General features: G+C 43.9%; 49 protein-coding genes (1 of these 49 running past the window's edge). 20 read left to right on the forward strand and 29 right to left on the reverse strand.

Going from position 1 to position 57,671, the window contains the following annotated elements; all coding sequences use genetic code 11:
* Positions 1 to 37: 37 nt before the first annotated feature.
* Genes AC060N_RS06890 through AC060N_RS06905 form a run of 4 tightly spaced genes read right to left on the reverse strand, consistent with a single transcriptional unit; the run spans position 38 to position 4,268 of the window.
* Entirely contained in the window at positions 38 to 1,363 is a 1,326-nt protein-coding gene (locus AC060N_RS06890) for a TolC family protein (RefSeq protein WP_479526440.1), read from the reverse strand.
* 12 nt (positions 1,364 to 1,375) lie between these two features.
* On the reverse strand, positions 1,376 to 2,518 hold the full coding sequence (locus tag AC060N_RS06895; protein WP_479526441.1) for an ABC transporter permease: 1,143 nt from the start codon (positions 2,516 to 2,518) through the stop codon (positions 1,376 to 1,378).
* Positions 2,515 to 3,498 (reverse strand): HlyD family secretion protein, encoded by a 984-nt coding sequence (locus AC060N_RS06900; protein WP_479526442.1) that lies wholly within the window; start codon positions 3,496 to 3,498, stop codon positions 2,515 to 2,517. Before AC060N_RS06900 ends, AC060N_RS06895 begins: the two co-directional genes overlap by 4 nt.
* A gap of 11 nt (positions 3,499 to 3,509) precedes the next feature.
* Positions 3,510 to 4,268: an ABC transporter ATP-binding protein gene (locus AC060N_RS06905; protein ID WP_479526443.1), complete on the reverse strand. Its 759-nt coding sequence runs from the start codon at positions 4,266 to 4,268 to the stop codon at positions 3,510 to 3,512.
* A 189-nt stretch (positions 4,269 to 4,457) separates the two neighbouring features.
* Between AC060N_RS06905 and AC060N_RS06910 the strand changes: the two genes are divergently transcribed.
* Positions 4,458 to 5,120: a MarR family winged helix-turn-helix transcriptional regulator gene (locus AC060N_RS06910; protein WP_479526444.1), complete on the forward strand. Its 663-nt coding sequence runs from the start codon at positions 4,458 to 4,460 to the stop codon at positions 5,118 to 5,120.
* 21 nt (positions 5,121 to 5,141) lie between these two features.
* On the opposite strand, the gene AC060N_RS06915 is transcribed toward AC060N_RS06910, so the two are convergent.
* The 6 genes from AC060N_RS06915 to AC060N_RS06940 form a co-directional block, all read right to left on the reverse strand.
* The gene (locus tag AC060N_RS06915) at positions 5,142 to 5,933 is read right to left on the reverse strand and encodes an alpha/beta fold hydrolase (protein WP_479526445.1); all 792 of its coding nucleotides are present in this window, start codon (positions 5,931 to 5,933) and stop codon (positions 5,142 to 5,144) included.
* 94 nt (positions 5,934 to 6,027) lie between these two features.
* Positions 6,028 to 7,095 (reverse strand): PAS domain-containing sensor histidine kinase, encoded by a 1,068-nt coding sequence (locus AC060N_RS06920; RefSeq protein WP_479526446.1) that lies wholly within the window; start codon positions 7,093 to 7,095, stop codon positions 6,028 to 6,030.
* Between the two features lie 160 nt (positions 7,096 to 7,255).
* Positions 7,256 to 7,705, reverse strand: a complete 450-nt coding sequence (locus AC060N_RS06925) for a YybH family protein (RefSeq protein ID WP_479526447.1) — start codon at positions 7,703 to 7,705, stop codon at positions 7,256 to 7,258.
* 39 nt (positions 7,706 to 7,744) lie between these two features.
* Positions 7,745 to 8,125: a PH domain-containing protein gene (locus AC060N_RS06930; RefSeq protein ID WP_479526448.1), complete on the reverse strand. Its 381-nt coding sequence runs from the start codon at positions 8,123 to 8,125 to the stop codon at positions 7,745 to 7,747.
* 95 nt (positions 8,126 to 8,220) lie between these two features.
* Positions 8,221 to 8,748 carry a GNAT family N-acetyltransferase gene (locus AC060N_RS06935; protein WP_479526449.1) on the reverse strand — a complete coding sequence of 176 codons (528 nt, stop codon included), beginning with the start codon at positions 8,746 to 8,748 and terminating at the stop codon, positions 8,221 to 8,223.
* Between the two features lie 36 nt (positions 8,749 to 8,784).
* Positions 8,785 to 9,546, reverse strand: coding sequence for a cyclase family protein (locus tag AC060N_RS06940; RefSeq protein WP_479526450.1), 762 nt, complete (start codon positions 9,544 to 9,546; stop codon positions 8,785 to 8,787).
* A 132-nt stretch (positions 9,547 to 9,678) separates the two neighbouring features.
* Between AC060N_RS06940 and AC060N_RS06945 the strand changes: the two genes are divergently transcribed.
* Positions 9,679 to 10,503 carry a hypothetical protein gene (locus tag AC060N_RS06945; protein ID WP_479526451.1) on the forward strand — a complete coding sequence of 275 codons (825 nt, stop codon included), beginning with the start codon at positions 9,679 to 9,681 and terminating at the stop codon, positions 10,501 to 10,503.
* A 119-nt stretch (positions 10,504 to 10,622) separates the two neighbouring features.
* A complete protein-coding gene (locus AC060N_RS06950) occupies positions 10,623 to 11,729 on the forward strand; it encodes a Gfo/Idh/MocA family protein (RefSeq protein ID WP_479526452.1) in 1,107 nt (368 codons plus the stop codon).
* A gap of 26 nt (positions 11,730 to 11,755) precedes the next feature.
* Here the strand turns inward: AC060N_RS06950 and AC060N_RS06955 are convergent, their stop codons facing one another.
* A complete protein-coding gene (locus AC060N_RS06955) occupies positions 11,756 to 12,082 on the reverse strand; it encodes a hypothetical protein (protein WP_153638531.1) in 327 nt (108 codons plus the stop codon).
* 281 nt (positions 12,083 to 12,363) lie between these two features.
* Between AC060N_RS06955 and AC060N_RS06960 the strand changes: the two genes are divergently transcribed.
* Positions 12,364 to 14,994 carry a glycoside hydrolase family 2 protein gene (locus tag AC060N_RS06960; protein ID WP_479526453.1) on the forward strand — a complete coding sequence of 877 codons (2,631 nt, stop codon included), beginning with the start codon at positions 12,364 to 12,366 and terminating at the stop codon, positions 14,992 to 14,994.
* Positions 14,995 to 15,109: 115 nt separating this feature from the next.
* Here AC060N_RS06960 and AC060N_RS06965 read toward each other — a convergent pair whose 3' ends face one another.
* From AC060N_RS06965 to AC060N_RS07015, 11 genes are all read right to left on the reverse strand, one after another.
* Complete coding sequence (locus AC060N_RS06965; RefSeq protein ID WP_479526454.1) at positions 15,110 to 17,080, reverse strand: polysaccharide biosynthesis protein; 1,971 nt, start codon at positions 17,078 to 17,080, stop codon at positions 15,110 to 15,112.
* Between the two features lie 148 nt (positions 17,081 to 17,228).
* Positions 17,229 to 18,416, reverse strand: coding sequence for an aminotransferase class I/II-fold pyridoxal phosphate-dependent enzyme (locus AC060N_RS06970; protein WP_479526455.1), 1,188 nt, complete (start codon positions 18,414 to 18,416; stop codon positions 17,229 to 17,231).
* Positions 18,417 to 18,421: 5 nt separating this feature from the next.
* On the reverse strand, positions 18,422 to 19,051 hold the full coding sequence (locus AC060N_RS06975) for a hypothetical protein (protein WP_479526456.1): 630 nt from the start codon (positions 19,049 to 19,051) through the stop codon (positions 18,422 to 18,424).
* 14 nt (positions 19,052 to 19,065) lie between these two features.
* On the reverse strand, positions 19,066 to 20,181 hold the full coding sequence (locus AC060N_RS06980; RefSeq protein WP_479526457.1) for a lipid II:glycine glycyltransferase FemX: 1,116 nt from the start codon (positions 20,179 to 20,181) through the stop codon (positions 19,066 to 19,068).
* On the reverse strand, positions 20,178 to 20,786 hold the full coding sequence (locus AC060N_RS06985) for a sugar transferase (RefSeq protein ID WP_479526458.1): 609 nt from the start codon (positions 20,784 to 20,786) through the stop codon (positions 20,178 to 20,180). The genes AC060N_RS06980 and AC060N_RS06985 overlap by 4 nt, the downstream gene beginning before the upstream one ends.
* A complete protein-coding gene (locus AC060N_RS06990) occupies positions 20,755 to 21,912 on the reverse strand; it encodes a glycosyltransferase family 4 protein (RefSeq protein ID WP_479526459.1) in 1,158 nt (385 codons plus the stop codon). Before AC060N_RS06990 ends, AC060N_RS06985 begins: the two co-directional genes overlap by 32 nt.
* A 44-nt stretch (positions 21,913 to 21,956) precedes the next feature.
* Positions 21,957 to 23,060 (reverse strand): EpsG family protein, encoded by a 1,104-nt coding sequence (locus tag AC060N_RS06995; RefSeq protein ID WP_479526460.1) that lies wholly within the window; start codon positions 23,058 to 23,060, stop codon positions 21,957 to 21,959.
* Between the two features lie 3 nt (positions 23,061 to 23,063).
* Complete coding sequence (locus AC060N_RS07000; protein WP_479526461.1) at positions 23,064 to 23,870, reverse strand: glycosyltransferase family 2 protein; 807 nt, start codon at positions 23,868 to 23,870, stop codon at positions 23,064 to 23,066.
* A 20-nt stretch (positions 23,871 to 23,890) separates the two neighbouring features.
* A complete protein-coding gene (locus AC060N_RS07005; RefSeq protein WP_479526462.1) occupies positions 23,891 to 25,180 on the reverse strand; it encodes a lipopolysaccharide biosynthesis protein in 1,290 nt (429 codons plus the stop codon).
* 30 nt (positions 25,181 to 25,210) lie between these two features.
* The gene (locus tag AC060N_RS07010; RefSeq protein WP_479526463.1) at positions 25,211 to 27,670 is read right to left on the reverse strand and encodes a GumC family protein; all 2,460 of its coding nucleotides are present in this window, start codon (positions 27,668 to 27,670) and stop codon (positions 25,211 to 25,213) included.
* Between the two features lie 194 nt (positions 27,671 to 27,864).
* Positions 27,865 to 28,635 carry a polysaccharide biosynthesis/export family protein gene (locus tag AC060N_RS07015; protein WP_479526464.1) on the reverse strand — a complete coding sequence of 257 codons (771 nt, stop codon included), beginning with the start codon at positions 28,633 to 28,635 and terminating at the stop codon, positions 27,865 to 27,867.
* 810 nt (positions 28,636 to 29,445) lie between these two features.
* Here AC060N_RS07015 and AC060N_RS07020 point away from each other — a divergent pair.
* On the forward strand, positions 29,446 to 30,663 hold the full coding sequence (locus tag AC060N_RS07020) for a DUF763 domain-containing protein (protein WP_479526465.1): 1,218 nt from the start codon (positions 29,446 to 29,448) through the stop codon (positions 30,661 to 30,663).
* Between the two features lie 299 nt (positions 30,664 to 30,962).
* The gene (locus AC060N_RS07025) at positions 30,963 to 33,368 is read left to right on the forward strand and encodes a glycoside hydrolase family 31 protein (RefSeq protein ID WP_479526466.1); all 2,406 of its coding nucleotides are present in this window, start codon (positions 30,963 to 30,965) and stop codon (positions 33,366 to 33,368) included.
* A gap of 110 nt (positions 33,369 to 33,478) precedes the next feature.
* Here the strand turns inward: AC060N_RS07025 and AC060N_RS07030 are convergent, their stop codons facing one another.
* Together AC060N_RS07030 and AC060N_RS07035 are read right to left on the reverse strand one after the other, a co-directional pair.
* Positions 33,479 to 34,567, reverse strand: a complete 1,089-nt coding sequence (locus AC060N_RS07030) for an alpha/beta fold hydrolase (RefSeq protein ID WP_479526467.1) — start codon at positions 34,565 to 34,567, stop codon at positions 33,479 to 33,481.
* Between the two features lie 161 nt (positions 34,568 to 34,728).
* A complete protein-coding gene (locus AC060N_RS07035; protein WP_479526468.1) occupies positions 34,729 to 35,271 on the reverse strand; it encodes a heme-binding beta-barrel domain-containing protein in 543 nt (180 codons plus the stop codon).
* A gap of 348 nt (positions 35,272 to 35,619) precedes the next feature.
* On the opposite strand from AC060N_RS07035, the gene AC060N_RS07040 reads away from it, so the two are divergent.
* Positions 35,620 to 37,353, forward strand: coding sequence for a S41 family peptidase (locus AC060N_RS07040; RefSeq protein WP_479526469.1), 1,734 nt, complete (start codon positions 35,620 to 35,622; stop codon positions 37,351 to 37,353).
* 13 nt (positions 37,354 to 37,366) lie between these two features.
* On the opposite strand, the gene pheA is transcribed toward AC060N_RS07040, so the two are convergent.
* The gene (pheA, locus tag AC060N_RS07045; protein ID WP_479526470.1) at positions 37,367 to 38,212 is read right to left on the reverse strand and encodes a prephenate dehydratase; all 846 of its coding nucleotides are present in this window, start codon (positions 38,210 to 38,212) and stop codon (positions 37,367 to 37,369) included.
* A 142-nt stretch (positions 38,213 to 38,354) separates the two neighbouring features.
* On the opposite strand from pheA, the gene AC060N_RS07050 reads away from it, so the two are divergent.
* The 3 genes from AC060N_RS07050 to AC060N_RS07060 all read left to right on the forward strand — a co-directional run bounded on the left by AC060N_RS07050 (position 38,355) and on the right by AC060N_RS07060 (position 40,788).
* Positions 38,355 to 38,849 carry a toxin-antitoxin system YwqK family antitoxin gene (locus AC060N_RS07050; protein WP_479526471.1) on the forward strand — a complete coding sequence of 165 codons (495 nt, stop codon included), beginning with the start codon at positions 38,355 to 38,357 and terminating at the stop codon, positions 38,847 to 38,849.
* Positions 38,850 to 38,951: 102 nt separating this feature from the next.
* Entirely contained in the window at positions 38,952 to 40,271 is a 1,320-nt protein-coding gene (locus AC060N_RS07055; protein ID WP_479526472.1) for a GntP family permease, read from the forward strand.
* 25 nt (positions 40,272 to 40,296) lie between these two features.
* Entirely contained in the window at positions 40,297 to 40,788 is a 492-nt protein-coding gene (locus tag AC060N_RS07060; protein ID WP_479526473.1) for a hypothetical protein, read from the forward strand.
* 96 nt (positions 40,789 to 40,884) lie between these two features.
* On the opposite strand, the gene AC060N_RS07065 is transcribed toward AC060N_RS07060, so the two are convergent.
* Complete coding sequence (locus tag AC060N_RS07065; RefSeq protein WP_479526474.1) at positions 40,885 to 41,526, reverse strand: MutS-related protein; 642 nt, start codon at positions 41,524 to 41,526, stop codon at positions 40,885 to 40,887.
* 91 nt (positions 41,527 to 41,617) lie between these two features.
* Between AC060N_RS07065 and AC060N_RS07070 the strand changes: the two genes are divergently transcribed.
* The 10 genes from AC060N_RS07070 to AC060N_RS07115 all read left to right on the forward strand — a co-directional run bounded on the left by AC060N_RS07070 (position 41,618) and on the right by AC060N_RS07115 (position 54,003).
* Positions 41,618 to 42,928, forward strand: coding sequence for an MFS transporter (locus tag AC060N_RS07070; RefSeq protein ID WP_479526475.1), 1,311 nt, complete (start codon positions 41,618 to 41,620; stop codon positions 42,926 to 42,928).
* A 179-nt stretch (positions 42,929 to 43,107) separates the two neighbouring features.
* The gene (locus AC060N_RS07075) at positions 43,108 to 44,679 is read left to right on the forward strand and encodes a carboxyl transferase domain-containing protein (protein ID WP_479526476.1); all 1,572 of its coding nucleotides are present in this window, start codon (positions 43,108 to 43,110) and stop codon (positions 44,677 to 44,679) included.
* A gap of 86 nt (positions 44,680 to 44,765) precedes the next feature.
* A complete protein-coding gene (locus AC060N_RS07080) occupies positions 44,766 to 45,554 on the forward strand; it encodes an enoyl-CoA hydratase-related protein (protein WP_479526477.1) in 789 nt (262 codons plus the stop codon).
* Entirely contained in the window at positions 45,554 to 47,548 is a 1,995-nt protein-coding gene (locus AC060N_RS07085) for an ATP-binding protein (RefSeq protein WP_479526478.1), read from the forward strand. The genes AC060N_RS07080 and AC060N_RS07085 overlap by 1 nt, the downstream gene beginning before the upstream one ends.
* Positions 47,549 to 47,550: 2 nt before the next feature.
* Entirely contained in the window at positions 47,551 to 48,699 is a 1,149-nt protein-coding gene (locus tag AC060N_RS07090) for an acyl-CoA dehydrogenase family protein (protein ID WP_106541885.1), read from the forward strand.
* Positions 48,700 to 48,729: 30 nt separating this feature from the next.
* Positions 48,730 to 49,740: a beta/alpha barrel domain-containing protein gene (locus AC060N_RS07095; protein ID WP_479526479.1), complete on the forward strand. Its 1,011-nt coding sequence runs from the start codon at positions 48,730 to 48,732 to the stop codon at positions 49,738 to 49,740.
* Positions 49,737 to 51,059, forward strand: a complete 1,323-nt coding sequence (locus tag AC060N_RS07100) for a hydroxymethylglutaryl-CoA reductase (RefSeq protein ID WP_479526480.1) — start codon at positions 49,737 to 49,739, stop codon at positions 51,057 to 51,059. The genes AC060N_RS07095 and AC060N_RS07100 overlap by 4 nt, the downstream gene beginning before the upstream one ends.
* A complete protein-coding gene (locus tag AC060N_RS07105; RefSeq protein ID WP_479526481.1) occupies positions 51,052 to 51,987 on the forward strand; it encodes a GYDIA family GHMP kinase in 936 nt (311 codons plus the stop codon). Before AC060N_RS07100 ends, AC060N_RS07105 begins: the two co-directional genes overlap by 8 nt.
* Positions 51,980 to 53,056, forward strand: coding sequence for a diphosphomevalonate decarboxylase (locus AC060N_RS07110; RefSeq protein WP_479526482.1), 1,077 nt, complete (start codon positions 51,980 to 51,982; stop codon positions 53,054 to 53,056). Before AC060N_RS07105 ends, AC060N_RS07110 begins: the two co-directional genes overlap by 8 nt.
* Positions 53,053 to 54,003 (forward strand): mevalonate kinase family protein, encoded by a 951-nt coding sequence (locus tag AC060N_RS07115; protein ID WP_479526483.1) that lies wholly within the window; start codon positions 53,053 to 53,055, stop codon positions 54,001 to 54,003. Before AC060N_RS07110 ends, AC060N_RS07115 begins: the two co-directional genes overlap by 4 nt.
* A gap of 74 nt (positions 54,004 to 54,077) precedes the next feature.
* Here the strand turns inward: AC060N_RS07115 and AC060N_RS07120 are convergent, their stop codons facing one another.
* From AC060N_RS07120 to AC060N_RS07130, 3 genes are all read right to left on the reverse strand, one after another.
* The gene (locus tag AC060N_RS07120) at positions 54,078 to 55,286 is read right to left on the reverse strand and encodes a DUF4861 family protein (RefSeq protein ID WP_479526484.1); all 1,209 of its coding nucleotides are present in this window, start codon (positions 55,284 to 55,286) and stop codon (positions 54,078 to 54,080) included.
* A gap of 182 nt (positions 55,287 to 55,468) precedes the next feature.
* Positions 55,469 to 56,869, reverse strand: coding sequence for a sialate O-acetylesterase (locus AC060N_RS07125; RefSeq protein WP_479526485.1), 1,401 nt, complete (start codon positions 56,867 to 56,869; stop codon positions 55,469 to 55,471).
* Between the two features lie 382 nt (positions 56,870 to 57,251).
* A protein-coding gene (locus AC060N_RS07130) for a RagB/SusD family nutrient uptake outer membrane protein (protein ID WP_479526486.1) crosses the window boundary here: on the reverse strand, positions 57,252 to 57,671 show its 3' portion. The gene runs 1,323 nt beyond the window's last position; only the last 420 of its 1,743 coding nucleotides appear in the window; its start codon lies beyond the right edge, outside the window; its stop codon occupies positions 57,252 to 57,254.

Consider the following 57,671-nt stretch of genomic DNA (forward strand, 5'->3'; position numbering starts at 1 on the left):
GGTGTTGTTGTCGAGCCTGTTATCGATTGATGGTCTTTTAGTTTTGCAGCAGTTTTTTTAGCTTCAGTTGAGCAATGATATAATCGTATGCAGATTGTAGATAGGCTAATTTCGATTTTTCATATTCCATCCTCACCGATTCCAAATCATTGGGTAAACTTCTTCCGGAAGCGAACAATGCTTCGGCGGCTTTCAGGTTCTTCCGGGCCAGTTGGATATCGTTTGACTTGAGTGTCAGGTCACTTTGATGATTGTCGATCTCCAGCAATGTCTTCTGCATGTCAGCCGTTCTGCGGTGGTTGTAATCCTGCAGATTGTATTGACTTTCCTGATAGGCCAGTTGCTGAGCCATCTTTTCACGGTGAAGTGAAAGTTCGCTGGTAATGGGCAATTTGAGTGAGAGTGACACATAGCTGTTTCCCATCCAGTTGTTACTGTTGAAAGGGGCGAAATTATTCCGGTAGTAATCCGTGCCGTATGCTGCGTTTAAACTGATGGTGGGCAACATCTGACGTGAAATGTTGCCAATGATCAGACTGTCCAGCATATTCTGTGATTTCAGTTTCCGGTATCCCAACGACGCAGGATGCATTTCCGGAGCCGGAGTATTGAATTGCGTGAGCAAGGATGACAGGCTGTCTTTCGGAGCAGGCAATCGGGTACTGTCTCCAACACCCATTTGAAAAGCCAGTTCAATGGCCGCCTGCCTGGCAATGGCACGGGCCTTGTTGTAGCGGCTCCTCGACTGGTTGAGGTGAAGGTGTGAATGGTTAAGTGCATTCACATTTAAGCGGCCATCGGAGAAGCGCTTTTGAGCGACTTTCAGTTCTGTATGGTTCAGGAGCGTATCTTCCACAGCATACCGGAGTTGTTCATTGGCTAATACCGCTTCGGCGTAAGCCCGGGAAACAGCCAGACGAACCGATTCCTTCTTCCCTGAATAGTCGAGATGAGCCATGCGCTGCCGACTTTCCTGTTCCATAATTTTTCGTCGGTTTGCCGGGTTGAACAGGTCATACTTCAGGGTAACGCCCAGATTGGATTGCCAGTCCGTTCCGAATTTCAGGTAGGTGAGCTGATCCGAACCCGCCTGTCCCTGAAAAAGAGCTGCCGGTACGGGTGTTGATGGGATCACCAGGTTGCGCCTGACCGAAGCACTTGCCTGAATGTCAGGCAACCGGTTCGTCTTTTGTGATTTTAGATGCCATTGCGCCTCTTCCATGGCCATTTTACTACTCTGCACTGCCGCACGGTTTTTCAGGGCCTGTGCAATAGCCTGTTGGAGTGATACGGTTTGTTGAGCCATGATGGTTCCGGCAGGAAATAGTAAAAGCAGTATCGTGAGTTTGAGATGATAGTTCATGACAGTTATGATTTAAATCCTGAATACAGATGCCGGTTCAATCTTCCGTATGGTTTTCACCGAAAAGAAATAGGTACTTCCCAGTGATATACCCATGGTGATGAGTAGCAGACTGATCGTAATAACCGGGTTCAGACTGATGAGTAGTCCCGAATTGGCCACACTGAGCCGGAATGCTTCCAGTAATCCATAGGCTATGAAGAAACCGACCAGGGAAAAAAGAAGTGATTGAGTAATGACCAGCCGGGTAATGTATTTGTTGGTGGCTCCTATCGCTTTCAGGGTGCCGTAATCTTTTATCCGGTCCATTGCCGAGCTATACAGGGTCAGTCCAATGATGAAGAATCCACTGAGGATGGCAAATATAACCAGGGAGCCAATACTGGAGCCTATATTGGAACTGATCACCAGAAAGCGTACGGTCGTTCGCTTCAGATCCTGTGTGGTCCACGCCCGTATATTTGGAATCGCCCGGTTGATGTTTTTGACCACCTCTTCAGACGTATAGCCTTTGGCTACTTTTACGGCAATGGCATTGATGGAGTAGGGCGATGCATTGCAATAGCTGCGTGCCCGGTCGAGTGTGGTGTAGAAATAGGTTCCCCCAAACCCCCGGGCATTGCGGGTTTGTAGTTTGATGATCGCTGTCTTTCCGTTGATCTCCAGTCGTGTCCCAATGTCAGTGGAACTGTTCAGGGTGTTCGCGTCGAACAGATCGGCACTAATGGCATAATTATCCATCAGGTTGCGCAGATGTCCTTTGTAGATCTTGCCTCTATTGGGACCTGCCACGAAGAGCGGCGGCTCACTCCCTACGATATTTACCGGTGAGGTTTTTCCGTTGGTAAAATGAGCAATGCCCGCACCCATGAAGATCGGATAGGTATCGGCCACTCCTTCGACGCTTCTCAGCTCGTAGACCTTCCGGCTGTCGAGCCGGGAGAGATTGTTGGCATTGGTGGTCATGTTATCCACCACCCACACTGTTGCCTGTGAGGTACGCGAATTATTAATCACGCCTCCCATCAAATCCATGAGAAAGGTGAGGATGCCAATTTGTTGTCCAATCAGAAAAGTACTGACCACAATGCCAACAACCACCCCGATACTTTTGGCTTTATCGTAGCGTATGAATTTTATCGCTGTTTTTATCATTGCTTTCCTGATTTTTGAAGCAAAATGGTGCATTCCACCCGGCTGTTGAAAAGCAAACCCGACGGGTTGTTAAGTAAGACGCGTACTTCTCGTACCCGTCTGTCCTGTTGCTCTGCGGCAGTGTTGGTAAAGAGCGATTTTTGTTTCAGATAAGGGGATGCCGAAATGACCTTTCCGCGGGCAATGACTTTGTTAAATCCTACATGGCGTATCTCGGCCAATTGACCGGGTTTTACATCATTGGCAAACATTTCATCAATTTCGCAACGCGCAATAACCGGACCGGACGGTGCAAAATCCACCACATTTTGATCGGACTGTACCGTGCTGAAGAGGGTTGTTTTAATCTGCAATATCGTGCCATTTTCCGGAGCCTTTATAATGGTTTTATCCAGGTTGTCGCGGGCCTGCTCTAACCCGATGCGTAATTCAGCTAATTGGGAGTTTGCGAGGTTCAGGTTCGCTTCATCTCGTTGTTTTTCCGCCCTCAGGCTTTTTACCTGCGTCTGCAGCTCCTGGATGTTTTGTTCTGTCTCTGCGCCCGATTCTTTCAAACCGGTACTCGTTTTTAGCTGCTCCTCCTGGTTTTGAAGCTTCCCGGTGGTTTGTTGCAACGCCGATTGAGCCGCTTGTATCCGGAACTGTTGACTTTTGATCTCTTGCTGTGTCTTTTTCAATGTGAGCTGCTCGTCGGTGTCATCCAGTTTTAATATCGGATCTCCGGCTTTCACCTGATCACCTTCCCGGTGATAGATGGCCTTCACCTTTCCGCTTTGGCGAACGGATAAGTGACTAATCAGTGATTCCGGCTCAATCAGACCAATTCCTGCAACCTGCTTTACCTGTCCGGTCGAAAGGAGATTATCCTGCTGCGAGGTATTACTTTTGGGAGAGGCTTGCGCCTTATGGTCTGACTGGTTATGACAGGATGTGCTGACTAGAAGGGTACACAGCACAGCTATTGGCATGAATCTCGACATACTTTTGTGAATTAGTGGAATACTTCGGTTTCATTGGGCTCGTCAGTCAGTTCACCGTTTTCGATGTAAACGATCTCATCGGCATAACTTTTTAACCGATGGTCGTGCGTAACGATGATCACGGCTCGCCCTTCGTCTGACAGTGATTTCAGGCGCTGCATGACAGATTTAATGCTGGCCTGATCGAGCGATGCAGTAGGCTCATCACAAAGAATAATAGGTGGATCATTTACCAGTGCACGGGCAATGGCTACCCGTTGTTGCTGTCCGCCACTCAACTCTTCGGGAAGATTATTTTTCCGATCACTCATATTCACCCGTTCAAGGGTTTCTTCGGCCAGCTGCTTACTTTTGCGTTTATCCAGACCACTTAATATAAGGGGTTGCATCACATTTTCCAATGCATTTAGGGGGGCAATCAGATTGAAATACTGAAAAACAAAACCGATGTTTTTCAGACGTATCCCGGCCAGTTTCTTTTGATTCAGTTTGTTGATATGCTGTCCGTTGATCCAAATCTCCCCGGAGGAGGGATAGATGACGCTCCCCAGGATGGAAAGCAGGGTGGTCTTTCCGGAACCGGAAGGCCCGAGAATCAAGGTGAGCGCATGGGACTGAAAATTGTACGATGCATCCTTTAAGGCGTAAATTGTCGTATCTCCGGCCTTGTATTTCTTACTCACGTTTTCGAGGCGGGCTATGACCGATGCCCCCGAAGAAGGTTCTCCGACAGGATTTTCCATTTTTTCGTATCGCTCTGATTGTTTCATTTCGTTATTTCCAGGAATGAAAATAAATTCAAATTTGGAATTTATATACCATAAAGCTTCAAAGTTGAAAAATGTTTTGTTATTTTACTTTTTTAACGATTCTTTTACCGTTGGAATAGCACCTGGTAGTTTGCATACTCCGGCTAAAGAATCGTTATTCAACAGGATGTTGGATGGTAAATTAAGGTGATGTCAGATAAACTGGATTTGGTCAACCAATTGTTGCAGCATATCGACTCCTATGTTGATACCCATGGGAATGCAGATGTGAAATTATTTTCCATCTATTTAAAGGATAAGCTTTTTGAAGTGAAAAAAGGGAACCGTGGTGAAACGTTTGATCCGGCTAACTACATGAATTACCGTGAAATCCCGGAAGTGGAGTTCTCGACTCTCTTAACGGGATTGTACCGTTACTCCAACCGGTATCTGAAGCAGGTTTTTAAAGACACAGAGCTTCGGTCAATCGATGAATTTGGTTTCCTGGCTTCCTTGCTGCGTGCCGGCGATTTATCGAAGAGTGATTTAATCAATGAGCACCTACTTGAGATAACCACCGGAACCGAGTTGATCAAACGGCTCATTCATCGTGGTTTGATGAGTGAATTTACCGATCCGAAGGACAAACGAACACGCCGGGTATCCATTACATCCAAAGGGCGTGAGCAATTGTTTCGGGTTTTTGAGGGGATGTTCGGGGTATCTAAGTTAATCCGGGGAAACCTGGATGACGATGAACTGAGTCATTGTCTTTCAGTGTTGGTGAAACTGAGCCATTTTCACGCTGATATTTTTGAAAATGACCGGAACAGTCCGCTTGAGGATATCTACCGCAAGTATCTGAATAAATGAGGTACAAATTTCTCTCCGAATTTATTTCCTGAAAAAACGCTCCACTGTTTCGTTAAACAGTTGTGGGTGCTGAATGCAAACACCATGGTTTGAATCGGGGAAAATGCAGAGTTCGGCTTCAGGAATGGCTTTGAATATGCGAATGGTGTGGCAAGGTTTGATGATGTCGTGATCGCCGGCCATTACCAGCGTCGGGCATTTAATGGAGTGTAGCTGTTTATCGGAAATGTGAGGTTGGTACAGCATCATTTTATTGAGAGCGATGGCTGTCGGCGTTGCGTTCGTATCGTTTTCGACAAAGTTTTTCATGTCGAGAATGTCTCTGTAGGGAACAGCTGTTGAGTCCGGAACGGTATTGGCACCGGAAACAGCCAGTTTTTTCACCTTGTCGGGATGTTCGATAGCGAGCAACAGGCCATCGATACCACCGTCGCTCCAACCGAGCACAAAGGCCGAATCGACCTGCAACTGTTCCATCAGGGCATTGAAGTCGGAAACCATTAGCCGGTAGGAGATCGCATCGGGAGAACCGCCCGATTTTCCCTGCAAACGACTGTCGATAGCAATGACGCGGTAATGTTTCTCGAAGAAAGGAATCTGGTTCCGGAAAGCGTTAATGGAACCTCCGTTGCCGTGAAACATCACCAAAGGCTCACCACTTCCGTAAGTTTCGTAATAGAGTTTTATGCCGTTCACAGTAGCGTAATGACCGGCTTTGGGATTGTTGCCGTAATCTATGTTTTCCGGCTGTGCTTTTACTCCGGCGATGAAGAAAAAGAAGACCAAAATCAAGCTCGTTGTTTTGTTCATCATCTTATCTATTTGTGTTTATATTTCCAGGACGCAAGCCAGGCACAGCGAATAAAATTAAACTAATTTCAGGTATTTGATGAGCCTGGAGATAGGATTAAGCCTTAAAAGACATGGTAAAAGTAGTTCCTTTGTTAGTCTCGCTTTCGACCTCGATCTTTCCACCCATACTGGTTATGTGGTTGTGTACCAGGTATAGTCCGATGCCTTTGCTGTCTTTGTGATAGTGGAATTTCTGATGCAAACCGAAAATTTTGTCATTTACTTTTTCCATGTCGAATCCCATGCCATTATCACTGAAAACCAGCAGATCTCTTCCATTAGCTTTTTCTGAATGTATCTGAATGATCGGATGCTCATCGAACCTGGCGTATTTAATCGAATTCGTTATCAAATTCAGGAAAACACTTTCCATGTATGCCCGGTTAAACCGGATGGTATTCAAAGCTGAAAAGTCGGCATGAATAAATGTCCCGGATGTCTCGACTAATGAATGTATCGATTTACGCACCTTGTTCAGTGTTTCGCTCAAATTTACTTCTTCTAGACGGGAATGAGCCTGATGTTTTTCGCTTAAAGCATCGACATAATTATCCAACGATTCTTTCAGGTATTCGCCCGATAATTTTAAGATCTTAACTAATTCAATAGCCTCTTCGTCGGTAAACTTCGAAATATCGAGCATATCGAGTACCGCCAGTACATTGTTAACCGGCGCTCGTAGATCATGTGAGGTAGTGTAAGTTAACTGTTTTAAATCATTGTTTGAGCTGGATAGTTGGGAGAGCAAAGCGCTTCGATCGGCTTCCAGTCTTTTCTTATGAGTGATGTTTTTAGCAATAGCGAAGATTAGTTTTTCATTTTCAATTGGATAGGAAGTCCATGATAACCATACAACCTCACCACTTTTGGTTTTATACCGGTTTTCAAAATGAAGAAGTGGTTTTGCCCTGGTAAGCTCCTCCCGTGCCTTATCGGTAGCACGCTTATCCGCACAATATACAAAGTCATTAATTGGGCGGGCATACAACTCTTCCATGCTATATCCCAGTAACTTCGAAACCGCTGGATTTATTTTCCTGAAATATCCGTCGTATCCTGCAATGCACAACAAGTCGGGTGACAAATCGAAATAAAGTTCATAATTAAAATTTGCACTATTCATCTTTGTTGAATGAGTCATAAATCGATCTGCTGTTATTCTACTTCATCCACGGTATATCGCCGTTTTAGGCTTTTCTCCCCGTGTTTATTTTGAACGGAGAAAATGAACAAAAGTTGTTGTAGGGAATGAATTATCAATCAAAGGAGGATAAACTCTTTATTTAATCCCAAACAAAACGCCACGAACCATCGGACTGGCGTTTCCAAACTGTGTGAAAAATTCCCTCGGATGTTTTCGTGTTTCCCAGCGAGTCGGTCACAGTGTATTGATAAGTGCCATAGGTGTATCCCAAATCGCCTGATGAGGAAACATCCACAAAATCAGGTTTCCAAGTGAGACTAACTTGTTCTTTAGGTGCTGTTTGTCGGGAATAAAAGTCCTGTATTGCCTGTTTCCCTTTGATTAATTGCTTATTGCGCAATATGACTGCATTATCGTCCGCATAGGTGAGAAATGCTTTGGGAATACCTTCTTTCCGAGCCATCTCGGCAAATGCCTGCTCGGTTTGTCGAATTTCTTCTTTCCATTGTTCCATTCGCTTTTCTTTTCCTGTTTTACAGGAAGAAAGAAAGAGCAATGAAGTCAGGAAGACAACGATAAGTTTCTCCATAAAGCCTAGAGTAAATTTAGCTATTGAAGTGTCAGGTGTTTATTTCAAAATATAGGACGCCAACACATGATGTACGTCGTATATATCCACCGATTTGTTGAACTGTTTCTTAACACTGGGCGTTTGTTCCCCGGCAACCCAAATTTTCAATTCTGCATCCGGATCGAACGCACCTGGAGCTTCGACGCTGAACTGCGAAATATTTTTGTAAGCGATGGATTTATATTCGACCTTGTTTCCGGTTAAGCCCTGTTTGTCAATCAGTATTAATCGTTTGGTGGTAAAGATGAATACGTCGTGGTACAGTTTGAATCCGAGTTCAATACCTTCGCCTTCAATCAAAAGCTTTTCGTATTTCTTCAAGAGCTCTTCCGGTTCCACGGTTCCGGCTTTGCCCAAAAGCGATGAAAATAGTCCCATACTGTTTTTGTTTATTGGTTTGGCTTTATCTTTATAAGGTACTTAAATATCCGAATATTATCAACCAAACCTTTGCCGTGGGACTTTAACGGAGGTTATTTTAATTTCAGGCGAAAGCCGAATACGGGAAGCTCTTCCTGCATAAAATCCAAATCTTCTGAACGTTCGAAGCCAAGGTTTTCATACATTTTCCAGGCTACTTGCATCGCTTTGGTCGAGTGTATGATTACTTGTTCCTGCTTTAATTCTTTGGCTTTTTGGATGCATTCTTTGGTCAGGAGTTTGCCGATGCCTTGTTTCCGGAAAGAAGACGCAACAGCTAGTAACCTGAAGCCGGACGCATTTTTCTCGTGAGTGGCGGTGCCGCCGGAACCATAATATTGCATATCGCTGAAATACACTACGCCACCGGCTATTTTCCCTTCCGGCGAAACGGCTACCCAAAGTTCGGTGTTGGGCTTCTTCGTCCATTCCCCAATATTGGCCAGCAATTTGTAATACTCGGGTTGTTCCGGTTGCTTCGGAAATCCTTCCAGTTGGGAATAAACTTCGACCATGAGTTGGCCCAGCTTTTCAAACTCATCTGGTTTGGCATTGCGGATGGTGTAGGGTTGCTGATGCATTGTTGATATTTAACTGTAACCAAATTAATATTTCACCTATTCAAAAATTGCTACAACCCGCGCAGGTGCAGCAGATGCTCCGACAATCTTCAATGGAAAAACAGCGACTTTGAAGCCGGAATAGGGGAGTCCTCCCAGGTTGACCAGCTGTTCCATATGATAATATTCCTTGTCTTTTCCGACGAGGTGGGCCTCCCAAAATAACTCCGAATTACCCGATTCTTTCGCTTTTTCAATCATATGGTGAAGAGGCAGATCCCAGCCCCACGAATCGATTCCCATCACTTTGATGCCTTTATCAATAAGCCATTCGGTGGCTTCGGCACTCATGCCGGTTCCGATTTTATGAAAATCCTTGGTCCCGTTGAATTTGTCTCTTCCGGTTTTGACCAGGACAATCATTCCTTTTTTGAGTTCCAGGTTATTTTGAGTCAGGAAATCAGTAATATCTTCTATCGTGATGGGGTCGAAATCGGCCTTGTGTTCCATGTCGATAACCAATCCGTCGCCATAACACAGTTCCAGCGGCATTTCATCGATTGTTTTGGCTTTTTCTCCGTTCGTCGTTGGCGCGTAGTGCCAGGGGGCATCAATATGCGTGGTAGCATGAACGCCCATTTTCGTTATGGTGTCATCTGCCCATCCGGTAAAGCCTTTGGGGAATAGTTTAAAAGGCAGTCCCAGTAATCGGATCAGCCATTTGGCTTTTCCGTGTGGTTTATGTTTAACTTTTACTTTCATAAACCACGGGTCATTCGGGTTGTACTGAATGGGTTTGGAAAGATCGATTATCTGCATATCGTGTCTGCTTTTGGTTATTTCCGGTCTTTGATGTTCGAAAATAAACATTCTCAGTTTACAAAAATCTCCTGTCAAAACATTTTTACCTGAATTCCCGTTTAACATTCCGGACAGATAATTAATTAAAACATGCGTAAACTTGCTCTTAACCCTTATCGTCGGAAGATTACATCCGGCTTTCTTTTGTTTACTGTACTTTTGGTTCTGAATGCGTGCTCTTCTGACAATTCAAATGCGCCTTCAACCTCCGTCAATCCGTTTGCTCCAACTAACGGTTCATTCAATCACAACCTCGGGCCGGGGGCTTCGGCACATGAATTTCTGGCATCCGATACTTACACCCAACTGGTTGTTGAAATACAGTACATGGATGGTTACAAACCGACCGCTGATGCAATTTCGAAACTGAAAACATTTCTGGAAAACCGCTTGAATAAACCTTCCGGAATTTCGTTCATTTATACGCAAATAGCGCCCGGAGGAAAGACTACGTACACGCTGGATGACATAGCGAAGATGGAAGAGAACAATCGCACGAACTTTACAGAAGGTCAGAAGCTGGCTGGATATTTTTTGTTTCTCGATGGCGGTTATACCGAAGACACGGATAAATCGAAGGTACTGGGTGTTACCTATCGCAATACATCAGTTGCCATATTTGAAAAGACGATTCAATCATTAACTGCTCAGCCAACAGACCCTCAGCGATATGTTCTGGAAGCAACTGTTTATGAGCATGAGTTCGGGCATGTGCTGGGATTGGTTAACAATGGTTCGCCGATGCAAACCGATCATGAGGACACATCTCATCTGCACCATTGTGATAATTCGAATTGTCTGATGAACTGGCAGGTTGAAAGCGGTGGTGTTGTGGGGAATTTGTTCGGAACGAATCCAATTCCGACGCTCGATCAAAACTGTTTGGATGATTTGAAAGCAAATGGCGGTAAATAGCCGAATCGAAATATTTGAGTGAAAATTATGTCCGGTTAAGCCGGACATTTTTTTATTGAGATCCCCGGCTCTTTTCGTACATTTAGGTTACTGTTATTTGACTACCTAACCACTAAGCTATGAACCGAAAACTGATATCTGTTATTCTAATCATTTTTACACTGATGGGAAATCAAAGTTCTGCACAGGAGCAAAATAAACCTCACGTTAAATTGGGCATTGCCGGACTTACTCACGGTCACGTGGGGTGGATTCTGGATGCCATGAAAAAAGGTGATGTAAAAGTGGTCGGGATTGCCGAAAGCAACCGGGAAGTGGCCGAACGATATGCGAAACAGTACGGATTCCCGATGAGCATGGTTTATCCAACATTGGAGGAAATGGTTACTCAAACCAAGCCGGATGGCGTAACTGCTTTTGGACCAATATTCGATCATTTGCATGTAGTGGAGGTATGTGCACCACTGCACATTGATGTGATGGTAGAGAAACCGTTGGCTGTTAATGGAGAACATGCACAAAAGATGGCTCGCCTGGCGCGTGAAAACGGAATCAAATTGGTGACTGATTATGAAACAACCTGGTATCCAACCAATCATTTGGCTTATCGAATGGCGGTGGATGAAAAGAGACTGGGTGGGATTCGCAAAGTAATTGTTTGTGATGGTCATCAGGGACCGAAGGAGATCAATGTGCAGCCGGAATTTTTGGCCTGGTTGACTGACCCGAAACAGAATGGCGGCGGGGCTGTGGTCGATTTTGGATGTTATGGCGCGAACCTTATCACCTGGTTAATGCAAAACCAAAAGCCACTGACAGTTTCGGCAACGCTGCAAACCATGAAACCGGATGTTTATCCCAAAGTGGACGACGAAGCGACCATCATCCTAACGTATCCGGGGACGCAGGGAATCATCCAAGCCTCGTGGAACTGGCCTTTCAGCCGGAAAGATATGCAGATTTACGGCCGCACTGGAGAGCTGTTTGCAGCCAACCGGCATGAATTTAACTACCGCTTAGCAGGAGAAAATACCGAAACAAAGAAAGAGCTTTCTGAGCGACCGGCCCCTTATAATGACCCGTTTGCCTGGTTTGAGGCAGTAATAAGAGGCGATATTATTGTCAAACCAACCGATTTATCATCATTGGAAAATAACCTGATTGTTGTCGAAATATTGGATGCTGCCCGTGAAAGTGCCCGCTCCGGAAAAGTTGTTCATCTGTGAAAAAAATCCGCTGAATATGTCCCGGCTTAGTCTCCTTCGGGCATATCACCAAGCGTTTTTCTTAGGTTGATGAGCGTTGTATTTTCAAACGGATGATAGGTCTGTTCAAACGGTTCTTCGCAGACTGCTTTATAAATGGATTGAGTGCGGTCGTCATTTGTGTCGAAATGTGTGATTCCGCAAATCAACTGAAGCATCTCTTCCCGGGTCGCACCCGTTTCCGATGCCAGAATGATTTCGCGCAGCAGGCTTCCGGCAGATGAAACATTCAATGATTCTCCTCCAATCGCCAACATCCTGTTAATAACTAAATTAACTTGTTCCTCCTGTAGGTGAAGTTGCTGTTTTTTCATAGGCTACCTAAAATTATTGCTTCTACTCTTCTTTTTTGCACATGCGCCTCAAATATACAGCCCTTTCGGGTTATGGCAAATATGTTGTATTACATGTTGAGATTCCGTTATTTATATTGCTTAATAAAGTTGAAAACCATTGGGTTCGTAATACCCCTGTCCTGTATGACATTCCTGTTAAGTTGAAAGCAATTACTTTTTAAATGTTATTTGGATTCACCGTCGATTCCATATTTTGTCTCCGTGAATTTTATCCATTTGTACGCTTAAACTAACTAATTATGAGGAGAACGTATTTCCTGTTTATTTTCTTGTGTTTCAGTGTTATTTATTTGCCTTCGGCGAAAGCGCAACAGCATGATATTAGCCTGGATTCGCACTGGGTTGCCAAACGAAAAGCCGACGTCCAGGTGGATGGTACTGTGATTACTTCGTCTGGTTACCAGCACACCGGCTGGATGGATGCTGTCGTTCCCGGTACCGTGTTAACCACGCTGTTGCACAATCATTTGGTGCCCGATCCATTTGTGGGTTTGAACAACAAAGAAATACCGGACATTCACGATGTCGGAAGAGACTATTATACCTATTGGTTTTACACCGAATTGCCTGAGTTGAAGGTGAAACAGGGCGAACAGGTCTGGTTGAAATTCCGGGGAATCAATTATGCGGCAAATATTTTCCTTAACGGGAAAAGGGTGAATACGGATACCCACGAAGGAATGTTCCTGCGCGAGAAATACAACATCACCGGTCTTTATCATCCGGGTGAAGTCAATCGACTTGCTATACTGGTGGAGCCTCCTTCGCCGGAAGGCAATGCATCGCGTGGACAGGGCGGAGACGGAACTATTGCCCGGAATGTGACAATGCAATGCACAGCTGGTTGGGATTGGATTTGCCCAATGCATGATCGCAATACCGGAATATGGGACAAAGTTAGCCTGGAAGTTACCGGCGCGGTTGATGTATTGAATCCACATGTAATAACTCGTGTTCCCGGAAAAAGAACACCGGGTTTGAAACAAGAGCCTGCGTTTGTCAAGGTTTCTTCGGAGTTGAAAAATGCTACGGACCGCAAGCAAACCGGTGTGTTGCAGGTTATCCTTAACGGGAAAAGTTATTCCCGTAAGGTGACGCTTCAACCTTCCCAGAAAACGGAAGTTGGTCTGGATGAAATAAAGGTGACTGACCCGAAACTGTGGTGGCCTAATGGAATGGGAAAACATCCTTTGTATACGCTGAAGGTTTCTTTTGTGGAAGACGGAAAAGTTTCTGGCGAACAGTTGGTAACTTTCGGTATTCGGGAAACTGGCAGTTATTTCGACGAGAAGATTGGAGCGAGAGTATTTCTGGTGAACGGTCAAAAAGTATTCATCAAAGGGGGAAACTGGATTGCCTCGGATGCGATGCTGCGTTTGTCGAAGGAGCGGTACGACGCGGAAGTTCGAATGCATGCAGAGATGAATATGAACATGATTCGGGTTTGGGGAGGTTCCATTACCGAACGGCCTGAATTTTACGATGCTTGTGACAAATACGGTTTGCTGGTGTGGCAGGAATTTTGGGTTACCGGCGATTGCAACGGGCGCTGGCCTGATCCGTTGAAGAAGGAATCACAGACTCGCCGGCATGCCTATCCCGACGACCATTCTCTTTTTCTGAAATCAGCCGAAGACCAGATAAAAATGCTAAGGAACCACCCGAGTCTTTATCTATGGTGCGGTGGAAATGAATATACCCCGGCTGAAGATATTAATGCGGCGTTGAGGGATGATGTCATTCCACAAACGGATGGTACGCGGCTTTACCTGGAGGAATCGACCGGGACACAGTTGATGCAAAATACGATTGGCGGAAATGGCGACGGTCCCTACGGAATTCTGGAGCCTGACTGGATTTTTAAAACCAAATCTTATCCGTTCAATCCGGAAATTGGTTCCATTGGCATGGCCAATATTGAATCGCTGAAAAAATTTATTCCTGCCAGGGATTTGGTTCCACCGAAAGGTAACTGGGTTCCCGAGTCGTGGCGATATCACAAATACATTCCGTTACATGATTTTCCTGCCCGATATGGTAAAGTGAAAGACATCAACGATTTCTGCCGGAAGGCACAAATTGTGAGTTATGAACAGTATCGCGCGCTGCAGGAGGGCTTCAACTTCCGGATGTGGAGTGATTATACCGGTATGTTGGTTTGGAAGAATCAAAATCCGTGGACGGCTTTGCGTGGTTTCTTCTACGATTACTACCTAGATTATACCGGTGGATATTTTGGTTACAAAGAAGCGGCGCAGCCGGTGCATATTCAGTTGAATCTGAATGATTCTGTGGCGTGCGTTGTGAATCAGACACCTTTTAAGCAATCAGGTTTGACCGCTATAACAACACTTTATACTATTCATGGTAAGAAACTGGATGAGCAATCAGAGAAGAAAGATGCTGTTGCTAATTCTGTTACGATGTTGGGAAAAGTGAAACTGCCAGCCGATGATACAGACGAAGTTTACTTTCTGAAGCTGACTTTGAAAGACAAAGATGAAAAGGACGTTGATGAGAATCTTTACTGGCTATCGAAAAATTCAAAATCGTATGAGCAGCTGAATCAGTTGAAGCCGACTTCTGTAAAAGTGAAAATGGAAAAAACGGCTGATGGAAAATACAGCATGCGCATTCTGAATCCCGGCAACGAGACCGCTTTCTTTATCCGTTTAAAAGTAGTGAATGAGAAAACGGATGAGTTGGTTTTGCCGGTCTTTTTCAACCGAAATTATTTCACCCTGTTACCGGGCGAGGAGAAGGAGGTTGATTTAGATTTGAGTCAGCACTTTGGACAGATTGACATGAAGCAATTGAAATTGGTGGCGGAAGGATGGAATGTATCAGAACAGAAAATGGTTTTGCCCTGAGAATGACACAAAAAAGATCCGGAACGCAGCCTGGGAAGCTGCATTCCGGATGACAGACAACGAAATTGGTCTTAGGATGTATTTGGGAAAGATTGAGTTTTAAGTGTTAGGTATTTCAGGTGATTGATATTTTCTTTTTGGACTTTCTTTTGCTTTTGACTAAACGCGGACCAACAGGCTGTTCCCTGTCGAATTTGGTAAATCGGGAGTTTTGTGAAATAAATTCTGGAACCAATGACTTCATGCGGCTGACCAGTTTTTCTTCATCTTCGAGTTGAACAGCAGCAAGCAGCTCTCGGATGCTTGCATTTACCTCTTCGTACGGATACTTCCGTACCTGTGCAATCATAATTTTCGGGTGATGAGTAGGTAATGTATTTTCCTTATTGGCCAGGAGTTCTTCGTAGAGTTTCTCTCCGGGGCGTAATCCCGTGAATTTGATGGCAATGTCCTGTTCAGGAACAAACCCGGAAAGTGAGATCATCTTTTTGGCGAGGTCATAAATCTTTACCGGTTTACCCATGTCAAAAACATAGATTTCACCGCCGTTGCCCATAAAGCCGGCTTCCAGGACCAATTGACAGGCTTCCGGTATGGTCATGAAGAAACGGGTGATATCGGGATGAGTGACAGTAACGGGACCTCCTTCTTCAATTTGCTTCTGGAAAAGGGGAACAACTGAGCCGTTAGAACCAAGTACATTGCCGAAGCGTGTGGTGATAAATTGGGTGGTAATACCTTCTTTTTGCGATAATGCCTGAATGTATATTTCGCAAATTCGTTTGGATGCTCCCATCACGTTGGTGGGATTGACTGCTTTGTCGGTCGACAGCATCACGAATTTCTTTACTTTGAATTGCACTGACAGATCGGCAAGTAACAAAGCTCCACCAATGTTTACGCGAATGGCCTCGTATGGGTGTGCTTCCATCAATGGAACATGCTTGTAGGCCGCGGCATTGAAGACAATGTCGGGTTGATATCTGGCGAAAACCTGGTACAAACGGAACGGGTCGCGTACATCTCCAATAATGAGTTCGAAGGAAGTCTTCGGAAATTTTACTTTCAATTCGTTTTGCAAATCATACAGTGGTGTCTCAGCCTGGTCATACAGAATGGCATGACGGATATCGAAAGCCATGAGCTGACGCACAATTTCGGAGCCAATTGAACCGGCTGCACCGGTTATCAGAATGATCGAATCCTTGAGGCCTTCCTTGATTTTGTCGATTTCCAGATGAATAGCCTCCCGGCTAAGTAAGTCGGCGATCATGACATTCCGGATCTGTTTGGAATTCAACTGGCCGTTCATCCAATCGTTTACAGCGGGAATTTGTTTCAGTTGGATGTTATTATCCAGGCACATTTCCAGTAGCTCTTTCTTCCGCGTTGGCGAAATATTTGGCTGATTAATGGAAATAATAATTTCCTGAACCAACTCGGCCTTGACGACTCTGCGGAAGGCTTGCCGGGCTGAATAAATAGGGATACCGTTAAGCGTTTTCCCGTTAAGGGTCCGTTTGTCATCGATAAATCCAACAACTTTATAACCGGAAATATGGTCTTGTTCCAATACGTTGAGCGTAATGAGTCCGAGTTCTCCCGCACCGAATAGCATTACTCGTTTGAGCGGGCTGCTCGGGAGAAAACAGTATTGGTAAGTTCCCTTAACAGCCATCCGACTTCCCACCAATAAAACAGTGGTGGTGAAATAGTGAATCAGTATAACTGAATAGGGAATCACGAGGAATTTCATATCCGGAAAAGTTCGCGCGGCAGTGGACAGGAACAACAGGGTAGTGACTCCCGTTGACATGGCCAAAACCAGCTTAACAGCATCCTGAATAGTTGTATGTCGGATGATTCCACTGAATGAACCAAAGAACAGAAAGGCTCCGATGTAAACCGGAAGAGCAACCAGGAAATGACTCGTTGCCCGTTGTATATCAACAACGGCGGGATCCAGATTGAACCGGAGGAGATAAGCGAGAACGAAACTGATAGCAGTGACGAACAGGTCCATGACTAACACCAGACCACGCGGGACAATGTGTCGGACCAGGAATTTTTGGAGTAGGCGAAGCATAGTAATTTAGGTAACTTAAATTAGATAATGAGGGTGTTTTTTGCATTATCCTGAGGAGGGGAGTATTAGTTGTTAATTCGTTAGAACTTTCGATCAGTTGAAGAGTCGGTGTCTAATTTCATACTATAGTTGGTCGGATTGTTCAATTTTATCTTATTGATTCTGAATTTTGGGATGGGATAGCGGTATGGTGTGTCTCTTTCCTGTCAAATAAACGATTGATCACACCAGCTATACGTAACCGGTCTCCGTCGGTTAAATTGGAACCACTGGGTAGACATTGCCCTTTGCGGAATAATCTTTCTGATGTTCCATCACCATAAAACGGATATCTCCGGAAAACAGGCTGCAGGTGCATCGGCTTCCAGAGCGGTCGGGATTCGATATTTTCGGCTGCGAATGCTTTTCGCAGCATTTCACAGGTAATGCCCCCGGTCTGACGATCGTCGATGGTAATGGCTGTCAGCCAATAGTTGGAGAAGAATCGATTATCCGGCTCTTCCTGGAAGGATATTCCCGGTATACCGGAAAATAGTTCCCGATAGAATAGTTGGTTTTTTCGTCGCTGAACAACACGTTGGTCGATGACTTCCATTTGTCCGAGTCCGATGCCTGCTGTTACATTGCTCATCCGGTAATTATAACCTATAACGCTGTGCTGATAGTGCGGAGCTGGATCGCGGGACTGCGTGGAGAGGAATCGGGCTTTGGCTGTCGATTTTTTGTCGTTTGACAAAAGCGCTCCACCACCGGAAGTGGTGATAATTTTATTCCCGTTGAATGAGAGAACTCCCATTGCACCTATTGAACCAAGCGCTTGTCCGTTGTAGCGACTGCCCAATGCTTCGGCTGCATCTTCTATTACCGGAATCTGGTAGTAATTCGCAATCTCCATGATTTCTTCCATTTTGCTCGGCATACCGTAAACATGCACGGGAATAATGGCCTTGGGTTTCTTTCCTCTTTTCACGCGGGCTTTAATGGCTGTTTCCAGCCAATCCGGACTCATATTCCATGTTTGAGGTTCACTTTCTACTAGAATCGGATGTGCGCACTGGTAAATTATCGGATTAATGGTAGCGGAAAAAGTGAGAGAGGAGGCAATCACTTCATCGCCGGATTTTACTCCGATTATGATCAACGCCAGGTGCAATGCTGCAGTACCTGAACTTAGCACTGCAGCATCCTGTACCTGGTTGTAGCGGGCCAACACTTGCTCGAATTCATCGACATTGGGGCCCAAAGGAGCCACCCAATTGGTCCGAATTGCTTCGACGATATATTGCAATTCATGGCCGCTCAGATGGGGAGATGACAACCATATTTTGTTCTCCATTGTGCTTATCTGTTGAGGTTTGTGTTCGTTTCGATTTGCTCTGCTTGTTGATTAGCGTCTATGTTATGCGGCTTTTCGTTTACTGGTGCATCGATTTTGTCCAGCCACGCTTCCTTCCAGAAGAAAAAGCAGTTTCGGTCGCATACTGCTTTGTAGCCGGGCATTTTCCCGGAACAATGCAAACCTTCCAGTAAAACAGTGGTTCGCATCTTCCTCATTTTGTAGTTGGCTTCGTCGAGGAAGTATTCAACGCGTTTGACTACCTTGGTTTCGGTGCCGCAGTACTGCCACATCTCGGGCATGACGACGCATCCTTCCAGTTTGTTGTTCTCGTCAACGGTTTTCAGTATTTCTTCTCTCGATTTGATTCTTACCCAATCACCCTGTTTCAACGGGCCCGTCGGTTTTTTGACTACTTGCGGTTTAGGCTCAGCAATGAACCTGGGTGTTGCAGATGCTCCGGAATAATGGGTTCGGAATCCCAGAAAATATTTGACCTTGCGGAAATACAAGTAAAATTTGATTTTCCGTAGAAAAGCAACTATAGCTAAGTTGATTCGTAACCCGATGGGGTCTTTGGCAAACATCTCCTCAGCATGTGCAAACTGACAATTCTTATCTCTCTCTGGTTCCATACGACTATCGGTTTTTATAATGCAGATGAATAAGTAGGTGAGTGGAAGCGAATATTTCGGTATTCGGGGAAATATTCTGTATGGAGAATATCCAGTTTGTTTTGTTGGATATGAATTTTTTTCAGGTGCGATAATTCTTTGTAAACATCGGGTATGTGGATCTTTTTTCCCGTGTGAAACGAAATCGTCTCTTTGGCAAATTTGGTCTTCATTCTCAGCAAGCTGTCGTCCGGAGAAGATGACCGGCCACCTCCTAATATGAAGTAACGGTAACCTTGCTTACCGGCCCAAATGGCGGCTTCATGAAAGAGAGCCATCATGGGCGAGAGATGAAGATAGGCTGTATTTGTGCCGGCCAAATGAGCATTGGCAAATGCACCACCGGTAATAACGAGAATCGATGCAATAATCTCATGGTTAAGGCAGGCGTGGAAAAAGGTGATGTTACCGTCCAGCAGTTTCACCATGTTTTGAAAGTAATCCTTTGAGAAATAATAGTAAAGATTCGCTTCATTTCGAGACATGGTATCGGTGTATAGTGGCAAGAAAAGCTCGATTGCTTTAGGAGAGCTGTCTATCTCGATGGTGACTCCTTCCTTGGCACTTTTGCGGATTCGGTTGCGGCATTTTCTATCGAAGTCGCTCCATATTTCTTCAGCTGTTTTGGCCGTGTCGATGGCAACGACCTGATTGTATAAGCTGACATCTATTTCTGTGTCGCAACCTTCGTGTGTTTTCAACCAGGGATGGAAACGCACAAACTCGGAAACAATGTGTTGCTCCTGACAATACTGATGAAAGGCCTTGAGGAAATCTTCCATCGGAATGGTACAAGAATCGCTTTTTAGATAGCCTCCATAGCCATACGGCGATACAATGTCGTAATAAGTTTCTCTGAGTTGGGAGAATAGACTTATGTTGTTGATTTTTCTTTTTAGGAAGGGAAATAGGATGTAATCACGGTCATCTTTTTGATAAACAAAGCAGGTTGCTTCTCCTTCGTCATTTGTTTCACTCAGCAAGGAATATTGTGGGTAGAAACAAATGTCGCAGTCGGTTATATTCGCACATAACCTTTGCCATTCCCGAAAATCAGATTCGGTTCCGGCCTTTAGTGTTTTAGTTATCATGTGGTGGTTCCTTTAAAATATTCCATTCTTTCGCGGTGAGGAGCATAAATTCCTTCCCTTTTGAATACTTTGGTAATGGTGAGGTAAAGTATTTTTATATCAAGATTGAGCGACAGATGCTCAACGTAGTATACATCGTATTCGAATTTTTCCTCCCAGCTTAGATCATTTCTTCCGTTTACCTGTGCCCAGCCTGTAATCCCTGGTTTTACATCATGACGTTTTGCCTGGCGTTCGTTGTAAAGGGGAAGGTATTGTTTCAGCAGTGGGCGGGGACCAATTAAACTCAGTTCACCCTTCAATACATTCAGTAACTGGGGAATTTCGTCGAGCGAAGAGTTTCGAAGAAAATTGCCCGTACGGGTTACCCGCAGGTGATCGGCCAGCAGTTCACCCTCTTTGTTCCGTTTGTTGTTCATGGTTCTGAACTTGTACAACCGGAATAGCTTTCCTTTTTTACCGGGCCGTTCCTGATTGAAAAACGGGTTGCCTCTGGTCGAGATAGTCAACCAGACGAGTATAATGAGGAAGAGCGGGCTTAACAGGATAATACCAATCAATGCCAGCACAAAATCAAGCAAAGGTTTGAACAGATACCGGTACATGTACTCCTAGATTCATGTATTCAAGCAATACTTTATTTACTTCGGTTACCTCGAAAATGTCCACGGCCATTTGTCTGCTTTTGTCCGCCATAACTTTCACTTCTTCGGGGTGTTCCACCATGTAAATCATAGCGTCGGCCAGACTTTTCACGTCGCGCGGTTGCACAAGGAGTCCATTCTGTCCGTGTTTCACCGTGTTCCGGCAGCCAATGGCATCGGTGGTGATGATGGGGCGCCCTGTGGCCATCGCTTCCATAATCGAGCGGGGAATCCCTTCACGGTAGTAAGAGGGAAGCACGAAAACAGTCGAATCTTTCAGGTATGGCCTAACATCACTGGTTGTCCCACGGTAGTGAAAAAGGCCTTCCTGTTCCCAGTTCTGAACCTCTTCAGGGGTGATGGCGTCTTCACAGCTTAAGTCGTAACCACCAAGTATTTCGAATTCCACGGTCGGATGCTTTTCTTTTACTATTCTTGCTGCATCAGCGTAAATGGCAATTCCTTTCGAGCGTAAAAGTCGTGAAACAAGGAGAAAACGGAAGGCCCGGTAAGGTAGCGGTTCCCGGGTAAAGTACCGTGTGTTAACGCCCGAACCCATGGTTACCTGTGCTATGGCTGGTGAATTGATGTATTCCTTTTTCAGGAAGAAAGCCACATCTTCGTAATTCTGAAAGAACAATCCATTGATATTTTTTAGGCTTGCACGGTAGAGAATGTCGATAATACGCAATACCAGTTTTCTGGAATTGACTTCATTTTCGCTGGCTATGTATCCCAGACCTGATATGATAGAATAGCGTTTCAGATGTTTAAAAAAACGGCCTGCCAGATTCCCGTAAATAACAGGTTTAATGGTATATGTTAGCAGGTAGTCGGGTTTTTCTTTTATGAGAATACGCAACAGGGAGAAAAAGAAAAGTATGTCTCTGAACGGATTCCTTCCATTTTTGCTGAGTGTGAGTGGATAGTATTTGATACCCAGTCGGTTCAACTCCCGGCGGACAATCGGAAGTTCAGGTGGGGCAGCAGCAGCGATGTCGAAGCCGCGGTTACGAAACTCCAGGATTAGCTCCTTACGAAAGTTAATCAGCGAGAAATCGTTGCTCGCGATAATCACAATCTTCATTTCAGTTGGTTTTAAAAGGGGATGTTTAAACTTTTCTGAGGAAATTATGTTTGGTTCTTGAAATAAATGATATTGAGGAGAATAAACGATAGTAGACTAAACGCGAATAGTTTTAGGGGGCCGTATTTGTATTCTCCGTGCTTAGATAGAAAAGGACTAAGGAGAAAAGGAATAAATCCCCATGATAGTACACCAAAGCGGTCAGAATAAGGAATATGAAACATGAGGAAAAAGACCGAACTGGTTAAAATATATGAAAATAAGAAACGTTTATAGTTAGGATAGAATATCTTGATGTGGCGTTGGTTGTAGAAATATAATCCGACCAAAGTAAATATCGAATTGAATATTACAAAGTCTGCTCGGAAGCCGGTTCTGTATATCCCAATGCTAGTGCTCAGCATGTAGCTTTGTAATCGGTAATTGACAAGCTTATTTAAGAGTGGAACTGAATTCAATAGTTTGATTAAATCCGTATCTAAATAAGAGAGTATAATTGCAAGTAAGTAGACAATAAGCGGTATCTGGACTTTCTTGATGTACTTAGATACCAGAAAAAATGTTATTGGGATGAGAATTGAGGCGTGAAACAAAAAAGCGACGGACATAAATATTATCGGTAGGTGTGGTTTGTAATTGTTAGTTATTAGTACAATGGCGAGTAGAAAGAATGAAATTGCAACCCCCTGCTTCAAAATATTTGCCCCCATGCTTTTGAAAAAGAAGAAACTAACAAAGCAAAAAAATAACAAGAATGTATGGTCCATTTTTAAACTTATGAATGCAAATGCAATCGGTATCATGTAAAGTATTGCCATGGTATATAAAATTGCTTGCTTATTTGATGTTATTGTATTTAGAAATACAGAAATGCTATAAATTCCGAAATCTCTTATTTGATAGAGCTTTAGTGCAGATAGGCTTGAGAATTTATTCATTGTATATATGTATCTGTATGTATCACTACCAATATTCCAATCTCTACTTCCAAATATTAAGATATAAAGCACAGAGGTAGATATGATGAGAAATATATTTGTCTGTCTCCGGTAGTTGTAGTCGCTATAAAATAGCAGTATTGAGAACAAGACAATGGTCGCGACGGTAAAGTAAAAAGAGTTGTATAAGATGGTAAAGTCGTTGAGCATGAGTTAGTTTGTTGGATTAAGTAATTTTCTAACCGTTAAGCGAATATTTCTTGGTAGGAAGAGGTCGTAAAATAACTTAAAAGTGTTATACATCAGTATAATAATTCGGCGCTCTGACAAGGTGTATTTGCTTTTCAATTTGAAGGAACGCCAATAGTATTTCTTCCCTGATGTATTTTCAAATGATTGGTCCTTGTGTATTCTGTGAAAGTCCAGTTTTGTATTTGTTTTGGCAATAATTCTGTTCTGTGAAGCAAGTCGCAGCCACAGCTCATAATCAAATTGAGAATGTCGGGATTCATCATAACAGCAAAGCTGTTTCCTTATAAGAACTGATGAGTGAGATAGTCTGTTGTGTTTTAGTAGATTGTGTAGTTTTATGATTGCTAATGTGTTTAGAGTGCTAGCTTCGTGTATAATGATTTCTGACTTTGAACTGAAAAGTTGTGTATCAGTGAATAGTGCATCTACGTTGTTGTTTTGTACAATCGCACTTTGTATGGTAAGTTTTTCGGGATGCCATAAATCGTCAGAATCGATAATGGCAATCCAATTAGCTCTAGCTTTGGACACGGCATAATTCAATGCTCTGCCTCGCCCAATATTGCCTGGTTGAAAAATTTTAAGCGGATAGTCGGTATTCCGGATTTGAAAGTCATACAGTTTATTTACCGTGTCATCTGTAGAGCCGTCATCTACAATTAGATGTTCAAAATTATTGTGTGATTGACTCTTAACGCTTTCCAACATTTCAATTATGTATTTGGAGCTGTTTTTGACGGTTGTTATGACGGATATGAAATTCTCCATTTTGACTTTTGGTAAATTATTTATTCCGGGATTTTTCGTGTTTTCTTTGCAATGAGGAAAAATGAAAGAAGGAATATTAAATATAAAAAGCTTATTCCGAAGCTGTACAGCTTTATGAAATCGATAAAATTGATTTTAAAAATGTATCCCAGATAGAAGATAACCAGGTTTGTAATTAATAGAAAAGAGTTGTTTACCAGATTCAATTTTTGTTTCTCTGCCACATTGAGAGTATAAGATAGGCTTGAAGCGATGAATCTGACACCAGATAAAATAGTTAAGTATTTGGCAATGGTTCCTGCTGTACTCCATTCATTCCCAAATATTAGAGGAAATAGATATTCACTTGAGAAAAATAATGGGACGAAAACAAAAATTGCCAAAATCGTCAATTTTTTGAGAGTGCTTTTGAATACTGAATAGCAATTTCCTTTCGTTCGAATCTCCTCGCAGGCTTCCTGATAATAAACTTGGGCAACGTTACGACTTATGAGAATACTGGGGGCACTGAGGATTCTATATGCGAGTGCAAAAAAACCTACAAAGCTTATCGAATATATCGAAGTCATTAAGAGGCTTGCGATATTCAAACTAGCTGAGTTCGCTATTCCTGCAGGAAATGCGTAGTATGGAAATTCACGATATTTCAAAGAGACATTTTTAAAATCGTGCAGTTTATGTTGGAACATTTGTCTGAAACTGAAAGACGAATTTATCTTCAATATTCTATTGCCGGAAAGGTATGCAGCGAGTTGACCGATGATGAGTCCACTCAGGGAAAATGCTTTTAAGAAACTTAAGAAAATTTGAATTGGAATCATGGTGCCGTTTTTAGCTATGTTTGAGACAGCCATGGGTTTGTAGTTTTTTAAACGATTGTTTAAATTAACCAGAATGGAGTTGAAGCCGACGAAGTATATTGCTAGTGGTAAAAGAAAGAATAAATAAATATTCGAGTGTTGAATATGTAACAACGGTATAATGAAATTGTGGCCGATGATGATTATGATGAGGAGGATTGTGGACAAAGTTATATTTATGTAGTTCGCCAAGTAAGATAATTTATATACATCTTCAGCTTTCCTTGGAAGCATGATTGCTAAGTCATATTTTAGACAAATGTTGCTGCCAATTATCGCTATTAAGGACAGGAATACAGCATACAAGCCAAAAGCATCCGGAGTATATATTCGTGTCAAAATAGGTGAAAATGCCACCAAGAGAACCTGCGAAATGACCGTACCACCAGATAATATCAGAACGTTTTTATTGAAGTCTGTTTTTAAAATCTTTGATATAATTCTTTCCATGATATTTATTTGGCTGATGCTCAGTAGTTATTAGACTTCTGTTTTTCGTGAGCGTCTTCGAGGTTTCAGCTCTTTGCTAATTTTTTTCTTGTAGTTATTCTCATATCCATAACCATATGAATGATTATTGTAACGGTCAAATTGATTGTTAATGGATATGTCATTAAGTAATAATCCTAAGCGATTTGTATTTTGGCTAGATATTTCTTGCAAAGCACTTTTGGCCGCCGGTTTCAATGTAATTCCTTGACGGGTAACAAAAAGAAGTGTATCCCATAGGTTACTGAATTGAAAAACATCAGCAACAAGAAGTGGACTTGAATCAATGATTATTGTTTCGTATTCTTGCTTAAGAAGAGCTGTTAGCTCAACAAGTTGGATGTCAGCCAACATCTCTCCCGGATTTGGGGGAATGCTTCCGGCTGGAATGATGTGTAAATAAGGATGTGGAGTGTTGAAGGTTATATCGTTGATAGACATTTCATTGAGGATGTAGTTGCTCGCTCCTCTATTGCTTTCGTAACCCATTTTCTTCCCTATCCGTGAATTCCTGAGATCGAGATCTAAAAAAACAGTTTTCTTTCCCAATAATGCGAAAGACGCTGCAAGATTGAGAGCTGTAAAGGTTTTTCCTTCTCCTGCGGTGGTTGATGTCACTGCAATTACGTTGTGTTCATTTCCATTTTGTATAAATTTAAGTTTTGTTCGAAGAGCTCGATACGATTCACCCAATGGAGAGTTAGGATGTTCTAGCAGGGGAATTTGACTAGGTAAAACTTGTTCATCATGGGGGATTTGCCCTAAGACTGGCGAATCTGTCAAAAGTTTTAGGTCATCCAACGTTCGCACTTTGTTGTCAAGTGCGTTTCTAGTAATAATGAGCGTTGAAGGAAAAAAAATGCCAAGAAGTAAAGCAGCAATGCCTGTTTTGATATTATTGGGTTTGACCGGTTTATCTCCTATAATTCTAGCTGGATCGATGACTTCATTATCAGGCGTGTTCGAGGCTTTGGCAATTTGTGCTTCAGATAACTTTTGAAGAAGAAAGTTGTAGTTGTTGTTGTTTAATTGATAACTTCTCTCGATGTTAACGTAGTCTCTTTCAACAGCAGGTAAACTTCTTGTCTGTTTTCTTAAAAAGTCAGTTCGCTTGGAAATGTCCTGAAGCGTCAGTTCAGATTGATGCATGATGCTTCTGCTGTTTTCCAATAATGTACGTTTGGTTGTTTCCATTTGGATCCTAAGTTGTCTCATCCTGGGATACTCCGGATCATGAACTGTCGCTGACAGGGTTGATAATTCGATATTCAGTTGGTTCAGATCTCGAAGTAGATTCACTAAAAGAGGGGCATCAATGCCCACTGTGGAAGGGGCGACGAGTGATTCCAAATCTCCATTTTGGAGTAAGTAATTCTCGAGGTATTTGTAGTATTGATGTTGAGTTTCTAATAGGTTTTTTTGGTCTTCCAGCTTTACGAGTTGGTCCAATAGTTGCTGAGATTGGTAGCCCACATCAAGTAATTGATTGTTACTTTGAAACCGCTCTCTTATTTTTTGTGAGGCTTTCAGAGAATCGCGAACCTCTGATAGTTGAGATGTTATGAAGAAAATAGTTTTAGTAGCGATAGTATTTTTCTTTTTTAAATTATGTTCCTGGTAGACCCGCATAAGCATGTCCAGAAAGGCAATCCCTTTTTCGGTGTTCTCACATGTTGTTTTAAGTTTTAGTATACTGCTCTTTAGTGATACCTGATAAACGGTTAGTTTTTCTAAATATTTATTCGTTAACTCATTTAATGAGTTAAAGTTGATGCGATATCTCCCTTGTAAAGGAAGAGATGAAATTGGGATAATTCTGAATGAGTAATCAGCAGATTTTATTTGCTCATTAATATCGAATGTTCGACTATTATTTACAGCATGTGGTTCGGATAATTCAGTCTTTCTTAGATAATCGTAACGGATGGCCTTTCTGCTCTTTGTTTTTATTCTGACCTTATTGTCAGATAGGAACTTAAGGTCAAAGTTGGTATCAATCAGTTGTGAATGTCTATCATCAAACTCAATCTCAAAAGGTAGATCATGATATAATTCAGTTGTCCTGAAAAAACCTCTCTCAGAATAGGTGACTTCAAAGTCGAAATGCTCAAGAGTATTGTAAATAAGACTCCATGACTTTAATATTTGGATTTGGTTCTCAATATTTTGGTTTCCATTGAAGAGACTAAATCCCTGGAAAACGTTAGGCTGTTTATCTGCTGCTGTGATTAATGGGTTTTGGTTCTGCTGCTCTTCGATCAGTATTGAGGCGGAAACTTCGTAAACAGGATGGGTATACTTGTAGTACAACCAAATTCCAATAGAAGTGAAGATTATTGCTATTACAAACCATTTCCAATGAGAGATTAGCAGAGCAAAATATTTTCGATAATTTATTGTTTTCTGGGGTAGTGTGAATTGCTCAAGATTTTGGTAATTGTTTATTTTCATTGTATTTAGGTTTGTATGTTAAAATTGAGTTAGCTATTAAAAATGGAGAAAAGAAGATGATTAAAAGAGAGGAAATTGTCTTAAATATTGACACTGACTCATACGTTATGCATGTGCTCTTTTCTGGAAAGTGTTGGGCAAATTATTAAGGGAAGTACAAATTTCCTTCTGGGCCTTATGTATGGAGTAAGCGATTAAGGCTTAAAGGAAGTATATAGTAGAACGGCGGTAGATATTGCCGTAAAGAGAGTCGCGAAAGGAAGTGTTTTAGCTCCGTAAATGCGGTTTTTGGGCTGTACGTAAATAATATCGTTGGGGAGTATGTAGAAGTATTTTGAATGCGTGATATTGCTGCTAGTCAGGTTTAATGCCACGACCCTTCTTTCGTCGCCTTCTCCTCTGATAACCCTGACATCTTTTCTGTTTCCAAAATCGCTCAGGTCTCCGGCGGTTCCCAGAGCCTCAAATATCGTCATCGAATTTTTGTTAACCCGGTATTGCCCGGGGCGGTTAATCTCTCCCAGGACAGTTATCGTTCGGTTTACCAACTTGACGAACACGGAAGCATTTTCCATAATGCCGTCAATCTGTTCTTGTAATTCATCTCTTACCTGGTTGGTGGTTTTGCCTCCTACATGCTGTTTCCCGAGATATGGAAGCACAATATTCCCATGGTCATCCACAATATATGTGATGAGTTCCAGAGACGATTCAGAAGTGTAGTTGCGATCGGGTTGAGAAAGATTCAAAAAGGAAGCAGCATCAGGATTATCACTGATAATACTGATGTAGAGGTTGTCGTTGGGATGGATGGTGTAAACATCCGGTGAAACGGTTTGTAGTGTGGAATCTGCTTTCTTTAAATCGTACAGGTAGGTAATGTTCTTAAGTGGAGTGCTACATGATGAAAACAGGGCTGTGAGCAGGAGGAGTAACCCTGCCCAGGTGAGAGAACGAAGTTTCATGAGGATTACAGGTTATTAGTGAGATTAAAATCTGGACAGTAACAATGCATAGGATTTAATATGCGGTGCCAACTGTCAATTCCGTCAATCCTTTATACAAAACAGAGCATTTGTTTTGGCTACATGGCTATGCATAAGAATTCATGCTCAAAATCATGCTCATTAAATATATACGAATAATTTATAATTTTGATTATGATTTATAGCTTCGCCTCTTCAGTCCCATGAGGATTGATCGGATGAAAAAGGATTTTGAGAATCAACAAGCTTAGCAATAAGCCAAATGAAAGTTAAGAATTAAATGAGGCAGAAGTAAATACCTGTTTTATCGAAAATCTAATTTTATAGATAAATGTAGTGTGTGAGTTATCTAATATATGGTTCTGTTGATCTAATGATGCTTTTGTTTTCTGCAATACTTTATATTAGTTAAGTTAATCAGATAAATGAGTCCCTTAAATTCGAGCCTCACAGCGCTTTGATTAATCATATAATTATTATGTGATTAATATGAATTATGTGAAGCTGATTCCAAAAAACGTCATTTTTGTGTGCGTTGTGCAGAATTTTTTAATGTTCTGGTAAGCATTTTAGGGGTATTGTTTATCATTGTTGGTTTTTATGATAATGTATTGTTCCTCAGGTGCTTGTTTGGATATTTATTATTGCTTCTTATTGTTGTTTTTGGAGTTATAAACGACCATTTGTAGGTGATTTTAAAGGAAAGTGTTTGGGTTTGAATAATTTTATGCTTTAACGCGAAACCGTTCTTAACTTTGTCTTATTGTCTTAAATCTAATCGTTGGTTGAATGAAACGTTCGGGACAAGCTGATCTGCCGCTTCATTATGGACGCGTACCTGCATGGTTATATGAGCGCATGCGGACGATGGGACTTGCTATTACGGAAGCGATCGTTGAGGAGTACGGCCCTGATGAATTTCTGCGACGTATCAGTGATCCGTTTTGGTTTCAGTCGTTTGGTGCTGTTTTGGGAATGGACTGGCATTCTTCAGGAATAACTACCTCGGTGATGGGCGCATTGAAACACGCTCTGAATCCGGTTTCACAAGAGTTGGGAATTTACGTCTGCGGAGGTCGGGGAAAGCATTCGCGGAAAACGCCCGAGGAATTATTACAAATAGGTGATCGGACCGGTTTAAACGGAGACGAATTGGTGCGCACCAGTAAGCTGACCGCAAAAGTGGACAATACAGCACTGCAGGATGGTTTTCAATTATACCTGCATTCTTTCATCCTGACTCAGAACGGAAATTGGGCTGTAGTGCAACAGGGAATGAACGAGGGGAATAACATGGCGCGTCGCTATCACTGGCTTTCGGAAAAAGTCAGTTCGTTTGTGGATGAGCCGCATGCATCGGTTATTGGACACAATCAGGGATTGATACTGAATCTGACAGCGCATGAAGCTGCTTCTTCCCGCGAAGGCATTCTGAATGTGGGAAACGAAAATCCCGGTAGGATGTTACCCGAAATCCGAAAGGTTTTGATGCCCCGCCACCATGATGTCAAATTGAGGGATGTTGATTTGCGACGCTTAGGAACGATTTTGGCCATGGCCTATGAGAATCAGTTCAAAAAGTTCGATGATTTTCTGTTGCTGCAGGGGCTCGGTCCTAAGACACTTCGATCGCTTACGTTGGTTAGTGAAGTGATTCACGGAACTCCCTCACGCTTTCGTGATCCGGCTCGTTTCTCATTTGCACACGGCGGAAAGGATGGCCACCCATTCCCGGTGCAAACTACTGTTTATGATGAATCGATCCATTTTCTGCAGGATGCTGTTCATAGAGCAAAAATCGGGGAGACCGAAAAGAAGGCTTCCATCAAAAAACTTTCTGACTTACTATTCAAACTTGAAAAGGATTTTGTTCCCGATACCGAAAAGTTTGAAAAGTATATTGAGCGGGAACGAAAAGAGTCGAAAGCTTTTGGCGGACAAACAGTGTTTGATGACAATAAGAAATCGAGGAAGAACCTGGATGACGGGCAATTGAAGCTGTTTTGACATTCGAGGAGAACCGACCCGTTTGTACATACATTTGAAAAATAACCGCGTATTTGTGTGGCTCACATGAAAAGGTTTCTTTAAAATTATGAAAGATAATTCAGCCAAAGCCTTAATTTTGATCCTCAGAACTGGCACATCCAACTACCTACCAAACAACTTAGTGGAATATTACCGGTGTTTATCACTGAAAAAGAGAATACTGGTATTAAGGAGATATTGAATTTTGAAACATGTCAATGCGATGTGTATCAGAAATCAATATGTCTAGTTTGCCAAATGTCAATAAACTAAAACACATGAAGACAATCCGGAAAACGATTTTTGCTGTTATGTTTGCAGTCGTTATGAGCATGCCATCATTTGCAGCAGGAAGATTAAGTGTACAGATTGGGAATTTTACTTCCTGGAAAGAAACTCCACACGGCGTTTTAATTTCGGCGGGCAACGCCAAACTCTCGTTAACGGTTTATGGCCCCGAGGTTGTTCGGGTTCGTGCCACACAGAACGAGTTTAGCACCACGCCCTCGTATGCCGTGATTACAGAGCCTTCGGGGAAATTTACTTCCGTGAAGGACGAAAAAGACAAACTGGTGTTATCGACCGGTGAGCTAAAGGTAGAGGTAAATAAGAATCCGGTACTGGTCCGTTTTTACAATAAAGACGGTAAGTTGCTGAATGAAGACGATCCGGGGCTGGGAATCAGTTGGCTCGGAACGGGGACTACTTGTTACAAAAAGCTGCAGCCCGGTGAACGGTTCATCGGACTTGGTGAGAAAACAGGAAACCTCGATCGTCGTGGTTCGGCGTACGTTGATTGGAATACCGACAATCCGGCTTATGCCACGAACGGAGATCCGCTTTATACATCGTTGCCATTTTATATTGGTTTGCACAACCAACTGACCTATGGAATATTCTTTGACAACACGTACAAAGCGACGTTTAATTTTGGTGCATCGAATAACCGGTTCTCCAGTTTTGGAGCGGTTGATGGCGAAATGAATTATTACTTCTTTGGGGGGCATTCGGTCGCTGATTTGTTGAAGGAATACACCGACCTGACCGGGCGAATCAAGATGCCACCTATTTGGGGACTGGGTTTCCAGCAAAGCCGTTGGAGCTATTTCCCCGACACGGAAGTATTGAACCTGGCCCGCACGTTCCGCGAGAAGAAAATCCCGGCTGATGTGATTTACCTCGACATTCATTACATGGATGCCTATAAGGTGTTTACGTGGAACAAAGAGCGTTTCCCGAATCCGTCAGCCATGATTGATTCGTTGAAAGACATGGGATTCCATATCGTGACCATTGTCGATCCGGGTGTGAAGAAGGAAAAAGGCTATTGGGCTTACGACAGCGGTTTGAAGAACGACTGTTTTGTGAAGTATCCCGACGGAACCAATTGGTCAGCCGATGTTTGGCCGGGTACCTGCAATTTCCCCGATTTTACCAATCCGAAAGTTCGGACCTGGTGGGGAAATCTTTACAAAGGACTGGTTTCAGACGGCGTAACCGGATTCTGGAACGATATGAACGAGCCGGCCTCGTGGGGAAATATGGTGCCCAACCTGGTGGAATTCGATATGGAAGGCCACAAGGGAACGATGGAGGAAGCACACAATGTTTATGGTATGCAAATGGCCCGCAGTACCTATCAGGGTGCTACCAAACTGATGGATGGTAAACGTCCGTTGGTGCTCACCCGTGCAGCTTACGCAGGAATACAGCGTTACTCGGCTATCTGGACCGGAGACAATGTGGCCTCCGACGAGCATATGCTGTTGGCATCGCGGCTGATTAACTCTATGGGCTTGGCCGGAGTACCATACATCGGAGCTGATGTCGGTGGTTTTATGGGAGGAACGACGAGTCGCAAGTTGTTTGCCCGTTGGATTTCCATCGCTGCTTATACTCCGTTCTTCCGCAGTCACTCGAAATATAACTCACGAGCGCACGAACCGTGGACTTTCGGGGAAGATGTGGAAGCCATTTCACGGAAGTACATCGATGAAAGGTATCAATTGCTGCCTTACATTTACTCGGCATTCTATCAAGCGCACGAAACGGGTATGCCGATCGCACGGTCGCTGGCCATCAACTATACGTTCGATAAGAATATTTACAACCCGGATTTCCAGGATGAATACCTTTTCGGTCCCTCCATTCTCGTAGCCCCGGTTTCCAGCAAACAGAACTTCGGACGGGTTTATCTGCCGAAAGGCGTTTGGTACCGTAAGAGCACAGGCAAAAAATACGATGGGGGTCAGTCGGTCATTGTGGATGCGCCACTGTCAGACTTGCCTGTATTTGTAAAAGCTGGTGCCATTATTCCGATGCAATCGACCGTTCAAAATACGGCGCAAAAAGGCGATGGTATCCTGCGGTTGCATATTTACAGTGGTTCCGAACCAAATAGATATTTGTATTACGAAGATGACGGAACGACTTACAAGTACGAGGATGGTCATTTCCTGAAAAGAGAATTCGCTTTCGATCCGACGGCTAAGAAGATTACTATTGGCAAAGCTGAAGGAAATTACGCCTCGAAGTTCGACAAAATCGAAATTGTATTGCACGGTTTCGATGGAATGAACTCAGTAAAAGTGGGAAGAAAAACCATGACCCTGCAAAAAGGTGAAGGCAACACACAAACGCTGACACTGGATGCCAATAATGGCGAAACAGTTCTTTCCTGGTAAGAAAAGAACATAAAATATAGTGAAAGCCTGTCGGAGGGAAGTGTTCCTGCCGGCAGGCTTTTTTGCTAAGATATAAGATCTTGTGAATTCGAAGTTTTGACTAAGCTAAATTAGTCGACGGCATGCTTGCCAAAGAAGGAATTAAGTATTTCGTTAAGAATTACCGGATTTTCTATAGCCGGTACATGCCCGGTGTTTGGAATAATGTGCAACTCCTTTTTATCTGCTGGTAAATCTGTTAGTGCGTCGTAAATCAATTGTGCGTGTTTTATCCCTACCACATAATCTTTTTCCCCCTGAATAACTGAAACCGGTATTTTTACTTTCCTCAGATCGGGTTCAATATTCATATTGTTATAATCCGGATTGTTACGAAAAGCTCTGTTGACCCGTTCTGCTTTAGGACCTATTGCCAAATATTCATTGGGAGTATATTTCATTAAAGCCAACAAAGCAGAATCGGCTAAAACTGATTTAATTGAGATAATTTTCGAAGTATCTGCAAAATAGGCATTGAATCCGAGTTTTGGAGGATATTCATGTTTAATGCGATTGACATCCAGGTAAAATTTCTCGAAGTTACTTGACTTAATTCGTTGCAAATCTTCTTGCATCGTAAGTAATGTTTTCCTTTCCTTCAGAGATGGATTTTGACCAAGTTTCTTTTCAATCAATCGTAGTTCGTGTTCAATAAGTGAACTGTTCTGATATTGGCTATTGGCTTTACCGTCAACGCAAGCATATGCACCGATCTTTTCCTGATGATTGAGGACATATAGAAAGCCGTACATGCAGCCCCAGGAAGTTCCAATTAGATTTGCTTTTGTTTTTTGGTAACGGCTAATTAATGTGTCGACAACAATGTTGAGATCCTCGAGGTATTGAGAAACATTGAGCAAAGTTGAATCAGAACTGACAGGTGATTTTCCGCAGCCGCGTTGGTCGAGCCATGCCATAAGATAATGGCTTTCGAGGCCCGGTCCCATTAGTTTTATATCAATTCCGGAATATCCTCCGGGGCCTCCGTGCAAATTGATGATTAATGGTTTTTCCGGATTTCCACGCATTCGGACATATAGCTCGGATTTTGGAACAGGAATTCGAATTTCTTCATCGATAAATGAGGGCGATTTTTTTGTTTGACCGAAAGTAAGACCGGTAATGGATAGGAAAATGCAGATAAATAGCAGCTTGTACATAATCAGTTAGTTAGGTTTGATTTTCGAAAATACCGAATCTGGAGTAGATATTCAAATGAAGTTGGTGATCTGCTGAGCTTATTCTGAAGGGATAACTGGTTGAGGCGGGCCTTGTTGGGGTGATGTATCCTTGATGAGATTAGGCGGTTTGTCGGCAGATTTTAAGGGTTCTTCATCAATTCTTGCGAGCCAAAATTGACGAAGTCCTGTTCGGGGAAAGCGACATTGAATGAGGTGCTTAGTTGACGGTCTCCCTCTTTTGGGATAATCCATCTTGCTTTTCCGTCGGGGACAAAGTCTTCGGTTCTTTCCGTATCGAAAACCAGCGTATGAGCTGTTGAAATGGTGTCGTTCAGGTAATACTGATTGACGTAGCCGTCGTTGCTAAACTGCCTGTAAATAATCAGTTTTCGGTCCTTGTCGTAACTAAAAAAGCCTTTCTCCTGATGAAACTGGCCTTTGTTATTTTTTCCTTTCGGGGCAAACCTCGATTCAGCATCCATTTCGATGAATTTTCCCTGCATGATGTAGTAAAAGGAAACTTCCACTTTCGATTTTGTGTCGCCGTATCCACTTCCTGTCCCCATCCAGTCTCCGATTAAAAAATTGAGCTGTTCGAGCGGATTTCCCTGGGCGAACGAGACGCCGGAGAACGAAAGCAAACAAATTAGCAGGGCAATATTTCGTTTGTTCAAAATACTCATCTGGAACTTTTCTCTTATATATTTGATTCATCGGTGAACCTGAACTTTTCCGGGAAGAAACATTCAGTGCACTTATTCCCCTTTATTCCCTTCCCATATAAAAGTAAGGGATTCCAATCATTATTTAAAAGCACATCTTATGTTTTCAAACGAAATGCCAACAGAATAAGTAGTGAAGAATGTGTTTTCCGGTTGTCAAACCATCTCAAATGTGGTGATGATTTGTTTGATTTAATGTGGATAAACTAGTTGAAATGTAGTGTTTTGTCGGTAAATTTAGTTGGTGATGTTGCATCGAATTCGGAGAATGAATAGTCTTTAGATTGGTACCATAAAAACGAACAAGCCATGAAAAAGAATTTTCCAAACCAGGATAACCTAATTCTTCAAAGGGTTTTAACTGTTTCTTTTAGTCTGGCTTTTATAATTTTTCTGTCTTTTAATCTTCATGGGCAGGAAACCAGTGATTTCCATAAAATCAGCGGTTATTGGGAAGGCGAATTTATGCCAGGCAATCATCTCACGATGGTTTTGCATTTTGAGGAATCAGAAGAAGGAGCAACAGTTGGTCGGATTTTCCTTTACCAGGAAAACAACCAAATTCAGGATGATGCACTGAGTGATATTCGACTGGATGGTAAGCAACTGACATTTTTAATTGAGGCTAAGAATACTCCTTTTGCAGGAAAGGTTTCATCCGATAGACAGCAAATTACCGGGGAGCTCCATTTTCCGGATAATTCATCTCATCCGGTTCAGGTTCGAAAAGTAGAAAAGCCATCAAAAGGTTCTGTTGCGGAAGAAGAACCAACCAGATCGCCAAACCAGCGATATTCTGTCGCACAATTGCAATCTGATTTCAGTTTTCTGCGAAAACAGCTGGAACAAACGCATCCACAACTATACCTCTACACCTCAAAGGAAGAATTTGACCGGCTTTTTGTGCAAGCTTATGCGAGCATTCGAAATGAAATGACAGAAGATGAATTCTTCCGTTTGATTGCTCCGGTGGTTGAGGAAGTTCATTGTGTGCATACCGGGATTCGCCTGTCAGAAGCGTATGAAAGGATGATGGCTGATTCTTCGGGATTTCTTCCTTTGGATATCCGGTTTGTTGAAGGGAAAGTTTACGTTATTAAAAGTTATGAGAAAACTCCATCCGTTGAAAAGAGAATGCAGGTGCTGTCAGTCAACGGGAGAAAAGTGAAGGATATTTATGCGCGGTTGATGGATTGTATTCCCTCGGATGGACAGAATCAAACAGCAAAAAACTTTGAGATTAACACTGATTTCTCGCGTGTGTATGCCCGTTATAATGGGAAAAGCAAATCATATGAGTTGGAGTGTAGTAGCCCTTCCGGAAAGAGAGTTACTACAAGCGTCAAAGCTTTAACGGGAAAAGAACTGGAAGAGGCCATGCAGACAGCATATCCAAAAAGATTTCCTGCCGGATTACCAGTTAACCTGAAGACAGACGAGAAGAAAAGTACAGCTATCCTGACGGTTTCCGGTTTTTGGGCTCCCAACCCTGATGATTACATTGCCTTTCTGGAAAACGCATTCGCAGAGATAAAATCGAAAAATATCCAACATTTGATTATTGACGTCAGAGGAAACAAAGGTGGACATCCCTTCTTTGGCGCTGAGTTATTATCATATCTGGCCAAATCGGACTTCATCTATTTTGAGCAGCCGGAGGAAAGGCCTGAAATCGCTCCGTTGTATCACCCCTGGCCGGCAAAAGAAAATGCTTTTAAAGGGGATATTTATGTACTGATGGATGGTGGTTGTTTGTCGACAACCGGGCATTTTCTTTCATTGGTGCGCTATCACAAATTGGGAACATTAATCGGTGAAGAGTCCGGAGGTTCGTTTTACTGCAACGACGGCAGCATTCCGTTGACGTTGCCGGAAACAGGGACTCGTTTTAATTTGCCACGGGTTACTTTCCAAACCGCCGTTTCTGGTTTTAAAAAGGGAGATCCGCTTCTTCCGGACCATGCAGTTAGAACGACTCTTGATGATTTGCTGAATGAGAGAGACGCTGTGATGGAGTACACGAAGAAACTGATTGAGGACTAATCGACAGGTAGCACTATTCTTTTTTCAGAAGGTCCGATTTCGAATAGGAGCCAAGTACTTTCACTTTGTTCATCGTTTTAATCTCATCCAATGCGGCGGTCACTTTCTCTTCCCGGATGTGTCCTTCAAAATCGATGAAGAAATGATACTTACCGAACGCTTGTCCGGTTGGACGCGAAACGATAGAGGTGAGGTTGATGTTCCGTTTGGCAAAGGAGGAAAGGATGCCTTCAAGTAATCCTGCCCGGTCGTTGTCATCAATCACGATCAGCGAAGTTTTGTGATTTCCTTCGGAAAAATATGCATCCGATGCAACATTGTTCGTGAAGGCGAGAAAGCGGGTGGAATTGTTGGGATAATCGTTTACGTTCTCAATTACTTGGGGGAATTCAGTTTCGGAATAGGAATCAAAGGGAACGATAGCTCCGTCTGCATCGTTGCTCTCTTTTACTCTTTCGAGTGATTCCATGTTGCTTTGTGTCGTAATGATTTCGACGTTTTCCAGCGAATCGATGAAATCTGCACATTGTCCTTTGGCAACAAACTGAACGTACAAACGCTTCAGGTTTTTCATATTTGTTGCTTTTCCAACAAACGAAAAGCGTATGGAGAGCATTACTTCCGCAGCTATTTTTAATTCGGACGCTACCAGGTAGTCGAGCACGATGGATACAAAACCTTCCGTCAGGTTTTCAATGGGCAACACTCCGTAATCGGACGTTTTGCCAATGGCATTCAGTACTTTTTTGATGGAAGGATAGTACTCGATTTCATATTCTTCATTCAATTGAGTGCTAAATATTTTCGTGGCTTTGTCCGAATAGGTTCCTTTCGGGCCTAAAGTCGCAATCTTCTTCATTCTCTTTTCAATGCTACTTAAAACAAGATAACGGTGCTCGTCTGTTTTAGTTCAGATGGTGAAAGTAGTAATTGCAGAAAAACTCTGATTGAATTAATTATTTTAAATTTATGGAGTACCTAATCTTTAAAAGACATCGACCATGAATAAGAATATGTTGCAGATTTCTTTCCTTTTTTTAATAATCCTGTTGTTCTCTTCATGCAATAATAAGAAAGAAACTCCTGGCGGAAACAACCATGAGATCGAAGCTAAGTTAAATGATAGTTTGAGCATTAAAATTTATTTAGACGATCAGAATAAGAATTTTTCGGGTGTAATAATAAAAAATACGACTAGTAAGATAAATCATATTTATTGGTTTCGTGATGACGGAATAACACCTGTGATCATTGGTAGAGATAGCAATGGAGTAAGAGTAGGTCATTATTATACTTACTTTGGGAATGGGAGGTTGAATAATAGTATTTATTATGTTAATGGCAAGGCTGAAGGGGAATGGGATATTTATTCTGAAGACGGAAAAATCATTTATAAAGCTTATTATGAGAATGGAAAAGCGAAAAAGGTCGAAATAAACGATACTTTAGTTGTAGATTTCCAGCTACCGTCAGAGATGATAACTAGGTCGAAATAGACGATACTTTAGTTGTAACAAGTTCTTCAATTTCACCAATTAAAGAAGAGCAATAAAAGAATTCTGGTAACTTTAAAAGCCACTGACATTAACGGTATTCATATGGTAATTATAATCTCTTTAATTCTTGTCATTTTCCTGGTTGTCATCGCCACAACCAAATTCAATATTCATCCCTTTCTTTCTTTGCTGTTTGCAGCCGTGGTTATGGGATTTGTATCCGGGATGGATGGCGGTGTTATCGTCAAAAAATTGACGGAAGGGTTTGGTAAAACGCTTTCCAGTATTGGTATCATCATTGCGTTTGGGACCATTATCGGAGTCTATCTGGAAAAGAGTGGCGGGGCCATGAAAATTGCCCGTACCATTTTGAAAATGATCGGTGAAAAACGTTCGGCGCTGGCTATGAACCTGACCGGATTTATTGTTTCCATCCCGGTGTTTTGCGACTCCGGTTTTGTGATCTTGTCGCGTTTAAATAAAGCATTGAGTAAAAAATCGGGTATATCTCTTGTGGTTTTTGCCATATCGCTGGCAGCAGGGTTATATGCAACCCATGTATTTGTCCCACCCACACCGGGTCCACTCGCTGCTGCGGCGGCATTGAAAGCTGATTTGGGATTGGTCATTTTATTAGGCCTCATTGTGGCGTTACCCGTTTCGCTGGCTGGGTACTTTTGGGCGAAGTTTATCAGTAAGAAAGTGAGTATTGTCGTAAAAGAAGAGACTCAAATGGAAGATGAACCGGAAAAGCTACCCGGTAATCTTGTCTCCTTTGCACCGATTATTTTCCCTATCATTTTAATTGCTCTTAAATCCATCGCAGAGTACCCGACGCATCCGTTCGGGAGCGATTGGATATATCAGGTTATTGGTTTTATGGGAAATCCGGTTATCGCACTTTTCATGGGAGTCATTCTGGCGTTTGCGCTGAAACATAGCGCTAAGGAATCTCATTTTGACTGGACCGTAAAGGGTTTGAAAGAAGCGGGTGTCATTATTTTGATTACGGGTGCCGGAGGAGCATTTGGAGAGATTCTGCGGGCAGGCGGAATCGGCGATATCATCGGGGCGGGCTTATCTGATTTTCAGGTAGGTATTTTATTGCCTTTTATTCTCGCTGCCATTTTGAAATCGGCACAAGGCTCGTCAACGGTGGCTATCATCACCACGGCGGCTATCGTTGCACCTCTGCTTGGTTCTCTGGGATTGTCATCCGAAACCAGCAAAGCGCTGACAGTTCTGGCTATCGGTGCCGGAGCGATGACGGTCTCCCATTTGAATGACAGCTATTTCTGGGTGGTTTCACAATTTTCGGATATGGATACATCTACAGCGTTGAAGAGTCAAACGATGGCTACGTTGCTGCAAGGGTTAACGGGTATCGCCATTATTTACACACTTAACTTGGTTTTAGGGTAAGAACAAAACTTAAACGACTAAAAGAATGTACATTACTAAGAATTTGGTGCGGCTAAGTGTCTATTTGTGTGTTATGTTTGTGATTTATAGTTGTCGTACTGAGATGCCTAAGGATTTTGCTATTTATGCAGAGTATGGTTTGGCGAGAACTAAAAAAGTAAATAGCTACAATGACACATTTACATTCAGAACAGGAGGTATCTCTGACTCGGTAGTTGTCAAATTCAGATTTTCGAATGAGGAACTGGAACAATTATGGAGACTAATTAACAGAAATAACATATCTGAATACGACTCATATTATATTCCTAAAGATGAATTCCAAGTTTCTCCTAATGAAAGCTATTTTCTTCGATTTAGGACAAATGGAATTGAACATCAAATAACATGGGACACATCTACGAGTGCTAGAGATAGAAAATCTAAGAGGTTGCGTTTGGTTTTTAAAAAAATCAAGAAGATAGTGGCGAAAGACTCGAGTATAGCAAAATTAAAGTATGGTTTTGAGCCACTCTAGTATTTACTAATAGGTGTGAATAATTAGCTGTTTTTTTTACCAAATGCTTAAATCGGAGCTTTGGGTTTTCAATTTTTTCCATGTTGTAGCGTGTTATTAGCCTTCCAGTTTCTTTGCTATCTGTGCTTTTCTATCCAATTCATGAGATATCGTCATGGCATCTTCAATGATTGTTTTCGGATAGTCATTGAGTTGTAAAATTTTGATGGCATTCCGGTTTTTCAGTTTCCCATTCTTTAGTTTATAATCAAAATCAATGGATTGTTGGTTGATGATTTCGCTGAAGTGGAATAGCTCATATTCCTCTTTCAGTAAATCGGCCAGTTCGATGTCATGGGTCGAGACAAAAATAATATGGTTGTTTTGATTTAGAGAGGAAAGAATAGCCTTGCCCGCAGAAATCCGCTCAACAGTATTGGTTCCCTTGAAAATCTCATCCAGCAAATAAATATTGGGAGCTTCGTTATGGGATTTATCTATCATCTCTTTAATCGTCAGCACTTCCTGAAAGTAATAACTCCGATCGTTCATCAGGTCATCGCTAATTCGAATGGCAGTAAAAATGCGCATTTTAGGTAATGAGAAGTGACGGGCAAAGCAGGTATTTATCGTTTGAGCGGTAATTGCATTAATTCCTATGGTACGAATAAAGGATGTTTTACCAGACATGTTAGAGCCCGTCAGGAGAATTGTGAAATGAGTCGGACAAGAAAAATCCCCGGGGCAGAACGGTTCCACTTAAAACTTTCGTTAAAAGCTGAGTCCGAAGGTGGAAAAAAATGTCAGTAAGAAATCCGATTCTATACCTTTGCATCTTAATTTCTTTCTTATGCCGAACTACGCAAAAATTCCTTTTCGGGTCGATCGTTGGCCTTTTTTCTATGGTTGGTTTGTTGTTACCATGGGAACGTTGGGTGTTTTGTTCAGTGTCCCGGGACAAACGATGGGCGTTTCAGTTTTCACCGACCATCTGATTGGTGAGTTGAACGTATCCCGCGATCAAATCAGCCTGGCGTATATGTTTGGCACCATTGGCAGTTCTCTGTTTCTCACCCTGGCGGGAAAATGGTACGATCGGTATGGTGTACGTCTGGTCATGGGAGGAGCAACGCTTACCCTTGCATTGGCGTTGGTGTTGGCATCGTTCTCTCCGGCAATCGTTTCGCTTGGAAAGGGACTCTCGTTTTTACCGTTGTCCTATTTTGCCGTATTTATCATGAGCCTGCTCTTTTTCCTGATTCGTTTCTCGGGGCAGGGAGTGATGACGATGTCGTCGCGCAACATGATTATGAAATGGTTCGACCGAAAACGGGGCTTGGCAAATGCATTGAGTAGCGCGTTTGTGAGCTTCGGTTTTTCCATGTCACCGCTGATTCTGGCATGGGGAATCGGTCGTTTCGAGTGGTATGGTACCTGGCGTTGGCTGGCAGTTCTGCTGGTGCTTTTTGCTGTTTTAGTGTTGGTTTTCTACCGTGATAATCCGGAAATCTGCGGGTTGGTTCCTGATGGAAAAAATCCACGACCGTTGACTGAAAAGGAGCAATTGCAGCAAAACCGGAAGCAATTCACGTTAAAGGAAGCGAGAAAAACCACCGCTTTCTGGGGCGTTGCTATTGCTACAACGTTTAATGGTTTTTTCGTTACAGGTTTGACTTTCCACATCTTGTCCATCTTTCACACAGCAGGAATGGACGACACGAAAGCGCTGGGAATTTTTCTTCCGGCTACACTTATTTCGATTATCGTTTCTATCGGCGGTAACTACATCAGCGATTTTATTCGCTTGAAATACCTGCTCTTGATTATGGCACTGGGAGGAATTCTCTCTTCCATCGGATTGATTTTGCTTGGAAATGGCTGGAGTTACTATGTTCTAATCGTTGGGAACGGAACGTTGAGTGGCATGTACAGCGTGCTTTCTGCAGTAGCATTTCCCCGCTATTTCGGTCGTAAGCACCTCGGTGCCATTTCCGGTTTCAACATGTCGATGATTGTTTTTGGTAGCGCCATTGCTCCGCTTATCTTCAGTTTGAGTAAAACGCAAACCGGAAGTTATCATCATGCCGGAATGTTTTCTTTATCCGTTGCCGTATTAATATTCCTGCTGGCAACGCGTGTCCGCAATCCCCAAACAAATTAACATTGCTTACTGCTTTTTGTGGGGGCTGAGTCAATTTGTTACTCATGTCCGGATTTGTGGGCTGATTTTCAATATCTGTTGAAAAAAACTGTCCTTTTGTTCCATTTTTATGTAAATTTTATTGAACAAAAAACATTTATATTTATTTAAGACATGAAACTCTTATATTGCGGCAAATTTTGAAACAGATCAGATCCGAAATAGATGAGCAGTCACCCGACTTTAAAGAAAAAGTTGGGGAGTATGAGAATGTGCTGATTTCCTACCGGGAAGCGCTTCGTCAGACCGTTGAACGTGAGCACGAACCCGCGGTGAAAAAGCATCTGGACAGAGGCAAATTGCCGGCGCGCAAACGCATCAGTTTGCTAATCGATCCGCAGACTCCGTTTTTGGAGCTTTCTACTTTGGCGGCGTACGATCAGTATGACAACCAGTTTCCGTCTGCAGGTATTATTACCGGCATTGGTCGGATTCATGGTCGAGAAGTGGTGATTATTGCCAATGACGCTACTGTGAAGGGCGGCACTTATGTGCATGAAACCCTGAAAAAACATATACGGGCGCAGGAAATTGCCATGCAAAATAATTTGCCGTGTGTGTACCTGGTGGATTCGGGGGGGATTTTTCTGCCCGAGCAGGCAAGATTATTTCCTGACAGGTTTGATTTCGGTCGCATTTTCAACAATCAGGCCCGGATGTCGGCCGAAGGAATTCCACAAATTTCGGTAGTGATGGGCTCGTGCACGGCTGGTGGCGCTTATGTCCCGGCCATGAGTGATGAAACCATCATGGTGAAGAATCAGGGAACCATTTTTATTGGAGGACCTCCTTTGGTGAAAGCGGCTACCGGCGAAGATGTGGATGCGGAAGAACTAGGTGGCGCACTGGTGCACACCGGAATTTCGGGTGTGGCCGATCACCTGGCGGAGAATGATGTAGATGCATTGAAAAAGTGCCGCAGCATCATCGAAACATTGCCATTGCCCGACAAGCAGGCATTGGATGTAACACCTCCGGAAGCTCCCTTGTACAATGCTTCTGACCTGTATGGTCTGGCACCGGTTGATTTGAAAAAGCCAATCAGGATGCGTGAAATCATCGCCCGTCTGGTAGACGGCAGTAAGTTTCAGGAGTTCAAAGAGCGCTACGGAACGACCATTATTACCGTTTTTTCCAAAATAATGGGATTCCCGGTAGGGATTATTGCCAATAACGGCTTCCTGACATCGGAGGCGTCTCTAAAAGCGGCTCATTTTATCGAATTATGCAACTTCCGGAAGGTTCCGTTGTTGTTTTTGCAGAACATTACCGGCTTTATTGTCGGGAAAAAATACGAACAGGAGGGCATTGCCCGCAATGGTGCGAAACTGATTCATGCGGTGGCTACGGCTAATGTCCCTCGTTTTACGGTGATTATTGGTGGTTCATATGGTGCCGGCAATTATGCAATGGCGGGCCGGGCGTATGACCCGAATTTTCTGTTTATGTGGCCCAATGCCCGTATTGGGGTGATGGGAGGTGAACAGGCATCACAGGTGTTGCAGTCCATCGGCAAGAAAGGTGGAAAGAGCGGCGCACCTGATTTGGTCAGCCAGTTCGAAGAAGAGAGTCGTGCTTTGTACAGCACGTCCCGTTTGTGGGATGATGGCATTATCGAGCCAACCGAAACCCGCCAAGTGTTGGGACTGGCTATTTCTGTTTCACTAAACCGGAAGTTTGGTGAACCTAAAACCGGTATTTACCGTATGTAGGCTTAGTGCTGAATGGATTGATAAAAAGAGATGAACAGAGAAATCTGTATTTGCATAACCTGATTGATTTGCGTAAGCATTGATCTATGGAAAATTACCAAACCCTGGTGGTGAAACCGGAAGGAAAAACGTTGAACCTCTGGTTAAACCGAAGTGAAGTACATAATGCGCTCAACCGTGAGATGATTGTTGAGTTGCACCATTTTTTTCAATGGGCGGAGGAACAGCCTTCCTACCGTTTTGTGGTAATTCGCGGTGAAGGAAAATCGTTCTGTGCCGGTGCCGATCTGAACTGGATGAAAGAGTCTGCAACACTGAGTGAAGCAGAAAATCTGGAAGATAGTCGCTTGCTCACTAATATGTTGATGGCTATCTATCGAAGTTCGAAAGTAGTCGTTGGAGCAGCATACGGTAATATATTCGGTGGTGGAACCGGATTGTTGGCCGCCTGTGATATAGCTTATACAGTGTCCAATGCCCGCTTTTCGTTGAGTGAAACCCGACTTGGACTGGTAGCCGCCAGTATTACGCCTTTGCTGATGAAACGTATGAAAGCTTCGCGGCTGAAGGAATTGATTTTCTCAGGAAGACATTTCAATGGGGACGAGGCATATGAAAATGGTTTAGCCGATCGGGTTTTCGAGTCGGTAGAAGATATGGATAGGTTCATCCTTCAGTTGCTTGAGCAGATGTTGAAAGGTGGACCTCGCGCTGTGGTCCGTTCCAAACAGTTGATCAATGAACTATCGGACGGAACCTCGATGGATGAATATATGAAGCAAATGCCAGAACTATTGGCGGAGGTTAGAGTGACTCCCGAAGCTCAGGAAGGCATTACTGCATTTTTAGAAAAACGAACTCCCGACTGGCCTTGATGATGGAGAGACTGGAAAAAATATTAATCGCCAATCGCGGTGAAATTGCGCTTCGGATTATCCGGGCAGCGCGTTCCATGCACATTTCCACCGTCGCTGTTTACTCCGAGGAGGAAGTGGGGGCGCTGCATGTTCGCCAGGCCGATGAGTCGGTGTCGCTCGGAGAAGGTTCGCTGAACGATACCTACCTGAATATCGAAAAGATGATTCAGGCGGCGGTTCAATCCGGGGCACAGGCTATTCACCCGGGATATGGTTTCCTTTCGGAAGATTACCGTTTTGCGGAAGCTTGTGGTGAAGCAGGAATTATTTTTATCGGTCCCGATGCCGAAGTGTTGAGGCTGATGGGAAATAAAATGGAAGCCAAGCAGTTTGCTCAAAAACTGGATATTCCGGTTTTACTCGGTCAAACCCTCGAAGCTGGACAGTTAAATGGCGAAGCCAAATCGCTGGAGTATCCGATGTTGATTAAAGCTTCCCATGGAGGTGGCGGAAAAGGAATGCAGATCGTTGGTTCGGCTGATGAGCTGCATGAAAAACTTACGCAGGCATCGCGTGCTGCTGCCAATTATTTTGGAAACGGCGAAGTGTACGTTGAGCCTTACGTCGAAAAGGCCCGTCACATCGAAGTGCAGATTCTGGGCGATCGTCATGGTAACTTGGTACATCTCTTTGAGCGGGATTGTACGCTGCAGCGGAACCACCAAAAGATTGTGGAAGAAGCACCTGCTGCCAATCTTCCGGGAGCTGTGCAGGAGCAACTCCTGAATGCGGCTTTAACGCTGGGGAAGGAAACCAACTATTCGGGTGCCGGAACCGTTGAGTTTTTGGTAGAACCCGACGGCCGTTTCTGGTTCATGGAAATGAATCCGCGTATCCAGGTCGAACATCCGGTTACCGAAGAGGTAACGGGGATTGATATTGTCCGGGAACAATTACGGATTGCTTCCGGCAAGCCTTTATCGTTCAGCCAAAGTGATGTTTCGCTGAAAGGACATGCCATCGAAGTTCGCGTCTATCGCGAAGACCCGGAAAAAGCGTTTGCGCCGTCTTCTGCACCGGTTAATTTTTACCGGTTGCCCGGAAATGGTGTCCGGCTGGAGACCGATTTGGATGGGGACAATGAAGCCGGCAGCCAGTTCGATCCGTTGATTGCCAAGATTATTACTTATGGTGAAAACCGAAACGACGCATTGGCGAAGATGGAGTTGGCACTGAATGAATTGTCGGTTCATGGCCCGAAGACCAATCTTTTGTATCTGAAACATTTGTTGAAAGAAACTTCGGTTGTCAACAACGATATACATACCGCCTTTATTAGCGAACAGCTGCAGGAACATCTGGATGGCTTACAGCAAAATCGTGATAATGTATCACGGGATGTTTTGTTGGCAGCCTATCTGTATCTTGGTTTTCTGCGAAAGCAAAACAATGCGGTTGATACCTGGGAACAGGTTGGATTTCATCGCGTAAAAAATCAGGTCGAAATAGCTATTGACGACCAACTTTTTTCGGTTACTTTTCATTCCCGGAAGAGAAACAGTTTTCAGTTGCAGAACGGAGGCGAAACGTTTTCCGTTTCAGTAAAGGAAACGGATACGCAGCGCTTAACTGTTTCGCTGGATGGGAAGAATCACGAAATTTTCTGGTCTAATCATCCGGTAGCCGGAAAATGGATTGATTCAGATGGATTTCATTTTCATCTGACCAGTCCGGATTTGTTGGAGGATTATCATGGTGAAGCAGCCGGAGAAGAGCCGGAAACGGCAGAAAACGAAGCGGTAGTTCGATCGCCGCTACACGGAAAGATTATCGATATTCAAGTCAAACATAATCAAATCATCAAAAAAGGGGAGATATTGCTGGTGATCGAATCGATGAAATCGGAGAACCACGTTACATCGCCCCGAGCAGCAAAAATTAAATCCATTGCTGTAGAGGTTGGTAGCCAGGTAACTGACGAAATGCCTTTAATTATTCTGGAGGATATTTAACTATGGACGAATTATTGCCCAAGCACTACGCAGACTATCGTAAGCGAATCAGAGACTTTGCAGAGAAGGAGGTTCATCCTGTTGCAATTGAGCATGACGAAAACGAGCATTTTCCTGTTGATTTAGCCCGCAAAATGGGTGAAGCCGGACTCTTCGGAATTGCCATTCCCAAAGAGTATGGTGGCCAGGGACTCGACACGTTGTCGTACATTATTGCAGTGGAAGAATTGGCTCGAGTGGACAGCTCGCCGGCAGCGACCATTGCTGCCCATAATTCGCTGGGAATTGCACCTATCTATTCGTACGGAACAGAGGAACAAAAGCAAAAATATATCCCGGGTTTGTGTACCGGTGAGAAACTTTGGGCATTTGGATTAACCGAGTTAACAGCGGGCTCCGATGCCAAAGGGGTGGCATCGCGTGCCGAACTGGTCGACGGCGAGTGGGTTGTCAACGGCTCCAAGATGTTTATCACGAACAGCGCATCGGAAATTGCTTCCGGTATTACCTTACAAGCCATTACCGGTGAAAAGGATGGAAAAAAAGAGCTGACAGCTATTTTAGTTCCCCGCGAAACGCCCGGATACGAAACCTGGCCGGTGAAAGGAAAGCTGATGTGGCGTTCGGTGGACAACGGCAAAATGAAGTTTACCGATTGTCGTGTACCGGAAGAAAATATGTTGGGTAAGCGTGGCGAAGGAATCAAGATTATGCTTGCCACACTCGATGGAGGACGCTTGTCGATTGCTGCCATGGGACTTGGTCTGGCGCAGGGCGCTTTTGAAATGGCCGTGAAGCATGCCAAAAAGCGCGAGCAGTTTGGTAAGCCGATTGCCGAATTCCAGGCGGTTTCGTTTAAACTGGCTGAAATGGCCATGCGCATTGAGTTGGCCAGAAATACGTTGTACCGTGCCTGCCAGCTGAAAGATGCCGGAAAACCTTTCGGGAAAGAAGCGGCGATGTCGAAACTGTATTGCTCGGAAGTAGCCAAATTTGTAGCCGATGAATCCGTTCAGGTTCATGGAGCTTACGGTCTGCTTCGCGAAAATCACATCGAGCGTTTCTATCGTGACCAGCGTTTGCTTCAGATTGGAGAAGGAACTTCCGAAATTCTGAGGATGGTCATTGGTCGTTATGTCTTAAAATCGTAAACTGTTTTCCAAAGAAATCAGATAAGCACCATGGGCGCCGATCGCAAACTGGATCACATTAAACTCGCTTTTCAGTCGCAGATGAACGGAATAGCTGCTGATGAGCGGTTCTTCTACGAACCGATGTTGTCAGGACATCCGGCAGACGAACCGGAAGAAATTCCGTTTGCCGGAAAAAAGCTGAAAGCTCCGGTTTGGGTTTCGAGCATGACAGGCGGTACCAAGCTTGCCAATACCATCAACCATAACCTGGCTCGTGCTTGTGGCGAATTTGGCCTGGGAATGGGGTTAGGCTCTTGTCGCAAGTTGCTCGATGACGATACCTATTTCTCCGATTTTGATGTACGTGCCGATATCGGTGAAGGGCAACCGCTCTACACCAACCTGGGGATTGCTCAGGTGGAAGAGTTGCTGGATAAAAAGCAGACAGACAAGATCGACCGGCTCATCGATCGCCTTCGTGCTGATGGATTGATTGTCCATATCAATCCGATGCAGGAATGGCTGCAGCCGGAAGGAAACCTCATTCAACATCCCCCGATTGAAACGGTTGAACGCTTGCTGGAACAGGTGAAGTTCCCGGTTATCGTGAAAGAAGTGGGGCAGGGATTTGGCCCGGAAAGTTTACTCCGGCTTTTAAAACTTCCGCTGGCAGCGGTTGATTTTGGAGCTTTTGGCGGAACCAACTTTGCCCGCATCGAACTGGAGCGCAACAGCGACCTGAACAAAGAGCTGTACGAACCTTTTGTGCGTGTCGGTGTGTCCGCGGATCAGATGCTCGATGCGGTGAATCAAATAGTGGATAGAGGTGAAGAAATCAAGTGCCGACAATTGATTATTTCTGGCGGCGTACAGAACTTCCTCGATGGTTATTACCTAACGGGAAAATCGAAATTGCCCGCCATCTATGCGCAGGCTTCTGCTTTTCTGAAATACAGCCAGGGGGAATATGAGGTGCTGAGAAATTATGTGGAAGCCCAGTTGAAAGGTTTGCGTATTGCCAAAGCATTTCTTCGGATTAACGAAAATCATTCTGAATGACGAAAAACGAACGGATTATCAGTGGTTTTTCCAAACTGAACCGGTCGCAACGAATCGATTTAATATGGGACCGGCTGGAACTTGATGAGGCTTCCCGGTCGGTGCTTGATAATTTCTTGCATCAAAATCCCTCTACTCAATCACTTTTCGAAGAGTTTAGCGAAAACTTCCTGACGAACTTCTTTATGCCCATGGGCGTCGTTCCCAACGTAGTGGTGAACGGTCAACCTTACATCGTTCCGATGGTGATAGAAGAGAGTTCGGTAATTGCAGCTGCGTCCAGAGCGTCCAAATTCTGGGCTTCGCGAGGTGGTTTTCAGGCCCGCGTAACCGGAATGGTCAAAAAAGGGCAGGTGCATTTTTCCTGGTCCGGAGAATCGAAAGATTTGAAGGCTGCTTTTCCGTTTCTGAAAAAGAAAATGCTGGCTGCCACGCATGATTTAACGGCTCGCATGCGAAAGCGGGGCGGTGGAATCATCGCAGTAGAATTGGTCGACAAAACCAACGAGCTGGCCAATTACTATCAGGTAGATGTTGCCTTTGAAACGGCGGATGCGATGGGCGCAAATTTCATCAATTCGTGTCTGGAAACCATGGCCGGGGTTTTGGTAGATGAGTTGAATAACTCAGAAACAAAAGGCGAGGCGAGTGTCATCATGTCGATTTTATCGAATTATACACCGGATAGCCTGGTGGAGTGTTGGGTCGAATGTGATGTTGACGAACTGGCCCCGTTTAGCGGAAAGTTGCAACCGGAAGAGTTTGCCCGGAAATTTGAAATGGCCAGTCGCATTGCACAATTGGATGTATCGCGGGCGGTAACGCACAATAAAGGCATTTACAACGGCGTAGACGCTGTTGTGTTAGCTACCGGAAACGACTGGCGGGCGGTTGAGGCTTGTGGTCATGCGTTTGCGGCTTCTAATGGAAATTACCGCAGCCTGACGTTTGCCGAAATCGACGGTAACCGTTTTCGTTACACGCTTCGCTTGCCGTTGGCTTTGGGAACAGTAGGAGGTTTGACAAAGGTGCATCCAATATCAAAGTTGGCTTTGGATCTGTTAGGCAATCCCGATGCAAAAACATTGATGATGATTGCAGCGGCAGCTGGTTTGGCCAACAATTTTGCGGCGGTTGCATCGCTGACAACTGTAGGTATTCAACAGGGGCACATGAAAATGCACCTGACCAACATTCTGAATCAGTTAGGTGCAACGACAGAGGAAAAAAGTAGATGCACGCAATATTTCAGTGATAAAAACATCGCTTACGCAGAAGTAGAAAAATACCTGAACCACATCAGGAATACCAATGGCTGAAACAACCAACACAAGAGTTTTTTATTCCCGCGGCAAATTGTTGCTGACGGGTGAATATGCTGTGCTTCGTGGTGCGCAGGCGTTGGCTCTTCCGTCCAAATTGGGGCAATACCTTGAGGTTGCTGGAGGAAACGAGCCCGGCGTTTTGTCATGGGAAAGTATTTCGCCTTCCGGGAAGTGGTTCGAAGCGCGTTTTAGTTTACCCGAATTGGATGTTATTTCAGCTACAGATAGCCAGAAAGCCGGTGTTTTGCAGGAACTTTTCCTGACTGCCCGAACGCTGCATGCTGGTTTCCTGGAAAAGGAAGAAGCTTTGCAGGCCAGGTCGACCTTTGAATTTCTTCCCGAATGGGGATTGGGTTCCAGTAGTTCATTGGTTTCGAATATTGCCGATTGGGCCAAATGTGACCCGTTTCGGCTGAATGGGCAGGTCTTTCAAAGTTCCGGTTATGATGTAGCGTGTGCCCGTTCGAAAGGCCCGATTTTGTACCGGAGGGTGAATGATTTGCCAGAAGTAATTTCCGCGAAATTCAGGCCTTCGTTTAGAGCTAATTTGTGGTTGGTGTACCTGAATGAAAAGAAAAATTCGAAGCACGCAGTAAACGCATTTGCCGGGTTGAGTGTTGACGAAATGATACTGGATCGGATTTCGTCGATTGCAGGCGAAGCTGTGGCGGCTGATGATTTGGATAGCTTTTGCACCTTAATGGATGAGCATGAAAAGCTGATCGCCGGAATGACAAGGCAGATTCCTGTGAAGGAAAGACTCTTTTCCGACTTTGAGGGGTGTATCAAGTCGTTGGGAGCATGGGGAGGCGATTTCATTCTGGCAGCGACTAAGTGGTCGGAAGAGGAAGTGAGAAAATGGTTTGGAGAGCGGGGATATGAAACCGTTCTTCCGTTTAACGAAATGATTTCATATGGCTGATAAGAAGAGTGACTGGAAAGAGACTACGTGGGTTAGTCCTTCAAATATTGCCTTGATTAAATATTGGGGAAAACATGGTGAACAGTTACCAAACAATCCGTCGTTGAGTTTGACGTTGAAGAATTCGGTCACCAAAACAAAACTTCGTTACAGGAGGCTTGATGAACCGGTGTCGGATTCCGAGGATTTGAAAGTTGCTTATTGGTTCGATGGAAAGCGGAATGAGAGTTTCGAGGGAAAAGTAGCTAACTATTTGGTCCGATTACTTCCGGAAATGCCCTACTTGTCGAATTTCGAGTTGGAGTTCCGAAGTGCGAATACCTTCCCGCACTCAACCGGAATTGCATCTTCGGCATCCTCTATGAGCGCGATTGCTCTTTGTCTGGTCGATATAGAACAGCAGTTGGGATTGCGAAAACCTCCCACACAGGATTTGTCCCGTCGTGCATCGCATTTGGCACGATTAGGGTCGGGGAGTGCCTGCCGCTCGGTGTATGGCGGCTGGGTAACCTGGGGAGAAGACGGTTTGCTGCCCGATTCTTCCGATCGGTACGCATCACCCTTGGATCAGGCCATACCTGAGCAGTGGCAAAATTTGCGGGATGCTATTTTGATTGTTCATTCCGGCCGTAAAAAAGTTTCGAGTACTGCGGGTCATGGATTGATGAATAATCATCCGTTTGCGGAAGGGCGTTACCGGCAGGCCAGAAAACACCTGAACTGTATGATGCTGGCACTTCAGAATGGAGATGAGAAAACCTTTATTGAAGTGGTAGAGAGTGAGGCGCTTTCGTTGCATGGTTTACTGATGACCTCCTCGAAGGACGGTTTGTTGTTGCAACCCGAATCGCTTCAGATTATCAATACGGTTCGCGCTTTTCGCGAAAAAACAGGCCTGATGGTTTGTTTTACACTGGATGCGGGCCCCAATGTGCATTTGCTTTATCGCGACGAAGACAAAGAGATGGTGCATCAATTTATTCAGGAGGAGTTGCTTCCGTTCTGTGAAAACAAGCAATGGATTGATGACGAAATTGGCGAAGGCCCGTATAAAGAGGAAATTGAATGAAACGTTTCCCGGCAAAAATATTATTATTCGGCGAGTACAGCATTATCACAGGCTCGAAGGGATTGGCGCTTCCGTTTAATCTATACGGTGGTCAGTTCGCTTTTCCTGTCGGGAAAATGAGTCCGGCGGAGAAGGAGGCGGCTCATATTTCCAACCAACATTTGAAGGAATTGCTTGGTTTCCTGGAGAAAAATGGAGCCGCATCGGTCTTTTTAAATTTGACTTCCTTCCGGGATGATTTGGCTACCGGACTCTATTTTCAATCCAATATTCCTAATCAGTATGGAGTGGGCAGTTCCGGTGCTCTAACGGCGGGCTTGTATCATCGATATGGTCAGGATACGGAAGAAAAGACATTGCCAGAGATACGAAAGCAAATGGCGGTCATTGAGTCGTTTTATCACGGAACCAGCTCGGGACTGGATCCGTTGGTGTCGTACGTACAAAAGCCTGTTTGGATCGAAAGCCGTGATAAAATCAGCGTAGAAGCCGGTTGGCCGGAAAAATTTTTCGATGAATATGCTGTATTCCTAATTGACAGCGGACAGCAGGGCGGAACCGGCGATTTGGTTAACTGGTTTATGGAACAGGATCAGCGGCCCGGTTTTCGGGAAGTTTTCGAGGAAGAATTGGCAAACAGTATCGATGTGTTGGTTGATGATCTGTTGCATAATCAAATCGATGAGGTTCACCCTGTTTTGCAGCGCATTTCCCGTTTTCAGCTCAACCATTTTCATCCGATGATTCCCATGGGGTTTCGAAAACATTTCCGATATGGCCTGGAAACCGATGATTTTACATTAAAGCTTTGTGGTTCAGGTGGAGGCGGTTATCTGCTTGGCTTTACCAAAAATCGCGCTGCAACCGAGAAATATTTCCGGGAAAGGGAGATCAATTGTCTTTTTGTCGAAGTGATTCCCGACGAGGTGGATGAAAACGGGCTTTAAGACAAAATAAAAATGTACCACCAGTGCATTTTCTGACACTAATGGTACATCTCCATTTTTAATGTTTTCGTTTTTTATTGGATAGTCACTTCCAGCGGATGTTGGATTCGTTCCGCCTGTTTTTCCAGCATGGCATCCCAGTTGTCAACCGATTTTACCTGTCCGCTTTTTACCCAGGCAAATCCGGCATAGTAGGTAAGTACCGAATCTTTAGGCTGTGTAACGACCATAATCTGGCTTTGGTCCGGAGTAGGTGAGACGTGTGTGAAAGCGCTGTCCACGCGGGCCGGATTAACAACAACGCCTTCGCCGACAAAGGAGTCGGCTCCTTTTTCCCACTGGCGAACCCAGCCTTCTTTCGGCTCCAGTTTGACATCTCCTTTCCGCTCATGCATCGAGATACCAATGGTGATATTGGGAACCGTTTTTTCGGGCTTCAGCGATACGACAAATTTGGAGAAGTTCGAGCCCAAATCAAGCGAAATGCGTTTGGTTTCGTGAATTTTGTATTCACTCCACGGCGCATAGGTCAGTTCAAACACTGTCCGTATAGGCCCCCTGGCGATAGTTTTATAGCTGACAAAATTCTTCGAAACGTGCAGGCTATCATCTTGCCAAACCCCAATTCCTCCGACGCCGCGACTCGAGCCGACATGATAGGCATCGCAACCCTGTCCCCGATCGACGTTATAGTAATCGACACTGTCTACGGCACCTGCGTACCATTCATCAATGATCGGGTATTTAACTCGCTTGAACCACAAGTCGATACCACTGGTTAGTGTGCCGCCGGGCTTGTGTTCTTCGGTAAGTTGCTGTGCTTTTGGCCCAAATGTTCGGAAAGCTACTTTATCGTTCTCCCAGGCGTAGTCATCAATTCGTTCGGGAACGAATCTGGAGAAGGTCGTGTATTTGCTATGCGGTTGTTCATCTGCACCGTTTTCTTTGCCTATAATTTCGTAGGTTTTTTCCTCGTTGGCTTTAACGCTTACTTGGAAAAGCATTTCGTCAGGTTGACCATCCTGGTTCTCGTCAATCAGCTGCCGAACCAGGTAATTTCCTCTTGACGGATCGAGTACTAAAAGGTCTTTCGGTGAATATTTAGCCGTCAAATCTTTCAACTTTGCCATGGGAATGGATACCGTTTCCGAAATGCGGTTGAAATCCAGCGTATTCTTCACGTGAACTTCTTTCTTAACGACCGTGTTTCCATTGCAACCTGCCAACAGGAACATAGAGAGTAGCGGCCAGTAAATCAGTTTTTTTTGTCGATTGGTCTTCATTTTATTGGTATTGCTGTTGAAAGTAGTGTTAGTCTGGCTTATAAAGTTATAATTTTCATCAAGTCGTCATAAAGCAAAGTGTATTAATTACACCTAATTCTCATTTTTCGTTTCACAAAAAAGGGAACAACCGAGGTTATTCCCTTGACTAATTATTAATATCTGAAGAATTGAACAATCAATTATTTAGTGACTTTCCAGTCGTCAGTCCTGAAAGGAACCAATGGAAGGCCGTTGGTATCGAACAGGTTCGGCATACCGCCGTTGGTGAAACAATAGCGAACTGCCACAGGGTGTTTTACTTTCTTCGAAAATACTTCAATCGTTCCGTCTTTCTTCAGTTTTGCCTGGGCAGGATAGAAAAGCTTATCAGAGCCGGCGATTTGAAAGCTCTCGATGGTTTTACCTTTCACAGTTAGTTTTCCAATTGATTTAACCGTAATGAAAGCCTTGTTTCCTTTGATGTTCATTGAAGCAAACTGTGGCTGATAAGGTTGCAGTTGGTCGAATCCATATACTTCTTTCAGCGCCAGATTAGCCAACCGGTCGCCAACCGGTTCTTTGGATTTGGGATGAATGTTCGTGACATCATCGACCAAATCGCCAACCGTTACCATACCGGTTTTGGGCAAGCTCAGTGCGGAGGCTTGCTGTTCGCGGACGATAGCTCCACTCAAGCCGCCATAACCGCTCCAGGGTGCAATTTGCACGAAATAGAACGGGAAATCGTTGTGGAATTCTTTCCGCCAGCTGGTAATCATCGCTTTGAACAGGTCGCCGTAGTACTGCGGCCTGTCGGTATTTTGCTCACCTTGGTACCAGATGGTTCCGGCAATTTTGTAGTTGAGTATCGGGTGAATCATGGCATTGTAAATAACGGTCGGCGCTACTGGCGACCAGCTGACTGCCGGAAGGTCTTCCGCCTCCTGCCAGAGTTGGCTGTTACCTTTATACGCCTCTTCCGGGGTCCAGGCCTGCACACAGGAACCGCCCCAGTACGAACCAATCAGCCCGACCGGTTTGTGCAATTGGGCATTCAGCTTTCGACCGAAGAAATACCCAACCAGGCTGAAGTTGGGCATCGATGAGGCGTTGCATACTTTCCATTCGCCATCTGTATTTCCTTGCGGGTAATCGGCATAGGAGTGAGAAGGCTGGAAAAAGCGAATTTCCCGGTTGGCGGTCTTCTCTACATTCACGGAGTCAATGGAGCCCCAATTGTAGTTGAATTCCATGTTCGACTGGCCGGAACAGAGCCAAACTTCGCCGGTCAAAATATCGTGTATGGTGATTTGCTCTTTGCCACTACTGAAGAAAATCGTGTATGGACCGCCGGCTTTCGGGGTTTTTACGGTAGTTTCCCAGGTCCAGTCTTTCTTTGGCATGACTGTAATGGTATCGGTCGAATTCCAGCTGCAAACAATCTTCACAGGAACAGTACTGTGTCCCCATCCCCACAGTTTTACATTCGAAGAAGCCTGCAGTACGGCATGGTCACTTAAAATGTTTGGAAGCTTCAACGTCGGTTGAGCAAAAGTAAATGCAGGAATAATGATGAGAAGGAGAAAAAGAATACGTTTCATTGGCTGCTGTTTTATCATTTCGTATAATTCAGGTTTGCGATTGATGAATTTACAAATAAAAAAGTCGTCGGTACAAATGAGTTTTACACAGGCGGGCAGAATTTGTCCCTGATGTATGTTTTCCTCCTTCCCGGGAAAGTGTAACCTTTCCGTTTGAAGATCCGGAATCAGGCAACCCAATCAGTGGGAGCAGGTTCATGTGGACTCGGTATCTTTAGGTTATATCGGGGAAGAGAATCTCATAAATACAAAAAAGAGCATGGATATAAGAATTAGGCAGCTTTTAAGCTATGCAGGCAAGGCTTGATTAAAAAAGAGGTTGCCCCCGAAGAGACAACCTCAATTTACGCTCCTAAATGTTTTACTAACCTATTTCTATTAACTAATTACTCCAGCCGGTGTACAGCCCTTCACCATTTCTGTAGCCTTCAACCTGCTGTAATTTGCCTTCCGAAATATCTACCTGCGATTGTGGTATCGGGAAAAAGCCCTTCGTTTCGTCGTAGCGCTGGCTATAGCCTTTGGGGCTAAGCGGTTTTTGGGTAGCCGGTTCTCCAAAGTTATAGATTGGAACGCCAACCTGGCTCTCGAGTGCAGCTTTTGCATAAGCGGGCCCCCATCTTCTCATATCATTCCATCTCAGTCCTTCAAACGCAAACTCGTGACGGCGTTCTTTCTGAATGTTCTGAAGTGAGTAAGAAACAGGAGGCAGATCTGCACGTGCCCTGACTTCATTCATGTACTGAGCATCTTCCGTAAGCTCCGACATCATCAGAAGAACGTCGGCATAACGGATATAGAT

The sequence above is a fragment of the Prolixibacter sp. DSM 2831 genome, assembly GCF_056493735.1.

What these genes read in the sequence shown, in the direction of transcription:
- AC060N_RS06890 (WP_479526440.1), bottom strand. Translation starts at nt 1,363, where the DNA reads ATGAACTATCATCTCAAACTCACGATACTGCTTTTACTATTTCCTGCC.
- AC060N_RS06895 (WP_479526441.1), bottom strand. Translation starts at nt 2,518, where the DNA reads ATGATAAAAACAGCGATAAAATTCATACGCTACGATAAAGCCAAAAGT.
- AC060N_RS06900 (WP_479526442.1), bottom strand. Translation starts at nt 3,498, where the DNA reads ATGTCGAGATTCATGCCAATAGCTGTGCTGTGTACCCTTCTAGTCAGC.
- AC060N_RS06905 (WP_479526443.1), bottom strand. Translation starts at nt 4,268, where the DNA reads ATGAAACAATCAGAGCGATACGAAAAAATGGAAAATCCTGTCGGAGAA.
- AC060N_RS06910 (WP_479526444.1), top strand. Translation starts at nt 4,458, where the DNA reads ATGTCAGATAAACTGGATTTGGTCAACCAATTGTTGCAGCATATCGAC.
- AC060N_RS06915 (WP_479526445.1), bottom strand. Translation starts at nt 5,933, where the DNA reads ATGATGAACAAAACAACGAGCTTGATTTTGGTCTTCTTTTTCTTCATC.
- AC060N_RS06920 (WP_479526446.1), bottom strand. Translation starts at nt 7,095, where the DNA reads ATGAATAGTGCAAATTTTAATTATGAACTTTATTTCGATTTGTCACCC.
- AC060N_RS06925 (WP_479526447.1), bottom strand. Translation starts at nt 7,705, where the DNA reads ATGGAGAAACTTATCGTTGTCTTCCTGACTTCATTGCTCTTTCTTTCT.
- AC060N_RS06930 (WP_479526448.1), bottom strand. Translation starts at nt 8,125, where the DNA reads ATGGGACTATTTTCATCGCTTTTGGGCAAAGCCGGAACCGTGGAACCG.
- AC060N_RS06935 (WP_479526449.1), bottom strand. Translation starts at nt 8,748, where the DNA reads ATGCATCAGCAACCCTACACCATCCGCAATGCCAAACCAGATGAGTTT.
- AC060N_RS06940 (WP_479526450.1), bottom strand. Translation starts at nt 9,546, where the DNA reads ATGCAGATAATCGATCTTTCCAAACCCATTCAGTACAACCCGAATGAC.
- AC060N_RS06945 (WP_479526451.1), top strand. Translation starts at nt 9,679, where the DNA reads ATGCGTAAACTTGCTCTTAACCCTTATCGTCGGAAGATTACATCCGGC.
- AC060N_RS06950 (WP_479526452.1), top strand. Translation starts at nt 10,623, where the DNA reads ATGAACCGAAAACTGATATCTGTTATTCTAATCATTTTTACACTGATG.
- AC060N_RS06955 (WP_153638531.1), bottom strand. Translation starts at nt 12,082, where the DNA reads ATGAAAAAACAGCAACTTCACCTACAGGAGGAACAAGTTAATTTAGTT.
- AC060N_RS06960 (WP_479526453.1), top strand. Translation starts at nt 12,364, where the DNA reads ATGAGGAGAACGTATTTCCTGTTTATTTTCTTGTGTTTCAGTGTTATT.
- AC060N_RS06965 (WP_479526454.1), bottom strand. Translation starts at nt 17,080, where the DNA reads ATGCTTCGCCTACTCCAAAAATTCCTGGTCCGACACATTGTCCCGCGT.
- AC060N_RS06970 (WP_479526455.1), bottom strand. Translation starts at nt 18,416, where the DNA reads ATGGAGAACAAAATATGGTTGTCATCTCCCCATCTGAGCGGCCATGAA.
- AC060N_RS06975 (WP_479526456.1), bottom strand. Translation starts at nt 19,051, where the DNA reads ATGGAACCAGAGAGAGATAAGAATTGTCAGTTTGCACATGCTGAGGAG.
- AC060N_RS06980 (WP_479526457.1), bottom strand. Translation starts at nt 20,181, where the DNA reads ATGATAACTAAAACACTAAAGGCCGGAACCGAATCTGATTTTCGGGAA.
- AC060N_RS06985 (WP_479526458.1), bottom strand. Translation starts at nt 20,786, where the DNA reads ATGTACCGGTATCTGTTCAAACCTTTGCTTGATTTTGTGCTGGCATTG.
- AC060N_RS06990 (WP_479526459.1), bottom strand. Translation starts at nt 21,912, where the DNA reads ATGAAGATTGTGATTATCGCGAGCAACGATTTCTCGCTGATTAACTTT.
- AC060N_RS06995 (WP_479526460.1), bottom strand. Translation starts at nt 23,060, where the DNA reads ATGCTCAACGACTTTACCATCTTATACAACTCTTTTTACTTTACCGTC.
- AC060N_RS07000 (WP_479526461.1), bottom strand. Translation starts at nt 23,870, where the DNA reads ATGGAGAATTTCATATCCGTCATAACAACCGTCAAAAACAGCTCCAAA.
- AC060N_RS07005 (WP_479526462.1), bottom strand. Translation starts at nt 25,180, where the DNA reads ATGGAAAGAATTATATCAAAGATTTTAAAAACAGACTTCAATAAAAAC.
- AC060N_RS07010 (WP_479526463.1), bottom strand. Translation starts at nt 27,670, where the DNA reads ATGAAAATAAACAATTACCAAAATCTTGAGCAATTCACACTACCCCAG.
- AC060N_RS07015 (WP_479526464.1), bottom strand. Translation starts at nt 28,635, where the DNA reads ATGAAACTTCGTTCTCTCACCTGGGCAGGGTTACTCCTCCTGCTCACA.
- AC060N_RS07020 (WP_479526465.1), top strand. Translation starts at nt 29,446, where the DNA reads ATGAAACGTTCGGGACAAGCTGATCTGCCGCTTCATTATGGACGCGTA.
- AC060N_RS07025 (WP_479526466.1), top strand. Translation starts at nt 30,963, where the DNA reads ATGAAGACAATCCGGAAAACGATTTTTGCTGTTATGTTTGCAGTCGTT.
- AC060N_RS07030 (WP_479526467.1), bottom strand. Translation starts at nt 34,567, where the DNA reads ATGTACAAGCTGCTATTTATCTGCATTTTCCTATCCATTACCGGTCTT.
- AC060N_RS07035 (WP_479526468.1), bottom strand. Translation starts at nt 35,271, where the DNA reads ATGAGTATTTTGAACAAACGAAATATTGCCCTGCTAATTTGTTTGCTT.
- AC060N_RS07040 (WP_479526469.1), top strand. Translation starts at nt 35,620, where the DNA reads ATGAAAAAGAATTTTCCAAACCAGGATAACCTAATTCTTCAAAGGGTT.
- pheA (WP_479526470.1), bottom strand. Translation starts at nt 38,212, where the DNA reads ATGAAGAAGATTGCGACTTTAGGCCCGAAAGGAACCTATTCGGACAAA.
- AC060N_RS07050 (WP_479526471.1), top strand. Translation starts at nt 38,355, where the DNA reads ATGAATAAGAATATGTTGCAGATTTCTTTCCTTTTTTTAATAATCCTG.
- AC060N_RS07055 (WP_479526472.1), top strand. Translation starts at nt 38,952, where the DNA reads ATGGTAATTATAATCTCTTTAATTCTTGTCATTTTCCTGGTTGTCATC.
- AC060N_RS07060 (WP_479526473.1), top strand. Translation starts at nt 40,297, where the DNA reads ATGTACATTACTAAGAATTTGGTGCGGCTAAGTGTCTATTTGTGTGTT.
- AC060N_RS07070 (WP_479526475.1), top strand. Translation starts at nt 41,618, where the DNA reads ATGCCGAACTACGCAAAAATTCCTTTTCGGGTCGATCGTTGGCCTTTT.
- AC060N_RS07080 (WP_479526477.1), top strand. Translation starts at nt 44,766, where the DNA reads ATGGAAAATTACCAAACCCTGGTGGTGAAACCGGAAGGAAAAACGTTG.
- AC060N_RS07085 (WP_479526478.1), top strand. Translation starts at nt 45,554, where the DNA reads ATGATGGAGAGACTGGAAAAAATATTAATCGCCAATCGCGGTGAAATT.
- AC060N_RS07090 (WP_106541885.1), top strand. Translation starts at nt 47,551, where the DNA reads ATGGACGAATTATTGCCCAAGCACTACGCAGACTATCGTAAGCGAATC.
- AC060N_RS07095 (WP_479526479.1), top strand. Translation starts at nt 48,730, where the DNA reads ATGGGCGCCGATCGCAAACTGGATCACATTAAACTCGCTTTTCAGTCG.
- AC060N_RS07100 (WP_479526480.1), top strand. Translation starts at nt 49,737, where the DNA reads ATGACGAAAAACGAACGGATTATCAGTGGTTTTTCCAAACTGAACCGG.
- AC060N_RS07105 (WP_479526481.1), top strand. Translation starts at nt 51,052, where the DNA reads ATGGCTGAAACAACCAACACAAGAGTTTTTTATTCCCGCGGCAAATTG.
- AC060N_RS07110 (WP_479526482.1), top strand. Translation starts at nt 51,980, where the DNA reads ATGGCTGATAAGAAGAGTGACTGGAAAGAGACTACGTGGGTTAGTCCT.
- AC060N_RS07115 (WP_479526483.1), top strand. Translation starts at nt 53,053, where the DNA reads ATGAAACGTTTCCCGGCAAAAATATTATTATTCGGCGAGTACAGCATT.
- AC060N_RS07120 (WP_479526484.1), bottom strand. Translation starts at nt 55,286, where the DNA reads ATGAAGACCAATCGACAAAAAAAACTGATTTACTGGCCGCTACTCTCT.
- AC060N_RS07125 (WP_479526485.1), bottom strand. Translation starts at nt 56,869, where the DNA reads ATGAAACGTATTCTTTTTCTCCTTCTCATCATTATTCCTGCATTTACT.